The 55,996-nt window shown below is 59.8% G+C and carries 55 protein-coding genes, 1 other RNA gene and 2 pseudogenes (1 of these 58 cut by a window edge); 30 read left to right on the plus strand and 28 right to left on the minus strand.

Annotation, left to right across the window (positions count from 1 at the left end; genetic code table 11):
• Positions 1-201 (plus strand): hypothetical protein (locus ACUXUR_RS07200; protein ID WP_445501669.1); only part of this gene is annotated, 201 nt, incomplete at its 5' end.
• A 693-nt stretch (positions 202-894) separates the two neighbouring features.
• On the opposite strand, the gene ACUXUR_RS07205 is transcribed toward ACUXUR_RS07200, so the two are convergent.
• A complete protein-coding gene (locus ACUXUR_RS07205; RefSeq protein WP_445501670.1) occupies positions 895-1,509 on the minus strand; it encodes a peptidoglycan-binding domain-containing protein in 615 nt (204 codons plus the stop codon).
• Positions 1,510-2,045: 536 nt separating this feature from the next.
• Positions 2,046-2,183 (minus strand): annotated as a pseudogene (locus tag ACUXUR_RS07210) (hydrolase); the annotation flags it as partial.
• A 248-nt stretch (positions 2,184-2,431) separates the two neighbouring features.
• Between ACUXUR_RS07210 and ACUXUR_RS07215 the strand changes: the two are divergent.
• From ACUXUR_RS07215 to ACUXUR_RS07230, 4 genes are all read left to right on the plus strand, one after another.
• Complete coding sequence (locus ACUXUR_RS07215) at positions 2,432-2,710, plus strand: GNAT family N-acetyltransferase (protein ID WP_445501671.1); 279 nt, start codon at positions 2,432-2,434, stop codon at positions 2,708-2,710.
• Positions 2,711-3,259: 549 nt separating this feature from the next.
• Positions 3,260-3,859, plus strand: a complete 600-nt coding sequence (locus tag ACUXUR_RS07220) for a hypothetical protein (protein WP_445501672.1) — start codon at positions 3,260-3,262, stop codon at positions 3,857-3,859.
• 155 nt (positions 3,860-4,014) lie between these two features.
• A complete protein-coding gene (locus ACUXUR_RS07225) occupies positions 4,015-4,419 on the plus strand; it encodes a PRC-barrel domain-containing protein (protein ID WP_445501673.1) in 405 nt (134 codons plus the stop codon).
• Between the two features lie 451 nt (positions 4,420-4,870).
• A complete protein-coding gene (locus tag ACUXUR_RS07230) occupies positions 4,871-6,145 on the plus strand; it encodes an amidase (protein ID WP_445501674.1) in 1,275 nt (424 codons plus the stop codon).
• A gap of 60 nt (positions 6,146-6,205) precedes the next feature.
• Here ACUXUR_RS07230 and ACUXUR_RS07235 read toward each other — a convergent pair whose 3' ends face one another.
• Both ACUXUR_RS07235 and ACUXUR_RS07240 read right to left on the minus strand, forming a co-directional pair.
• Complete coding sequence (locus ACUXUR_RS07235; protein ID WP_445501675.1) at positions 6,206-6,736, minus strand: gamma carbonic anhydrase family protein; 531 nt, start codon at positions 6,734-6,736, stop codon at positions 6,206-6,208.
• Positions 6,737-6,801: 65 nt separating this feature from the next.
• Complete coding sequence (locus ACUXUR_RS07240) at positions 6,802-7,488, minus strand: GntR family transcriptional regulator (RefSeq protein WP_445501676.1); 687 nt, start codon at positions 7,486-7,488, stop codon at positions 6,802-6,804.
• A gap of 266 nt (positions 7,489-7,754) precedes the next feature.
• On the opposite strand from ACUXUR_RS07240, the gene ACUXUR_RS07245 reads away from it, so the two are divergent.
• Genes ACUXUR_RS07245 through ACUXUR_RS07255 form a run of 3 tightly spaced genes read left to right on the plus strand, consistent with a single transcriptional unit; the run spans position 7,755 to position 11,461 of the window.
• Positions 7,755-8,549, plus strand: coding sequence for an enoyl-CoA hydratase/isomerase family protein (locus ACUXUR_RS07245; RefSeq protein WP_445501924.1), 795 nt, complete (start codon positions 7,755-7,757; stop codon positions 8,547-8,549).
• A 51-nt stretch (positions 8,550-8,600) separates the two neighbouring features.
• On the plus strand, positions 8,601-10,127 hold the full coding sequence (locus tag ACUXUR_RS07250; protein WP_445501677.1) for a malonate--CoA ligase: 1,527 nt from the start codon (positions 8,601-8,603) through the stop codon (positions 10,125-10,127).
• A 50-nt stretch (positions 10,128-10,177) separates the two neighbouring features.
• Positions 10,178-11,461: a CaiB/BaiF CoA transferase family protein gene (locus ACUXUR_RS07255; protein ID WP_445501678.1), complete on the plus strand. Its 1,284-nt coding sequence runs from the start codon at positions 10,178-10,180 to the stop codon at positions 11,459-11,461.
• A 618-nt stretch (positions 11,462-12,079) separates the two neighbouring features.
• On the opposite strand, the gene ACUXUR_RS07260 is transcribed toward ACUXUR_RS07255, so the two are convergent.
• The 3 genes from ACUXUR_RS07260 to ACUXUR_RS07270 all read right to left on the minus strand — a co-directional run bounded on the left by ACUXUR_RS07260 (position 12,080) and on the right by ACUXUR_RS07270 (position 15,203).
• Positions 12,080-13,600, minus strand: a complete 1,521-nt coding sequence (locus ACUXUR_RS07260; protein WP_445501679.1) for a tripartite tricarboxylate transporter permease — start codon at positions 13,598-13,600, stop codon at positions 12,080-12,082.
• A gap of 8 nt (positions 13,601-13,608) precedes the next feature.
• Positions 13,609-14,103 (minus strand): tripartite tricarboxylate transporter TctB family protein, encoded by a 495-nt coding sequence (locus ACUXUR_RS07265; RefSeq protein ID WP_445501680.1) that lies wholly within the window; start codon positions 14,101-14,103, stop codon positions 13,609-13,611.
• A gap of 74 nt (positions 14,104-14,177) precedes the next feature.
• A complete protein-coding gene (locus tag ACUXUR_RS07270) occupies positions 14,178-15,203 on the minus strand; it encodes a Bug family tripartite tricarboxylate transporter substrate binding protein (RefSeq protein WP_445501681.1) in 1,026 nt (341 codons plus the stop codon).
• Positions 15,204-16,178: 975 nt separating this feature from the next.
• Between ACUXUR_RS07270 and ACUXUR_RS07275 the strand changes: the two genes are divergently transcribed.
• From ACUXUR_RS07275 to ACUXUR_RS07290, 4 genes are all read left to right on the plus strand, one after another.
• Positions 16,179-17,372, plus strand: coding sequence for a pyridoxal-phosphate-dependent aminotransferase family protein (locus tag ACUXUR_RS07275; RefSeq protein ID WP_445501682.1), 1,194 nt, complete (start codon positions 16,179-16,181; stop codon positions 17,370-17,372).
• 104 nt (positions 17,373-17,476) lie between these two features.
• Positions 17,477-17,902, plus strand: a complete 426-nt coding sequence (locus ACUXUR_RS07280) for a GlcG/HbpS family heme-binding protein (protein ID WP_445501683.1) — start codon at positions 17,477-17,479, stop codon at positions 17,900-17,902.
• Positions 17,903-18,071: 169 nt separating this feature from the next.
• Positions 18,072-21,029 (plus strand): FAD-binding and (Fe-S)-binding domain-containing protein, encoded by a 2,958-nt coding sequence (locus ACUXUR_RS07285; RefSeq protein WP_445501684.1) that lies wholly within the window; start codon positions 18,072-18,074, stop codon positions 21,027-21,029.
• A 43-nt stretch (positions 21,030-21,072) separates the two neighbouring features.
• On the plus strand, positions 21,073-21,738 hold the full coding sequence (locus ACUXUR_RS07290) for a GntR family transcriptional regulator (RefSeq protein WP_445501685.1): 666 nt from the start codon (positions 21,073-21,075) through the stop codon (positions 21,736-21,738).
• Between the two features lie 121 nt (positions 21,739-21,859).
• On the opposite strand, the gene ACUXUR_RS07295 is transcribed toward ACUXUR_RS07290, so the two are convergent.
• Complete coding sequence (locus ACUXUR_RS07295; protein ID WP_445501686.1) at positions 21,860-22,744, minus strand: AEC family transporter; 885 nt, start codon at positions 22,742-22,744, stop codon at positions 21,860-21,862.
• Between the two features lie 539 nt (positions 22,745-23,283).
• On the opposite strand from ACUXUR_RS07295, the gene ACUXUR_RS07300 reads away from it, so the two are divergent.
• The 9 genes from ACUXUR_RS07300 (at position 23,284) to ACUXUR_RS07340 (ending at position 27,960) form a co-directional block, all read left to right on the plus strand.
• Entirely contained in the window at positions 23,284-23,724 is a 441-nt protein-coding gene (locus ACUXUR_RS07300) for a hypothetical protein (protein ID WP_445501687.1), read from the plus strand.
• Between the two features lie 852 nt (positions 23,725-24,576).
• A complete protein-coding gene (locus tag ACUXUR_RS07305; protein ID WP_445501688.1) occupies positions 24,577-24,786 on the plus strand; it encodes a cold-shock protein in 210 nt (69 codons plus the stop codon).
• Positions 24,787-24,895: 109 nt separating this feature from the next.
• On the plus strand, positions 24,896-25,123 hold the full coding sequence (locus ACUXUR_RS07310) for a hypothetical protein (protein WP_445501689.1): 228 nt from the start codon (positions 24,896-24,898) through the stop codon (positions 25,121-25,123).
• Between the two features lie 344 nt (positions 25,124-25,467).
• On the plus strand, positions 25,468-25,677 hold the full coding sequence (locus ACUXUR_RS07315) for a cold-shock protein (RefSeq protein ID WP_445501690.1): 210 nt from the start codon (positions 25,468-25,470) through the stop codon (positions 25,675-25,677).
• Between the two features lie 108 nt (positions 25,678-25,785).
• Positions 25,786-25,986 (plus strand): hypothetical protein, encoded by a 201-nt coding sequence (locus tag ACUXUR_RS07320; RefSeq protein ID WP_445501691.1) that lies wholly within the window; start codon positions 25,786-25,788, stop codon positions 25,984-25,986.
• 45 nt (positions 25,987-26,031) lie between these two features.
• The gene (locus ACUXUR_RS07325; protein WP_445501692.1) at positions 26,032-26,379 is read left to right on the plus strand and encodes a DUF6481 family protein; all 348 of its coding nucleotides are present in this window, start codon (positions 26,032-26,034) and stop codon (positions 26,377-26,379) included.
• Between the two features lie 70 nt (positions 26,380-26,449).
• Positions 26,450-26,644, plus strand: coding sequence for a hypothetical protein (locus tag ACUXUR_RS07330; protein WP_445501693.1), 195 nt, complete (start codon positions 26,450-26,452; stop codon positions 26,642-26,644).
• Positions 26,645-26,730: 86 nt separating this feature from the next.
• Positions 26,731-27,033, plus strand: coding sequence for a 30S ribosomal protein S21 (gene rpsU, locus ACUXUR_RS07335; RefSeq protein ID WP_445501694.1), 303 nt, complete (start codon positions 26,731-26,733; stop codon positions 27,031-27,033).
• A 321-nt stretch (positions 27,034-27,354) separates the two neighbouring features.
• On the plus strand, positions 27,355-27,960 hold the full coding sequence (locus ACUXUR_RS07340) for a lysophospholipid acyltransferase family protein (protein WP_445501695.1): 606 nt from the start codon (positions 27,355-27,357) through the stop codon (positions 27,958-27,960).
• Positions 27,961-28,040: 80 nt separating this feature from the next.
• On the opposite strand, the gene ACUXUR_RS07345 is transcribed toward ACUXUR_RS07340, so the two are convergent.
• The 4 genes from ACUXUR_RS07345 to ACUXUR_RS07360 all read right to left on the minus strand — a co-directional run bounded on the left by ACUXUR_RS07345 (position 28,041) and on the right by ACUXUR_RS07360 (position 32,015).
• Positions 28,041-28,781 (minus strand): hypothetical protein, encoded by a 741-nt coding sequence (locus ACUXUR_RS07345; protein WP_445501696.1) that lies wholly within the window; start codon positions 28,779-28,781, stop codon positions 28,041-28,043.
• A 73-nt stretch (positions 28,782-28,854) separates the two neighbouring features.
• Positions 28,855-29,238, minus strand: a transfer-messenger RNA (tmRNA) gene (gene ssrA / locus ACUXUR_RS07350).
• Between the two features lie 407 nt (positions 29,239-29,645).
• Positions 29,646-30,689 (minus strand): synaptic vesicle VAT-1 family membrane protein, encoded by a 1,044-nt coding sequence (locus tag ACUXUR_RS07355; RefSeq protein ID WP_445501697.1) that lies wholly within the window; start codon positions 30,687-30,689, stop codon positions 29,646-29,648.
• Positions 30,690-31,505: 816 nt separating this feature from the next.
• Positions 31,506-32,015 carry a hypothetical protein gene (locus tag ACUXUR_RS07360; RefSeq protein ID WP_445501698.1) on the minus strand — a complete coding sequence of 170 codons (510 nt, stop codon included), beginning with the start codon at positions 32,013-32,015 and terminating at the stop codon, positions 31,506-31,508.
• 509 nt (positions 32,016-32,524) lie between these two features.
• Here ACUXUR_RS07360 and ACUXUR_RS07365 point away from each other — a divergent pair.
• Positions 32,525-32,650: a hypothetical protein gene (locus tag ACUXUR_RS07365; RefSeq protein WP_445501699.1), complete on the plus strand. Its 126-nt coding sequence runs from the start codon at positions 32,525-32,527 to the stop codon at positions 32,648-32,650.
• Between the two features lie 607 nt (positions 32,651-33,257).
• Here ACUXUR_RS07365 and ACUXUR_RS07370 read toward each other — a convergent pair.
• From ACUXUR_RS07370 to ACUXUR_RS07405, 8 genes are all read right to left on the minus strand, one after another.
• Complete coding sequence (locus tag ACUXUR_RS07370; RefSeq protein ID WP_445501700.1) at positions 33,258-33,962, minus strand: FadR/GntR family transcriptional regulator; 705 nt, start codon at positions 33,960-33,962, stop codon at positions 33,258-33,260.
• Between the two features lie 17 nt (positions 33,963-33,979).
• On the minus strand, positions 33,980-35,536 hold the full coding sequence (locus ACUXUR_RS07375) for a xylulokinase (RefSeq protein WP_445501701.1): 1,557 nt from the start codon (positions 35,534-35,536) through the stop codon (positions 33,980-33,982).
• Positions 35,529-36,569, minus strand: coding sequence for a zinc-dependent dehydrogenase (locus ACUXUR_RS07380; protein WP_445501702.1), 1,041 nt, complete (start codon positions 36,567-36,569; stop codon positions 35,529-35,531). The genes ACUXUR_RS07375 and ACUXUR_RS07380 overlap by 8 nt, the downstream gene beginning before the upstream one ends.
• On the minus strand, positions 36,566-37,390 hold the full coding sequence (locus ACUXUR_RS07385) for a class I fructose-bisphosphate aldolase (RefSeq protein WP_445501703.1): 825 nt from the start codon (positions 37,388-37,390) through the stop codon (positions 36,566-36,568). Before ACUXUR_RS07385 ends, ACUXUR_RS07380 begins: the two co-directional genes overlap by 4 nt.
• 108 nt (positions 37,391-37,498) lie before the next feature.
• Positions 37,499-38,479, minus strand: coding sequence for a D-2-hydroxyacid dehydrogenase (locus tag ACUXUR_RS07390; protein WP_445501704.1), 981 nt, complete (start codon positions 38,477-38,479; stop codon positions 37,499-37,501).
• Between the two features lie 149 nt (positions 38,480-38,628).
• Positions 38,629-39,909, minus strand: coding sequence for a TRAP transporter large permease (locus tag ACUXUR_RS07395; protein WP_445501705.1), 1,281 nt, complete (start codon positions 39,907-39,909; stop codon positions 38,629-38,631).
• A complete protein-coding gene (locus tag ACUXUR_RS07400) occupies positions 39,906-40,463 on the minus strand; it encodes a TRAP transporter small permease (RefSeq protein ID WP_445501706.1) in 558 nt (185 codons plus the stop codon). The genes ACUXUR_RS07395 and ACUXUR_RS07400 overlap by 4 nt, the downstream gene beginning before the upstream one ends.
• Positions 40,464-40,527: 64 nt before the next feature.
• Complete coding sequence (locus tag ACUXUR_RS07405; protein WP_445501707.1) at positions 40,528-41,526, minus strand: DctP family TRAP transporter solute-binding subunit; 999 nt, start codon at positions 41,524-41,526, stop codon at positions 40,528-40,530.
• Between the two features lie 327 nt (positions 41,527-41,853).
• On the opposite strand from ACUXUR_RS07405, the gene pgi reads away from it, so the two are divergent.
• The 3 genes from pgi to ACUXUR_RS07420 all read left to right on the plus strand — a co-directional run bounded on the left by pgi (position 41,854) and on the right by ACUXUR_RS07420 (position 44,918).
• Positions 41,854-43,515, plus strand: coding sequence for a glucose-6-phosphate isomerase (gene pgi / locus ACUXUR_RS07410; RefSeq protein ID WP_445501708.1), 1,662 nt, complete (start codon positions 41,854-41,856; stop codon positions 43,513-43,515).
• Positions 43,516-43,684: 169 nt separating this feature from the next.
• Positions 43,685-44,386, plus strand: coding sequence for an NAD-dependent deacylase (locus tag ACUXUR_RS07415; protein ID WP_445501709.1), 702 nt, complete (start codon positions 43,685-43,687; stop codon positions 44,384-44,386).
• 154 nt (positions 44,387-44,540) lie between these two features.
• Positions 44,541-44,918, plus strand: a complete 378-nt coding sequence (locus ACUXUR_RS07420) for a nuclear transport factor 2 family protein (protein ID WP_445501710.1) — start codon at positions 44,541-44,543, stop codon at positions 44,916-44,918.
• A 351-nt stretch (positions 44,919-45,269) separates the two neighbouring features.
• Here ACUXUR_RS07420 and ACUXUR_RS07425 read toward each other — a convergent pair whose 3' ends face one another.
• Positions 45,270-45,521, minus strand: coding sequence for a hypothetical protein (locus ACUXUR_RS07425; protein ID WP_445501711.1), 252 nt, complete (start codon positions 45,519-45,521; stop codon positions 45,270-45,272).
• Positions 45,522-46,452: 931 nt separating this feature from the next.
• Here ACUXUR_RS07425 and ACUXUR_RS07430 point away from each other — a divergent pair.
• Both ACUXUR_RS07430 and ACUXUR_RS07435 read left to right on the plus strand, forming a co-directional pair.
• Positions 46,453-46,806, plus strand: a complete 354-nt coding sequence (locus ACUXUR_RS07430) for a Rossmann-fold NAD(P)-binding domain-containing protein (protein WP_445501712.1) — start codon at positions 46,453-46,455, stop codon at positions 46,804-46,806.
• A gap of 314 nt (positions 46,807-47,120) precedes the next feature.
• A complete protein-coding gene (locus ACUXUR_RS07435; protein ID WP_445501713.1) occupies positions 47,121-47,276 on the plus strand; it encodes a DUF1127 domain-containing protein in 156 nt (51 codons plus the stop codon).
• A 169-nt stretch (positions 47,277-47,445) separates the two neighbouring features.
• Here ACUXUR_RS07435 and aptA read toward each other — a convergent pair whose 3' ends face one another.
• Positions 47,446-48,783 (minus strand): omega-aminotransferase AptA, encoded by a 1,338-nt coding sequence (aptA, locus tag ACUXUR_RS07440; RefSeq protein ID WP_445501714.1) that lies wholly within the window; start codon positions 48,781-48,783, stop codon positions 47,446-47,448.
• 152 nt (positions 48,784-48,935) lie between these two features.
• On the opposite strand from aptA, the gene ACUXUR_RS07445 reads away from it, so the two are divergent.
• On the plus strand, positions 48,936-49,484 hold the full coding sequence (locus ACUXUR_RS07445) for a cupin domain-containing protein (protein WP_445501715.1): 549 nt from the start codon (positions 48,936-48,938) through the stop codon (positions 49,482-49,484).
• 97 nt (positions 49,485-49,581) lie between these two features.
• On the opposite strand, the gene ACUXUR_RS07450 is transcribed toward ACUXUR_RS07445, so the two are convergent.
• Complete coding sequence (locus tag ACUXUR_RS07450) at positions 49,582-50,862, minus strand: D-amino acid dehydrogenase (RefSeq protein ID WP_445501716.1); 1,281 nt, start codon at positions 50,860-50,862, stop codon at positions 49,582-49,584.
• A 12-nt stretch (positions 50,863-50,874) separates the two neighbouring features.
• A complete protein-coding gene (gene alr, locus ACUXUR_RS07455; RefSeq protein ID WP_445501717.1) occupies positions 50,875-51,924 on the minus strand; it encodes an alanine racemase in 1,050 nt (349 codons plus the stop codon).
• On the opposite strand from alr, the pseudogene ACUXUR_RS07460 reads away from it, so the two are divergent.
• Positions 51,894-52,190: pseudogene (locus ACUXUR_RS07460) on the plus strand (FCD domain-containing protein); the annotation flags it as partial. The gene alr and the pseudogene ACUXUR_RS07460 sit on opposite strands and share 31 nt — an antisense overlap.
• Before the next feature lie 86 nt (positions 52,191-52,276).
• On the plus strand, positions 52,277-52,981 hold the full coding sequence (locus tag ACUXUR_RS07465) for an SDR family oxidoreductase (protein WP_445501718.1): 705 nt from the start codon (positions 52,277-52,279) through the stop codon (positions 52,979-52,981).
• Between the two features lie 165 nt (positions 52,982-53,146).
• Here the strand turns inward: ACUXUR_RS07465 and ACUXUR_RS07470 are convergent, their stop codons facing one another.
• The 4 genes from ACUXUR_RS07470 to ACUXUR_RS07485 form a co-directional block, all read right to left on the minus strand.
• Positions 53,147-53,788, minus strand: a complete 642-nt coding sequence (locus ACUXUR_RS07470; RefSeq protein WP_445501719.1) for a DUF938 domain-containing protein — start codon at positions 53,786-53,788, stop codon at positions 53,147-53,149.
• Between the two features lie 90 nt (positions 53,789-53,878).
• Entirely contained in the window at positions 53,879-55,012 is a 1,134-nt protein-coding gene (locus ACUXUR_RS07475) for a flavin monoamine oxidase family protein (RefSeq protein WP_445501720.1), read from the minus strand.
• 3 nt (positions 55,013-55,015) lie between these two features.
• Positions 55,016-55,759: an SDR family oxidoreductase gene (locus ACUXUR_RS07480; RefSeq protein WP_445501721.1), complete on the minus strand. Its 744-nt coding sequence runs from the start codon at positions 55,757-55,759 to the stop codon at positions 55,016-55,018.
• Between the two features lie 41 nt (positions 55,760-55,800).
• Positions 55,801-55,996, minus strand: partial view of a hypothetical protein gene (locus ACUXUR_RS07485; protein ID WP_445501722.1) — the 3' portion only. The gene runs 65 nt beyond the window's last position; 196 of the gene's 261 nt are visible here — the last part of the coding sequence; its start codon lies beyond the right edge, outside the window; the stop codon is at positions 55,801-55,803.

A 55,996-nucleotide genomic window follows, 5' to 3' on the forward strand; every position in this document is an offset into this window, starting at 1 on the left:
TGCAGCAGAAATACCAGCGCTCGTGATGACTGTAGCGGCAAGCAAACCAAGAAGACGCGTTTTCATGAGCATTCATCCCTAGTGCGAGGAGTCGCAGTAGAAGAGTATGTCTCATCGCGAAATTCTGGCTATGGTAAAGCTGCAACACCGCCAAGTTTTAAGCCTCTTTCTGATGTATTTTGCTGCCCGAACCCTGCGTAAACTTTTTGTTAATACATTGAGGAATTTGACTCGCTGGGAGTTGCGTGTCCTACTGATGCTGTCTTGGGAGCGATCCAAAGGCGAGGAGAGACTAAACCCTGCCCGTCGAGGGGCAGGGTTTTTTATGACCGCTGTCTGTATCCTGTACGGACGTGGCTAAACTGGTACATGCAAGGGACTTAGATTCCCTCGCAGATGCTACTCGCGCGACACACCGCCACCTCCGGAACCATCAGTCGGCCCACCAATATTTGGCCTGAGAATCGGCAAACCGTCAGGTCCTCACAGTAGACACGCCGATCGTTGAAAAGCGCTAGAGCCTCGGACGAAAAAAGTGGAATCCCCTTTTTGGGATTCATCCGATGCTTACGCTTTATGCTGGCGCATCGTTGATTGCGGAAAACCGGGTCCACTTTTCGCTACCGCGGCCCTTCGGGTCACTGACGCGGCCCTGCGGGTCCGCACGATGCGCTAGCACGCGTCGTAAGCTGACAGACCTAAGGGCAACATCGATCTATGCCGTTTCGCCGCCCAAGCGAGAAGGATGCGTCTAGAATCGTACGCTATCGAGAGGCTGCGGCGCTCCTCACCTGTTCCGCCCTGCCTTGCCCATGTAAGAAAGAGCGAATGGATGAGCGATCGACCCCGCCAGAAGTAGCTCGCGGGGTGGCTCCAAACGAATAGTGCAGCGTGTTATTGCGCCATGGAGGCTGTGTGGGTTTTCAGAGCACGAAGCGTTGAAGGCTCAAGTTCCCCAGTGACGCGGAAACCTTTGGCACGTTGGAACGCTTCAACGGCTTTACGAGTGCTGGGCCCTAATAGCCCGTCGGCTTTCAGATCTCCGTACCCAAAATCGGCAAGCGCTTCCTGTGCCGCTCGTATCTGTTCCTTCGAGAGAGGATCTGTCGATGCTGTGCTGCCCGTGATGCTGTCCGCTTTTGCGCTTGGTCGGTTCGATAATCCAGCTAGTCGAGCGCGCTCCTGTTCTATCGCCTGACTAACACTCGCTCGCAAAGAATCCAAATCCTGCAGCTCCCGTATGGCTGCCTCAATTTGTGTCTGCATATTTTGCAGATTCTGACCGGTCTGATTTCTCTGATCCCGTTCCCGCGCGAGTTGATCGCGCTCTGCACCGATTGTCTCGACCTGTTCTCTAAGCTGCGCAATCTTGGTCTGTACAGCTTCCTCTTCTGAGCCAGATGATAGTGCCGAATACGCAAATAACCCCCAGCCGACAACCGCTACGGCCAAAAGGCCTTTGCTCGCGGCTTCGATCTGCAATCCAGCTTTGTAATATCTGTAATCCATTATCTCACTCGCGGGTTTTTCGCTTAGAAACCTCACCGAACTGGTGCTCACGTCCGCTCCGCAATGGGCTCCGGTTGTGACGCAAATTGGACAGGCCGATACCTCCATGTCGGCGTGGTTAACCGACCCTAAACGGGAACAATCAGTCAAAGCTGGCGGGGCATTTTTAGGACAGGAAATTAAGTCGGGGAGCGAGGCAGCCCCCTCGGTCCCTTTATGCCACTTGGCGTGACCTAGTCCCGCGACATTCTCTGCACATGGTTCTTCCAAGGGCCTCGAAATGGGCTATGATCCGGTCGAGGTAACCCCTAGGGAATATTGGCATGGTGATGCTCTACACGATGACGGGGTTGGTCGGCGCTCTCGTCAGTTGCGTTCTGCTCTGGCCTTACGGAGCGACATTCGCTCTTATCAGCATGCCATTCGGAGGAAGCCTGTTTACGCTCTTGGCTGCGATTTTGATTTACGTGCGAGCGCCAAATGAGCCCGACTCTGGTGATAAATCCTGCGGATGAAGTGGATCAGTTTCGGAAGGTGTTGTTGATCAGCAGTTGCCGGTCCATTGAGGCAATCGAATTCACCTGGATGGGCTGATAGTCGATGATGATGAAAGCTGAATTTTGCGGCGTCAGCAGGCGGTCCTTTACCAGGTCTCTGATCGGCTCGCTTGCCATGTCTTCTTCCTGTTTCTGCAACTAATCTTAAGCTCTTCAAGGCGAATTTGACCGCTCGCCGTTCATCTGGAAGGGGTCTTTCTGGCGAGCGCTTTACACTCTAACTCTCCGGCAAATCGTCGAAAGCCATGTTCTTACGAACCCGGTGTTCGTGTTCGCAGAACGGCCTGGCTGCCCGAATCCGTGGGGATCGATTACAATCAGCAGGAACTGCCCTTCGCCGGTCGGACGTGAACAGGAGCATGCCCATGGACAACAGCGTCATCGAGAACCCGACAGCTCACCGGTTCGAGATGGTCATCGGAGATGCCATCGCGGCGGCCTATTACAGACTGGAGAATGGCAACGTGGTGCTTACCCATACGGAGGTGCCCCAGGAATTGTCCGGCCAGGGAATCGGCTCCAGGCTCGCTGAGGGCGTGTTTCGGTTGATCCGCGCGAGCGGACGCAAGGTGATCGTCCGGTGCTCCTTCATGGCGGGATGGGCCAGCCGCCACCCTGAGGTCGCAGATCTCGTCGTCGGCTGAGCGTGGCCCCGGCCCTCCTGGCGAGCCGACCTGGTTCCCCAGATCGCTGTGGCTCTTTCAGAATGATGCGCATGCCATCAAGGTTGACGATCTCAGCCACACGCTACTGTCCGTCGTCATCCACCTTGGGCATCGCGACACTCGACGCGCCGGCATCCGGGAGACCGGGGACCACCAAGGAGAGTGTCCAGATCCTCGCGCCGCCACGACGGCGACATGATTGCTCCCAGCGCGTCCGTGGCCACGATCGGCAGGCCCTATGGCGGTCACACCCTTGATGATACCGGCAAGGAAGAAGGCTTGGCAGATCGAGAGCATGAGTCACACGGAAAAATTCGGACATGCTCCCATGGCCCATGGGCAGATGAGCGGCACAATTGAGCCAAGCGTTCCGGGATTCCGCCGAGATCGATGACGGCAGTCTCGCCGTCCTTCCGCGAGCCGAAAGCGAAGGTGCCGGGGAAGTGGCCGGAACGCGACTCAAAGCCTTGCGTTACGCTTGGTGCAGGTTGCCGACAAAACCTGCTTTGAGCGTTCTGGAGGGCTCCTATGGTGAATGTAGCCGATACCGGCAGCCAATCCACTCCTGACAGGGAGGGGAACAAGTCTGCGGATTGTCCCCCTGACAACAAGTTGCCCGAGAACTCGAAGGAGAATCTCGATGCAAGGCTCGACCATGCTATCGAGGAAACCTTCCCAACCAGCGATCCGGTCTCGGTGACCATCACTAAAGGCGCAGGAACCGTCCCTCATGGTCAGGAGGTTTCTCCAGCATCAACCTTGAAGCAGCAACCCGCTCCAGAGCAAGACACCAGCGAGCACCTTCTTGATCAGATGCGCGAGACGCTCAACGATGTCGCCGGGAGTGCCGCTGGAGCAGCCGAAAGCGTGTACAGCCGGGGCGAGCGCTACGTGCGGCAAGCAGGCGAATACTATCCGCAGGCCGAACGATATGTTCGTGAGGGGCAAAGCCTTGTGACCCGGTACATAACGGGAAGCCCGTTGCTCTCGCTCTTCATGGCAGGTGCCATTGGCTACGCACTGGCCTGGATGATCCACGGCGAGCGGCGCGATCGGGAGCCTGGCATACCGGATTACGGACGAACGAACCGTGGGTATGTCCCCCACCGTAGCAAACGGCGCCTGTAGGCATACTGACAGCGATTGAGACGCACACCAGCATGGAGGCCGAACAACGGCTCTGATCGGAACACCAACCAGACGCACACCTCGCATCGCAGCATAGCGGAATGCGAGGTCGCCAGGGGCATCGAAGTCGTTCGCACCCAGAGAGGAGACGCCATATGGCCCAGACTGATACCGCCGCCAACACCAATGCTCCCGGCACGATGACCGGCAAGCCCTTGATCGAGAGCGATCGGGTTGAGGGAACCGCTGTGTATGACCCGCAGGGTAACCATCTCGGCTCGATTAAGCGGCTGATGATTGAAAAGATCAGCGGCAAGGTTGCCTATGCTGTGATGTCGTTCGGCGGCTTCCTCGGCATGGGCGAGGAAGAGCACACCATCCCCTGGAGCAAGTTGACCTACGATACCAACTTGGGTGGATATCGCACAGATATCACAGAGGAGCAGCTACGCGGTGCCCCAGGTTTCTACCGAGACCGTGATGATTACGACTGGTCAGATCGGGAGCGCGAACGGGAACTGCACGACTACTGGAGGACGCCCTACTACTGGGGCATCTGACCTTGAGGTAAAGACGTTCGCCAGGGGAGTCCAAACGCTCCTCTGGCGATAAGGTCAAAGAAGGAGAAATGAGAAATGCCGGGTCGACTGCCCGGCACGACCGCCAGCCTCGTGCTGGATAAAGCGAGGGTACCGTAGCTGCAGGGCTCCTGCACAAGCGACATCATGGATGCGAACAATCCGCCCCCTCCAGCGGACACGACCCAATGGCCGCCGAGGTCATCTCCCAACGGCTCTACGACTGGTCCAAAACGCACTGGCCAGAGGTTGCGGCAGTGCGGGTCAGTGAGGCCCCGAAAACCTGGGCGGAATACCATCCATGAAATCAGCATCCGCATCAGTGAGGTCTTCGGCCGATCGTTCAGGAGATGGTAAGATTGCCGGCATCCTCTTTGCCTTGCGAAACAATCCAGCGGTGGAGATACACGAACATCGTTGAGGATGAGCTCGAATGACCAAGATCCCTACCGCTCTCGAGGCCCTGAGGCGTATCGCCGATGGCAGCATGACCTGCGAAGCCCTTGCCCGCGCCTGTCTGGAGCGGATCGCAGAGCGCGAACCCGCGGTGCACGCATGGCAGCACGTCGAGCCGGATGCGGTGCTCGACATGGCGCGCCGCATCGATCATGTCGGCATGGGGCCCCTGAAGGGACTGCCAATCGGCGTCAAGGACATCATCGATACGGCGGACATGCCGACGAGTTACGGCTCGCCCATTTACCAAGGATACCGGCCGGCGCGGGATGCCACCTGTGTGGCACTGGCGAGGCATGCTGGAGCACTGATCCTTGGCAAGACCGTAACGACTGAATTTGCCTATTTCCAACCCGGCAAGACGCACAATCCGCATGACTACGGCCGGACCCCAGGCGGTTCGTCCTCAGGTTCGGCCGCTGCAGTTGCGGATGGCATGGTATTGCTGGCTCTCGGCACACAGACAGCCGGCTCTGTCATCCGACCAGCGAGCTATTGTGGCTGTGTAGGCTACAAGCCGACACAAGGCCGGATCGACCGCACAGGTGTGCGGCCGTTTGCCGACAGCCTCGACACGGTCGGCGTCTTTGCCAGGACAGTGGAGGATGCCGCCCTTTTTGCCTCGGTCCTCGCAGGGCGGCCAGGACTGCGTATCGAGAACCAGTCTATCCGCCCACGTATAGGCCTGTCTCGAACCCATGAATGGGATGCAGCTGAACCTGCAGCGGCGGCCGTTTTGGAAGAAGCGGTCAAGCGCCTGCAAGCTTCTGGACTGGATATACGCGAGGTGGTGCTCCCGGAAGCTTGGCGAGATCTGTTCGAGGCGCAGAAGATCATCATGGCATATGAGGGGGCCCGAGCCTGTGCGCCCGAGATGCTGACCAAGCCGGATCGCCTCAGCGCCAAGCTTCGTGAAATCCTTCAGATCGGTGCAGCCATCTCCCCCGAAGATTACGACAGCGCCCAATCTCTTGCGGCCGAGGCACGGGCCCGCATGGCTGACGTGCTGGACGACTTGGACGTGTTGCTCACCCCCAGTGCGCCGGGTGAAGCGCCCCAGGGACTGGAGGCAACCGGCGATCCAGTCTTCAATCGCGTCTGGACGTTGCTGGGAGCGCCATGCGTCAATGTGCCGGGCCTGACCGGGCCATCCGGAATGCCCATTGGCGTCCAAGCTGTCGGTCGCATTGGCGACGATCAGCGCACGTTGGCGGCTGCCGCGGCAATCGCTCGGGTTCTATCAGTCAGATAGAGAATCGGACCCACAAATGGAGCCCATTTTTGGATCCGAGCCGACTTGTATCGGAGGTCGCTATCCGATCAGCTTCAAACCCTTAGCGAACCTTTGCCAGTTCGCCACGTAACCCATAGCGGATGCACGCAGCCTCTCGGTCGCGTCCGCATCCAGTGTCCGCACGGCTTTCGCAGGCGCGCCGACAATGAGGGAGTTGTCAGGAAACTCCTTGCCCTCGGTCACAAGCGCATTGGCTCCGACGAGGCAGTTCCTGCCGATGCGCGCGCCGTTCAGAACAGTGGCCCCCATGCCGATCAAGGAGTTGTCACCGATCGTACAGCCATGCACGATGGCATGGTGCCCGATCGTGACGCCCTCGCCGATGGTCAGAGGAAATCCCTCGTCGACATGCAGCATCGCTCCTTCCTGAATGTTGGTTCGATCGCCGATGATGATCGTGTCGTTGTCCGCTCGGATGACGGCGCCGAACCAGACACCGACTTCATGCCCCAGACGAACGCGCCCAATGACATGAGCGTCAGGTGCAATCCAATATTGGCCGGCTGGTGGCAATGCGGGCTTTTCACTATTCAATTCGTAGATCGGCATCCTACTTCCTCTCTGCTTTCTCTCGTCCACCAAGCCAGCTTGCTGACCTTGAACAATCACCGTACCTAGGCCGAAGCAGCCCGTCGCATTCTCCTGGTCTGCGGCTGTGCATCTTCTGCACTCTCTGCAAAGCCGGCGCGCTCCACCTCCTGGCGCTTATGCCGCAAATGCCGGCGAAGAATGTGCGAGAGCCCCACACCATCCCGTCGTTGCAGGGCGTTCAGGATTGCCTCGTGCTCCTGCACCGCCAATTCCCAATGAGTGGGAGGCATGGGGGCTACGAACCGCGCCCGCCGAATGCGCGACGTCACCGACTCGTAGAGCGAGGCCAGCACCGCATTGTCGGCTGCCTCGACGATCGCTTCATGAATCGCCCGGTTGCAGCGGTAATATTGCGGGAGGTCCCTGTTGCGGTAGTGCGAGACCATTTCCTCGTGCAGACCCGCAATTCGCTGGACCTGCCCGTCGCTGATGCGCTGGCAGGCGAGTTCTCCGGCAGCAGCTTCCAAACTCTCGCAGACTTCGAAGAGATCCTGCACGTCCTTCTGCGTCAGCTTGGCCGCTCTTGCCCCCCGGTTGGGCAACAGAACCACATAACCTTCGGCAGCGAGGACCTTCAGCGCCTCGCGCAGAGGCGTCCGGGAAATCCCCAGCGTCAGGCACAGGTCCCGCTCGGGGACGCGCGCACCGGGGGGAATCTCACCCTCCATCAGCATGTGCCTGACCCGGGACACCACCTCATCGTGCAACATTGCGCTTTAATCCTTATGCGTTACCCGCCTCACTCGGTGTTGCCGATGGTATCAGGTAACGTCAAGGCCCATCCAGTTTGAATGCAATTATGCCACATAGATCCCAAATTTCATTATTGCAATCTTGCATTTCAGATGTTTTGAATTCAAACTCAAACTGCTCGACATCAACATCTCAGGAAGCTCCTGCATCCGGGCGATGCTGGCATTCAGGGATTGACGGAGTCGAGATGACAGGATCGAAACTGCCAATGGATACGACAACGATGCCGACCACCACGCCGAGCGATGAAATTCTCTATGAGCGACGCGATGGGGTGGCGTTCGTCACCTTCAACAGGCCGCAGGCCCGCAACGCCTTCACCTTCGCCATGTACGAGCGCCTTGCAGAGATCTGCGCCGAGGTCAACGAGGACCGGTCTGTCCGAGCTATGGTTGTCACCGGTGCGGGGGGCAAGGCCTTTGCGGCCGGCACGGACATTTCCCAGTTCCGCGCATTCGACAGCCCAGAGGACGCCCTTGGCTATGAGAGCCGCATCGACCGTGTGTTGAACGCCCTTGAGACCTGTCGTGTGCCGACGATTGCTGCCATCGCGGGGGCCTGCACAGGCGGCGGAGCTGGCATTGCAGGCTGCTGCGATCTGCGGATTGCCGCCGACAACGCGCGCTTTGGCCTGCCGATTGCCCGGACACTCGGCAACTGCCTTTCCATGTCCAACTACAGCCGGTTCGCTGCCCTGATCGGCCCTGCCCGCCTCAAGGAGATGATCTTCACGGCCCGCCTGGTCGAGGCTCCTGAAGCGCTCCAGATCGGCTTGGTGAGCGAAGTCGTTGCCGACCCGGCCGCGCTGATGTCACGCGCTGAGGAGCTCGCCCGTACCGTCGCGGGCCATGCTCCCCTCACCCTACAGGCCTGCAAGGAGGCGTTGCGTCGGCTGCGGCCGACGATCCCTCCGGGTCAGGGCGAGGACCTGATCCTCATGTGTTACATGAGCCAGGATTTCCGCGAGGGCATCGACGCGTTCCTCAACAAGCGCCCTCCGAATTTCAAAGGCGAGTGAACTGCCCCTCGCTTTCCCGTTTCCCCCAACTAACGACAGATCGATCCCGACATGACGACGACGCTGCTTCCGCTTTTCCATGTACACCCCAAGACAGCGGACAAGGTTTTCCTGGAGACGGCAGACGGCGGCACACTCACCTACCGGCGCTTCTTTGCGATCACTTCTCGCCTCGCTCATGCCTTGAGAGGCTGCGGAGTGAAGCCCGGCGATCGGGTCGCCGTTCAGGTCGACAAGTCACCTGAAGCGCTCGCCCTTTATGTCGCCTGCGTACGGGCCGGAGCCGTCTACCTGCCGCTGAACACGGCCTATACCGCAAGCGAAGTCGATTATTTCGTCGGCGACGCCGAGCCGCGCCTCGTTGTCTGCCGTCCTTCCGCCCAAACCGAGATCGGCGCCATTGCCGCCAAGGTCGGCGGCTTGGCCGAAACCCTAGGAACGGCTGGGGACGGAAGCCTTATGGTGCTTGCAGCCGATCAGCCTGAGACCTTCGAGGATCACCCCGCTGGCCCAGACGATCTTGCGGCGATCCTCTACACCTCCGGTACGACAGGGCGCTCCAAGGGCGCCATGATGACCCACTACAATCTGACTTCGAATGCTCTGACGCTGGTCGATTACTGGCGCTTCACGGCGGACGACGTGCTCCTCCACGCCCTGCCGATCTATCACACCCATGGATTGTTCGTGGCGACGAACGTGGTGCTCGCCGCCCACGCCTCCATGCTTTTCCTGCCGAAGTTCGATGCCGACGAGGTGGTCCGGATTCTGCCGCGGGCCACCACCATGATGGGCGTTCCCACCTTCTATACGCGTTTGCTGGAGCATCCGGATTTCACCCGTGAACGCACTGCGCACATGCGCCTATTCATCTCGGGATCAGCGCCGCTCCTGGCCTCGACCCATGACGAGTTCTCGGCGCGCACCGGCCATGCGATCCTTGAACGCTACGGGATGACCGAAACGGGTATGAACACCTCCAATCCCTACGATGGTGACAGAATCGCCGGAACCGTGGGTTTCCCCCTGCCCGGTGTCGAATTGCGCATTGCCGATCCCGAAACGGGCCGCCAGCTCGGCACCAGCGATATCGGCATGATCGAGGTGAAAGGCCCCAATGTCTTCAAGGGCTACTGGCGCATGCCCGAGAAGACCGCGTCCGAATTCCGGCCGGACGGCTTCTTCATCACCGGCGACATTGGGAAGATCGATGAACGCGGCTACGTCCACATTGTCGGACGAGGCAAGGATCTCATCATCACGGGCGGCTTCAATGTCTATCCGAAGGAAATCGAGCTCGCCATCGACGCCATCGAAGGCGTGCAGGAATCAGCGGTCATCGGTGTGCCGCATCCGGATTTCGGCGAGGGCGTGACAGCGATCGTGGTCCCCTTGAAGGACGCCGCACTGACCGAGGAAACGATCATGGCGAGCGTGCGTGACAAGCTCGCTAAATTCAAGCAGCCCAAGCGCGTGCTCTTCGTGAACGAGCTGCCACGCAACACCATGGGTAAAGTCCAGAAGAACGTGCTGCGCGAGCAGTACAGCACCCTTTACGAGCGCCGCCAAGCTGGCTGACAGAGGCGTATCTGTGTCCTGAAGCCAGTGTTGCGACAATAGACGAGGATATGATGGGTCCACTCAATGGAATGAAGGTCATTGATCTGACGCACGTCATGGCGGGGCCGACCTGCACGCTCATGCTCGCAGACATGGGCGCAGACGTCATCAAGGTAGAGAAGACGCCCGATGGAGACGATACGCGGCGCATGCTGCCTCCGAAGATTGGCGACGAGGCCGCGGCGTACATGATGATGAACCGCAACAAGCGCGGTATCGTGCTCGATCTGAAGACCGACGGAGGAAAGAAAGTCCTGCGTCAGCTCGTGACGACCGCCGACGTGCTCGTCGAGAATTTCGGACCTGGCGTCATGGAGCGCCTTGGGTTCGGATACGAGGATCTCAAGAAGGAGAATCCCGGTCTCATCTATTGCTCTCTCTCCGGCTTCGGCCGGACCGGCCCCTACAGGGATCGGCGCGGTTTCGATCTCGTGGCTCAGGCCATGAGCGGCATCATGAGTTTCACGGGCGAACCCGGCGGAGCGCCCGCCAAATGCGGTCCGCCGCTCTCGGACATCACGGCCGGCATTCTTGCCGCCATGGGGATCCTGGCCGCTTACGCCCATCGTCTCAAGACTGGCGAGGGTCAGTGGGTAGAGACCTCCCTTTTCGAAGCGGCCCTCGTTCAGACCTACTGGCAATCGGCGATTGCGCTTGCAACCGGTATCGCCCCCAAGGCCATGGGATCGGCGCATCCGCTCAACGCCCCTTACCAAGCCTTCCAGGCGGCGGATGGTTGGATTGTAGTCGGTGGCGCAAACCAGAAGAACTGGCTGCGCACGCTTGATGCCATCGGCGCACCCGAGTTGGCCGATGATCCCCGGTTCAGGACCGGTGCCGACCGCATGGGGCATCTGCCCGAACTCGAGGCGGAACTCGCAGAGCGCTTCCGCGGCAAACCGGCAGCGTATTGGCTCGAGATTCTCGACGAGAAGGGTGTTCCCTGTGGACCTGTCTACGACATGCTGCAGGCCCTCAATGATCCTCAGACCGCCGCTCGCAAGATGCTGGTCGAGGTTGAACATTCGGCACTCGGTCCCGTCAAGACATTGGGCCTTCCCGTGAAGTTCTCCAGCACGCCAGGTGACGTCCTCAAGGGCGCTCCCGTCTTTGGCGAGGACACGCGCGAGGTTCTTACACAAGCCGGGTTCTCGGACGAGGAGATCGAAGCCTTCAAGAAGGAGGGTGCCGTGGTTTGCGCCGCGATCGATACTCAGGTAGAGCCGCGGCAAGGAAGCCAGGATCCGGAGAAGATCGCGAGAGAGGCTCGTTACCGCCCTAGCTATGGGTGATCCCGCCGGGATCATCTTTTCGGCTTGGTGCATCGCTCTTTGCGGAAAACCAGGCCCACTTTTCGCTGACACGGCCCTTCGGCTCACTGACGTGGCCGGCTGGGTCCGCACGATGCGCTAGCGTGATTGATGACGGAACCGACCAGCCCTTTCAACGGCCTCGGCCATATCTGGGGAAAGCCCGAGTGACTTTGCACGTCCCGCTGCTAAGAGGTTTTCCCTTCACGATCTCCACTCCCGCGCATAGAAATAGGTACGTGATTGCGGGAAAGGGCATCGCCAATATCAGTGCGATCCGCGTCGCTGTTCTGCTCAAGGCCAAGATGGAGACATCCGAAACTTCGCTGCGGCACCGGTGCAGTAACTCGCGTGAAGAATCAGGCAAAAACCCGCGAACGCCTTCCCCGTAATCGCGCGACGTCAGGCATTCACATTTAAACGTCGCATCATTTTCAATATAGACTTGGATCTAACCCTCGCACGGCCCCTCTCGATGCGTTGGCGCCGATTCCGTTTGACCCCCTTCATGCATCGAAGATGGCGACAGCAGATCTGCCCTGTAGAACAGGCAGCGATGCCGCTGCGAGCCACCACCCGCAGCGGCATCGCCCTCTTCCGTCAGTTCACTGTCTTGACGTGGCCAAGGCGCAGCATGTTCGCGCGTCTGATCAGGCCGGCCCAGAGTGGCCATGTCAAAAGGAGCGTTGCCAGAATGGTGATGGTGCTCACGAGCGGGTTCGAGAAGAAGATGCTCAAACTGCCTTGTGACATCAGCATGGACTGGCGGAAGGCATCCTCAGCTTTGTCGCCCAGCACGAGAGCCAGCACGAGCGGCGCAATGGGGTAGTCGAGTTTCTTGAACACGTAACCGACAACACCGAAGATGAAAGCAATCCAAAGATCGGGCTTCGATGAGGCTACCGTCCAGGCACCAATGAAGCAAATCACGATAATCAGCGGCCCGATGATCGCAAAGGGTATGCGCAGGATCGACGCGAAGAGAGGCACGGTCGCGAGGACAAGGACCACGGCCACGACGTTGCCGATATACATCGAGGCGATGAGGCCCCAGACGAAATCAGGTCTTTCGATGAAGAGCATCGGCCCGGGGTTGAGCCCCCAAATCATCAATCCGCCCATCATCACGGCAGCGGTGGCAGAGCCCGGAATGCCCAATGCTAGCATCGGCAGCATAGCGGCCGTGCCGGCGCCGTGATCGGCGGCTTCAGGCGCGATGACGCCCTCCGGTTCACCGGTTCCAAACCGGTCACGCCGACGCGAGAACCGCTTGGCGAGACCATAGCTCATGAAAGACGCTGCCGTGGGCCCGCCCGGCGTGATCCCCATCCAGACGCCGACGAGGCTCCCCCGCAGCAGCGCGACCCAGTACCGAGGCATACGCACGAGTGTCTCTATGACGCCAGCGAGGCTCACCTTCGCCTTCACACCGTCGAATTTGAGCCCCTCCTCCATCGTGAGTAGAAGTTCGCCAACCCCGAAGAGACCGATCACGACAATCAGAAAGCTGATGCCGCGCAGCAGCTCGTCGAGGCCAAAGGTCAGCCTCAGGCTGCCGGAAATCGTATCCATTCCGACCGTTGCGAGTGCAAAGCCCAAGAGAATGGAAACAATCGTCTTCGAAGGCTGCGCACCCGACAGGCCGACAAAGCTCGCAAAGGCCAGGAAATAGACGGCGAAGAACTCAGGCGGTGAGAACTGGAGTGCGAAGCTCGTTACCCAGCCTGACAGAAGAGTGGTGACGATGACCCCCATCATCGCGCCAAACCCCGCCGAAAGGAAAGCGAAGGAGAGTGCTTGGACAGCCTGCCCCTGCTTCGCCATCGGATGCCCATCGAAGGTCGTGGCGACGGAAGACGGCTCGCCTGGAATATTGAACAGGATTGATGTGGTGGAGCCGCCGAACAAGGCTCCCCAGTACATGCTAGTAAGAAGAATGATGGCTCCAACCGGATCCATCGTGTACGTCAGCGGCAGCAGGAGCGTCACTCCGTTCGGAGCCCCCAGCCCCGGCAGCACGCCAACCAGGATACCGAGCAGCACGCCAATCATCATCAAGGCCACGTGCTGAAAAGTCATTGCAACTGCGAAGCCATGAAAAAGCGACTCAATGTTGGCCATGGGACACCTCAATAAAGCCCGAGCAGAGCTTCGAGCGGGCCCGTCAGCAGGGGCACCTTGAACCAGATCGGAAAGATGAGCCGCATCGCGACAGCAACAGCAAGCGCGAGGCCGATGGCGTAAACAGGCCGGTAGCCTCCCTGAAAGATCATGACGAATGCGAGATAAAGGATCGTCCCGACATAAAGGCCAAGAAAGGACGAGACGATCACGAAACCCAAAATCGGCAATCCGAACGCAAGAACGCTCCGCATCTGCACATTCGTGACGAAGACGGAATGATCGGCGCTGCGACGCCGGAGGGCGATAACGAGATTTGTGAGACTCGCGAGGACGATGAGCACGCCAATACGGAATGGGAAGTAACCTGACGCGGGCCCGGAGTCTCCCCATCCGATGTCATGCTCGACAGCGCCCCACATGACGGCTATGCCGACAGCTCCGGTGACAAGCGCCGTTGCCACCTCCATGCTTATGCGCGATATGAGCGTCCGTTCGTTCATCACCGAACCTACCTCCTGTTTAAAAGGATGAAAGGCACGGTCGTTGCCCGTGCCTTTCACAAGGACCTGACGGTTCAGTTCACGAGCCAGCCTTCCTCCTCATAGACCTTGCGGGTGCGCTTCTCGTCCTCCTCAATGAAGGTCTTGAGCTCGGATCCGGCGATGAAGCGACCCGTCTGCGCCGTCTTGGTGAGGTAATCCTTCCACTCGGGAGTTTCGGTTACTTTTTTCAGGACGTCCGCCCAGAAGTCCACAGCCGCCTGAGGTGTGCCCGGAGGAAGCGCAACCGTGCGCGGCATCTGGTACGACTCGATGCCTGCGCCCTGCTCCTTGCAGGTCGGGATGTCGTGCCAGCTCTGCGTCTCCGTGACCTTCGGCCCCGGGGCCATGCGTTCTTTCGAGAATACGCACAGCGCCTTCAACTGGCCGGCCTTCCAGTGACCCACGCTTTCGCTTGGATTGTTGACATGGGATTGGACGTGCCCGCCCGTGAGCTGGACTGAGGCCTCGCCGCCGCTTTTGAACGGAAGGTAGATGAACTTCGCCCCCGTATCTTTTTCGATCAAGCGCGTGAGGGTCTGGTCCGTATCCTTCGACAGAGCCCCCGCCATCTTGAAGGTGCCGTTAGCTTCCTTGGCCGCCGCTGTGTACGACTTATAGTCTGTGTATGGAGAGTCGCCCTTCGTCCAGAGCACGAACTCGTCGAACACCATCGCGGCCACGGGCATGAAGTCAGTGTGCTTGAACGCCACTTTGGCAACCATGGGCAGCGTGTAAAGGTTTGACGTTCCGAATGCGAGCTTGTGGCCGTCGCCTTCGGCAGCCTTCACATAAACAAAGGTCTCGGCTCCGCTGCCGCCGCCCTTGTTCGCAACCAGGATCGGCTGGTCGATCAGATGGTTGTTTTGAATCGCCAATTGCACTGCACGTGCAAAGATGTCCGTACCGCCGCCCGGACCAGCCGCGCCGACAAACTCCACCGGCTTGGTAGGTTTCCATTCGGACTGCGCCAATGCCGGCGCAGTCCCCAGCGCCATCGCCATGGCAGCAGACGCGAAGATGCCTAGCGCACGCGGCGCATCAATACCCTTCAGGATCATACTTTCCTCCTTGCGCGTGCGCCGGTGTGGCGGACGCGACGTTGTCGTTCCCCACTCGCCACTTTCTTTGAGTGGCTTTGCCGTTATTGTTTTATTGTTGAAGGAATTATGAATTCAAAATTGCCCATGTGACAAGCCTTTTCTCCCAGGATTGGTCCTGCAAGGCCGAATTTTGTTTTCAGTTCCTCACTGCGGCCTATGGTGCCCGCAGCGCAACAAGGCGTCGTTTGGCTTCAGCGCCCCATCTTGCAGACGCCCGCAAGTCATCAGCCAACATCCGCTCCAGAACCTCGAATGCAAGCACCGCCGCGATCGGAATGCTCAAGCTCCTGGGCCTGTTTCGCAATGACACCCATGAGATGGATGCCAGCCCGTCTTTTCATCCTGGAGGCCGCACGGGCAAAATTCAGTTGAGCCTTTCATATCCGCTGCGCTGTCTTCCGAGCCGCACGGCTAGGCTCCGCACGCAGACTCGCGGCTGCATGTCCGGGACCGTCCGCTCGATCGGGGCAAGCGCACCGCGAGAGAGCATGCATGATCGTAGCCCCATTGTAGGCACGCACCTGAACTCCAGAACCACCTGGACCATCTCATGCTATTCAGAATGAATGCATCGCCGTGGTGCGGGAGCTTGCGAGCACCAAACGAGAGATGTCCCTGCTAACGCCGAGTATCGCCAGGGTCGGAGCAGTTTACCGATTTTACGGCGCTGATGAGCAACAGCCATTAGAACAGATCTGTCCAACTTTGAGGAGATACCCCCGACACGCCATTGTCCGCGTCATAAAACCCGAGTGAAGACCGATCCGGCATGAGATCGGCCGTAATGGACGATACTCTCAACGTAGATGAACCCACCAAGGAATCCGGCAGTTCGCCGCCCGGCGAATTGACTCGACCAATTTTGCATTCATAATACATAAGTCAAAATTCAAAACGGGCGGGTCGACGAAGCCCGCGCTGGCGGAGGATCCCATGAGCTATCAGGCTGGTCGGCACTTTCTTCAGATTCCGGGGCCTACCAACACTCCGCTGCCCGTGCTGGCCGCCATCGCAAAGCCGACGATCGACCATCGTGGACCGGAGTTCGGCCGGCTTGGCCGGGAGGTGCTCTCAGGTATCCGCACAATCTTCAAGACAACGCAGCCGGTGATCATCTATCCAGCCTCCGGCACGGGCGCTTGGGAGGCTGCCCTCGTCAATACCCTCTCGCCCGGCGACAAGGTCTTGATGTTCGAGACGGGATGGTTCTCGACCCTGTGGAACAAGATGGCCAAGCGGCTCGGGATCGAGGCGGAATTCATCAAGGGAGACTGGCGATCTGGTGTCAATGCCGACGCGATCGAGGCACGGTTGGCCGAGGACAAAGCTCACACGATCAAGGCCGTTGCCGTCGTGCACAACGAGACTTCAACAGGCGTCACCTCCAACATTGCCGCCGTGCGCCGTGCCATCGATAACGCCGGTCATCCAGCCCTGCTCCTCGTCGACACGATCTCGTCCCTGGGCTCCATCGATTATCGGCACGACGCGTGGGGCGTGGACGTGACAGTCGGTGGATCGCAGAAGGGCCTGATGCTTCCTCCAGGGCTGTCCTTCAATGCCATTTCCGAAAAGGCGCTCGCGGCGGCCAAGAAGGCAAAGCTCCCGCGCTCTTTCTGGGACTGGGAAGACATGCTTGCCATCAACGAGAAAGGCTTCTTCCCGTACACCCCGTCAACAAACCTGCTGCAAGGGCTGCAAGTGGCGATCCGGATGTTGCATGAGGAAGGTCTCGAGAACGTCTTCGCCCGTCATGACCGTGCCGCTGAAGCAACCCGGCGCTGCGTGCGTCATTGGGGCCTCGAAATTCAATGCCAGAATCCGGCGGAATACTCGTCATCACTCACCGCCGTCCGGCTTCCAGAAGGACACTCCGCCGATAACCTGCGGGCGGAAATCCTGACCCGCTTCAACATGTCCCTCGGCAATGGCCTTGGCCCTCTTGCAGACCAGGTTTTCCGGATCGGACATCTTGGCGACTTCCACGACCTCATGGTCACGGGCGTGCTCACCGGCGTCGAGATGGGGCTGCGCACATGCGGCATTCCGCATCGTTCCGGCGGTGTCGAAGCGGCCATGAGCTATCTGAGCGGCAATGCCGGACCCGCGGCGCAGGCTGCCGAATAACGTATCCGCCGATTGAGGGTTGGGAGCGGCCGAAACGCCGACTGCTCTCATCCCCCGCGCGGTCATGACAGGCAGAGGAATAAACGCGTGTCGGAGCTCTTTCCATGCTGACGCTAAAGGTCGCCCAGGAGATTATCCATGCTGCCCTCAAGGAAGCTGAAAGGCGCAGGCTGAAGCCTCTGGCCATTGTGGTTCTGGACAGCAGGGGCAGCGTCAAGGCTTCAGCCTCTCAGGATGGCACGTCGCTGCTGAGGGAGAAGGTCGCCCACGGAAAGGCGTTCGGAGCCCTCGGTCTTGGCCTCGGGTCTAGAGCGATCTTCAACCGCGCTCAGGAACAGCCCTATTTTGTTTCCGCCGTCAATGCGATTGCAGGCGGCTCGCTCGTGCCGGTACCCGGCGGCGTCCTGATCAAAGACCATGGCGGAGAGACCCTCGGTGCCGTGGGGATCTCCGGCGATGCGTCCGACAACGACGAGGCATGCGCAGTTATTGCAATCAAAGCCACGTCCTTGCAGCCGGACGCAGGCTAGCGGGTAAGGCAGACAATTGCCTTCCGGCATTCGGGTTGCAGTGAATGCCCCTCGTTTGCAAGAAGCTCTCCGAAATGGATCACTCATCGCCGGGCGGCTTTAGACGGAATGTCGATTCCGCATTTGGTATTAGCAAATTCGGAGTGCCGTGATGGCGCTGGAGGGTTCGATGCAGGGAAATTTCTCGTCTCCTATCACATATCCGTCACCCCGCCCTTCACCCCGCGGGCGAAATCTGGGCCTGGAGCGGCAGCTGACCAATGCGCTCGAGGGAAGTGTCAGCTTCGACACTTTCACCCGCGGACGATATGCGACAGACGCCTCGGTGTACCAGATCATGCCCGTCGGCGTGGTGTTCCCGAAGGGCTCGTCAGATATCGAAGCGACCCTCAAGATTGCTCGTGAACATGGAGTCCCGGTCATCGCGCGCGGCGGCGGGACATCTCAGAACGGGCAGCCGATAGGGGCTGGCCTCATCCTGGACTGCAGCCGAACCTTCAACGCGATTACCGCCTATGATCCACAGGCCCGGACCGTAACGGTCGAACCGGGAATCGTGCTGGAACATCTCAATGCCCGGCTCAAGACTGATGGCCTGTTCTTTCCCGTAGAGCCCTCGACCGCAAGCCGCTGCACGATCGGCGGCATGACGGGCAACAACTCCTGCGGGGCCCGCTCTCTGCGCTATGGCAAGATGGTCGATAATGTCCTGGCCATCGCCGCCCTCCTGCCGGATGGCGGGGCGTTTGGCGCCGAAATCGGCAGGGTCACGGGCTCGGAGCATATAACCCGCCTCGCGGCCGATATGATTGCCCTCGCTCATCGCGAGCGGGACGAGATCGAGCGCATGTTCCCCAAAGTGCAACGTCGGGTCGGCGGATACAACCTCGATGCACTGTTGCACGAACAGCCGAACCTTGCACACCTACTCGTCGGCTCCGAGGGCACGCTCGCTGTCACGACAGGCGTGACCCTGCAATTATCGGCGATCCCGACGCACCGGGTCATGGGAATATGCCACTTCCCCTCGTTCCGGGCAGCCATGGAAACGACGCGCCACCTTGTGGCGCTTGATCCGACCGCTGTCGAGCTCGTGGACAACAACATCCTGGTCCTCGGGGCCGACATTCCCCTCTTCCGGCGAACGCTCGCCGACATCACGAAAGGGAAACCCAACTGCCTGCTTCTGGTCGAATTCGCAGGCGACGACCTGGATGCACTCAAGATGGACTTGAGGCGGCTGGACCAGTGCATGGCCGACCATGGCCTCCCGGATGCCGTTGTCGAGGTCATCGAGCCGCCTCGCCAGCGCCAGATCTGGGAAGTCCGTGAAGCCTGCCTCAACATCATGATGTCCATGAAGGGGGACGGAAAGCCTGTCTCCTTCATCGAGGATTGCGCAGTCCCGCTGGAACATCTCGCCGATTACACGGATGCGGTGACGGAGCTGTTCGAACGCCGCGGCACTCGGGGCACTTGGTATGCTCATGCCTCTGTTGGCTGCCTGCATGTCCGCCCCATCCTCAACATGAAGGACGATGCGGATATCAGCTCCATGCGCGCCATCGCGGAGGAGGCCTGCGATCTGGTGCGGCGTTTCAAAGGCTCCCATTCCGGCGAGCACGGTGATGGCATCTCACGCTCCGAGTTTCACGAGCGCATGTTCGGAACCCGACTCGTCCGAGCCTTCGAGACCGTCAAGGACGGATTCGACCCGGGCAATCATCTCAACCCCGGTAAAATTGTCCGGCCTTATCGGATGGACGATCGCAGCCTGATGCGCTTCCCACCTGGCTATGATGCCGTAGAGCCTGCTACGACAGCTCTCGATTGGTCAGAATGGGGCAGCTTTGGCCAAGCCGTCGAGATGTGCAACAACAACGGCACCTGCCGGAAGACGCTGGGCGGCACAATGTGCCCATCCTATCGTGTCACCCGCCAAGAGCAGCACGTCACCCGTGGCCGCGCCAACTCCCTTCGTCTGGCTATTTCAGGCCAGCTAGGACCAGATGCGTTTACCTCTTCTGAGATGAAGGAGACGCTGGACCTGTGCGTTTCCTGCAAGGGCTGTAAGCGCGAGTGCCCTACTGGCGTGGATATGGCGAAGATGAAGATCGAGTTTCTTCATCACTATCATGCGCGCCACGGCCTGCCACTCAAGGAGCGGATGATCGCTCACCTCCCCCGCTACGCGCCCTTCGCCGCACTCGTCGCGCCACTCCTCAATTTACGTGACACGCTCCCCTTTCTTGCAAAGGCAACGGAGCGCTGGTTCGGCTTCAGCGCGCGACGCACGCTCCCGAAGTGGCGCCGCCCCTGGAAGCAGCTGGGCAAGATGGCAAGTCCGGATGACGTGGTCGGCGACGGCCGTGACCTCGTTCTCTTCGGCGACACCTTCAATCGCTATTTCGAGCGCGAGAACCTGGAGGCTGCGGAACGCGTTCTTTCGGCGGCCGGCTATCGCCTGCACCACGTCCCGCCGGCGGGGGGCAGACGGCCCCTTTGCTGCGGCCGAACCTATCTCTCTGCCGGACTGATTGACGATGCACGCAAGGAAGCCAGACGCACTCTGGATACGTTCGCACCTTATGTTGCCAAGGGCGCTCGGGTGATCGGCCTCGAGCCATCCTGCCTCCTGACCTTCCGTGATGAATTTGCGTCCCTCCTCCCGAAGGAGGAAGTCGAGCCGTTGGCGAGAGCCGCCTTCCTTCTTGAGGAGGTGCTGGCGACGGACCTGGAGACCGGCACGGCCTCGCTGCCTCTGAAGGACCAAGGTGGGCGGACCGCTCACCTGCATGGTCATTGTCATCAGAAGGCGTTTGGAATCATGGGACCGACCGAGGCCGTCCTGCACAAGGTTCCCGGTCTCAACGTGCAGACCATCGAGTCAAGCTGCTGTGGCATGTCAGGGGCGTTCGGCTATGGCACCGCGACAATCGACATCTCTTTTGCCATAGCGGAACTGTCGCTGCTGCCAGCTGTTCGCGAAGCCCGAGCCGATGACCTCGTGGTTGCCGACGGTACGAGCTGCCGCCATCAGATCCATGATGGCGCCAGCCGCAAAGCGGTTCACGTCGTCCGCGTACTCGATAATTCGCTCGCGTCTCGGCGTCAGGACACGCTATGAACATGATATACTGACCCAAACAAACCAAGCGGTTCGGTGCCCCATGGAAGCTACCCTCAGTATCAGTCGTCGCTACCTTCACGATGAGGTGGCGGAGCGTCTGCGGGACCTGATCCGCTCCGGCGAACTCGAGCCGAAGTCGCGGGTCAATGAGCTTGAACTCGCAGAGCGCTTTGGAATATCACGCACGCCGCTGCGCGAAGCGATCAAGATCCTGGCGACGGAAGGACTTCTTGAGCTGTTGCCCAATCGTGGCGCACGCGTCGCCAGCATTACGAATCAGGAAATCGACGAGATGATCGAGGTTGTGGCGGGACTTGAGGCCACCGCTGCCGACCTTGCCTGCAAACGCATGACGGATGACGAGATCGCTGCGATTGAGGGGCTGCATCAGCAGATGGTCGCAGCTTGGAAGCGAAAGGACAATTCGGGCTACTTTACACTCAACCGTCAGATTCATGAGGCGATCATGACGGCAAGCCGCAATGCGACATTACAAGGGATCTATGAGAATCTGTCGGGACGCATTCAACGGACCCGCTACTCGGCCCACAAGACACCCGAACAATGGCGCAGGGCGGTCGCTGAGCACGAGCAGATGATCAAACTTCTGAGAGCCCGCGACAGTGATCGCCTCGTAAAACTTATGCGCGAGCATATCTACGGGAAAAAAGAAGTCATTCTGGCCGCCTACGGAGAAAACACCTGAGATAGGGAATCAACGCTTGGGCATATTGTCCGGGAAGGCACTCTCCCGGGTCACGCTCTGCCGACCAGCGACCCTCACCATCCAGATTGTGCAGAGAAGACTTGCCATCGGCGAATACTCACTAGAGTGAGTAGCTCAGCCAAGCCAACAGCAGTGGGATCGTCACGATGGACACCATTGTCGACAGCACGACCACGCCGGCCACCTCCTCAGGCTCGTTGTTCCAGCGCTGCGCGAACAGGTAATTATAAACCGCAACAGGGTTCGCTGATTGCAGGATCAGAACGGCTTTCATGGCTCCAGCCAAGTCAAACAGCGTTGCGACCAGAATTCCGATCAACGTCCCTCCCCCGATTCGAAATGCTGTCACCGCGGCAGCGCGACCAAATGAGGCCACCTTCAATCGGCTCAAGGAGGCTCCTAACATCAACAGCATCAGGGGAACCGTCAGGTTGCCGATCAGCGCAAGCGTCTTGGCAACTGGCGCTGGCAGATCGATCCCCCAGAAAGACAGTGCGATTCCGATAGCGACGGCATAGAGCAGAGGCAGACGCAGCAATCCTCGCCAGTTCGCCTTGCCAGCTGCGATGGCTTGTCCGAACGTGTAGTTGGCGACCGAGGAGATCGAGAAGAACGCGATGGCATAGCTCAGCCCTTCGGGCCCGAAGGCATAAAGCGAGAGTGGCAGGCCGAGGTTCCCGGCATTGGGGAAGGCGATGGACGGCAGAAATGTCCGGATGCGCAACCCCGTGATCCATAGAAGCAGTGCTCCAATGCTGACAAAGAGCGCGATGGCTGTCGTAGCTGCCGCTGCTACGGCCGTAAAAGCCTCGAACGACAGACGCGATGTCTGGAATGTACTGATGACGAGGCAAGGAGTCGCCACATCCGCAATGAGAGCCGTCAGATCTCGTGATTCCAGCTTGTATCCCAGGCGCGTCCACATGGACCCGATCCCAACCGTAATCAGGATCGGGAGAACCACTGACGCGATTAGCAGGAGCATAGGAGTGTCCGGCTCACGACCGAGTGAGTGGAATGGGCAGAGCTCGACGAATGGCGCTGCGAGACTGTCCGGCCGGCTGCGTGCGGCAGGGATCGGAGCATGAAAGATCCTGAAGCATGAGCGAGAGTTTAGGACTCAACAAGGACGTGGGTGGCACGACGCAAAGCTAAGCAGGCACAAAGATTGTCAGACATCATAGGGTGTGTAAATGCCTGCTTTCCAGATCACGAGCGGGTTTTCCGTCACTGGTGAAGAGCCCGTGATCGGATGACTTCGCGACCTTTGTACGCTCACTCAGATGTCGATGCTAAGAGTGCTTACTCGTGGGCTTCTCATGCGAGTGTAGCCTCCGGGCCAAACGCGGGAATTCCCCTGCCCTTCAGGAATGTCCGGTGTTCCAGCCTTAAGCGGACCTTCGCTCTTGGAAGCTGCACGCCCTTTGGCGACAGGCAATGGCAGGCTTATGGCTGGAACGGACAGGGGAGTGCGCGGGGCGAAGTGTCTCGACAACCTTTGCCGCGGTTCTGCGTTGATTCAGTATGCAATATATCTGCGATGCTCCAGGGGCGAAGAGCTGGTTTCGGATTGAGACCAAAGGTGAGGCCGCGCTCGAGCCGGATGCGATGCAGCACGCGGTTGAGAAGTACTTCCGCCAAGCGTGGGACGCTGCAGCGAGCCCCTATCACTCGACCGCCGTTCCTTTTATCGAACAGGATATCGGTCTCAAGCCTCACGTGCAGCGTATCATGCCGCTATTCCTGACCTTACGCAGCGCGGAGGGGGATGCCCTTGCAACAGCGATGTTGCCGCTAGGCGGACGGTATGATTCCGCATTCAGGATCATCATCGTTGGTCTGGAGAACCGAGGTCCATACCCTGAACATGGGGAGGCTATTCGGAAGCTGGGTGAACATCTCGGGCTCAACCTCGACCGCATCTACTGCTACCTGTACGGTGGGGCCATCCCGTTCCGAAAGTAACCCGATCGTTATCCTGTGATGACGACGCGAGCCCTCGGGGAGGTGTCCCATGGTTTATGTCATGTTTCAGTACGACCGCCCGACCGGCTCGCATAGGTGGAACGACTACAATCAGCGGGTCCGGGACTGGATTGCCCAGCTTCCGCAAATTTCTGGTGCGGTGTCTTTATGGCCTATCGCACGACGGCTGGAGCCAGCCAGAACACCATGCTGGCGTTCGATACTGTGGAGGACGCCCGCACGGCGGCAGTGTCCGAGCATATGCAGGGAGTTCTCGATGGTCTCCGGTCAGTCGGCAGAATCGTTACGGCTGCCGGGAGTGAGTACGAGCACCTCGGAAGGCCTTTCTGCTAAGCAGGGATCTGATGGATGACGAAAGTGCGAAAGCTGTATACCAGCCCGAATGGGGATCGTTGGTATTTGATCCGGGATACGTCTGGCGAGGTTTTTGTGAGACACGAAGCCAACTTGGCATCAGGCGGCAATGTTGCTCATATCGAGGTTGGCGCCTTCCTGAGTTCTGGGCGCGGGCCTGAGCACCAGGAACTGCTGCGCTTGATTGGAACATTGCTGGACGATGAGGCGGCTCATCTCTGACTTGCCTCCTCTGCACCGTTCGCCACATCCCCTGGCGTGTCTGCAGCGGTAGGGACACCCAAGATATCGCCTGTGCCTTGTAAAGGCCGCATGACAATCTTATGGTCATTGCATCGAGATTTGGCTGACGACTGAGCTGCTGCGCCTCACCGTGCACATGCACGGACGACCTCCCCAAGCATCGATATCCCTTCGAGCCAATGCATATCAGTGCCGCGGCTCACCTTTATCATGGCTAGCAAAAAGGAGCTCACCATGGCGACGGGCACGGTCAAGTGGTACAATGAAACAAAAGGGTATGGCTTCATCCAGCCCGACAACGGCGGCAAGGACGTGTTCGTCCATGCCACCGCACTGGAGCGCGCAGGCCTGCGTGGTCTGGTTGAAGGTCAGAAGGTCTCCTACGATGTCGAGTCCGACCGACGGACAGGCAAGGAATCGGCCGGGAACCTGAAGACGGCCTGATCAAGTCTTCCGATCACCCATTTAGGACAAGGGCCGCTCCGTTACGGAGCGGCCCTTGCGTTTTGGCATAAGGCAACTCGGTGCGTCAGATTGCAAAGGAAAACAGCCCATGGCACGCAACAAATCCAAGCCGATCGAGAGTGGATACGCGCTCTTTGATGTTCTGTATGAGGACGGCTCCCGAAGCTCGAACAGGCGCGTTCCACGCTCCATTCTCGGTGGCCTGGATGGCGACGAGCCCGCAAGGAAGGCCATAGAGGAGCAGGACAACGCCATCGCTGAGAAAGCCCGGCGCCCGCGCATTCCGATCAAGAAGATTACGCGCTCACAAGTTTAGCTTACCTTGGCCGGACAATCGGGCCCGCCGCCGTCAGGCAACATCCTCTTTCGTACCGGCATAGTTGTACTGGGTCACGTCGATGTTATCGAAGGCAAATTTCGGAGGAATAATTTTCAGGATCACAATTCTTTGCCGATAACTTAAAGAATGTCCTTGTAAAAATCTAATAACTACCTATATCTTTATTATCGACTTTGGCCGGACAATCGGGCCGTTTCGCTTTTGGCTCCGCCAGGCGCACGTTCGGACTCTCTTTCCAAAACATCGACGAACCGAGTTGAGTCGCTCTTTTGCGCGCCTTTGCTCATGTGCATCTGCATCAATCGCGAAAGATCACCCCTATGATTATGGGCACCGTAAAATTCTACAATGACATGAAGGGCTTCGGCTTCATTCAACCCGATGACGGCGGCAAGGATGTGTTTGTCCACGCAACTGCTCTTGAGCGTGCCGGCATGCGCGGTCTAGTTGAGGGCCAGAAGGTCTTTTTCGACACGGCCGAGGATCGCCGCTCCGGCAAGGTAGCCGTCAACAACATCCAGAAGTCCTGAGCGTGATAGGGCGCAAACCGTAAGCGCCGGCATACGGAGCCGCTTCCGGATGGAGCGGCTTTTTCTTTGCGAATCTTCGTCATTCGATCTCGAACGAGTGAGGAATTAATGAACACGTTCCGAAAAACGGCCCCTGCGAAATCTGTGATGTTCGTGGTGGATTATGACGATGCTCGTCGGGCTTATCTGTGGATCGACAATCCCGAAAAAGCCAGTGATAGCCGAGCAATCGGGCTGATCGCACGAGCTCAGCAAGAGCAGGGTACCCTTCCCGGCGGCAATATCAGCAGCATCCGGCGCATCCGGTAACGGCACAGGTTAGATCAGGTAGACGAATTGGGATCAGTAAGCGGAATGAAGCATCAGGATCTTGGCGAGCGGCTGAGTGCTGCCAGGAACGCGAAGCAGGCGATGGCGGCGAAGTTCCGGCAGCGCCCAGGCTCCGACGATCCGGCGGTTGCTGAACGACGGGCGGCTCGGGCTGCGGTGAGTGCAGCACGCGAGGCCCGCATGGCTGAACGCGAGACAGTGCGCCTCGCGGAAAACGCCCGTATTGCGTCTGAGCGCGAAGCCCATGCAGTGGAACAAGCGGAGCAGGAAAAACGCATGGCCGCAGAAAAGGAAGCCGGTGACGCAAGGCTTGAGGCTGAGCGCAAGGCCGCGCGCGATGCTCGCTACGCCGCCCGCAAAGCACGAAAGTAGCTGTTCGGATCCGACCGCATCCCAACGATGACGCCTGGTCCAATTCACCCGACACCAAGGAGAGTGACTGATGTCCCACAAGTTCAAAGTCCGACAGATGGTCCGGCTGAACCAGACTGGGTTTTCTGACGCCCGGACGAGTTCTGCCAGCGTCTACGAGGTCGTGCGGCTGATGCCAGCCGACCAGACCGGAGAGTTTTCGTACCGAATCAAGTCGGGAACAATCGAGAGGGCAGTCCGGGAGAGTGAAATTCGGAACATCTAGCCCTCTGGCTCCGAACTCCTTGTTCATCAGATCCGTCGAACAAATGCGACGGAATAATTCACACCAACATATAGATAGGATCTCCGTTGCAGGTTTTGGTGCGTGACAACAATGTCGATCAGGCTCTTAGGGTTCTCAAGAAGAAGATGCAGCGTGAAGGCATCTTCCGCGAAATGAAGGCGCGAAAAGCTTACGAGAAACCATCAGAGCGAAAGACTCGTGAGAAGGCGGAAGCTGTTCGACGCAACCGCAAAGCGGCGCGAAAGCAGGCCATCCGGGAAGGATTGATCGCGGCGCCCAAACCGAAGCCTCGTGTTGCTGGTCCGCGTCGACCGATGATGGCCCCCAGTACCGGGCCACGCACCGAGGCGACAGAGTCGAAGGTCTAGCGGGCCAAAGCAACAGAGCCGGAGCGCCATTCTCGGCCTTGCAAGCAGCGCATGATACATGCTGCGCCGCTTGGGACCCCATACTGAGCTTTGAGCCAGCCCCCTATCAAATGGTCCATAGCACTTGTTGGGAACCGAAGGCACAACGTGTGTGCCAATGAGCCCTGGCTCGGATCAAACACCATTCATCTGACACATTCCATTTGCATGCAGCACGTTCGCTCAAAACTCTTTGATATCTATTTGGCTCTCTGGACCGGGCTCTTCACACCTGCCTTGGCCATCCTGTGGCTATGCGGCTCCCCTGAGCGTGGAGTCCGGTTGGCATCACGGCTTTGGGCTCGCGGCATCCTCATTGGTTTGCAGTGGCTTGTCGGACTGACTTATGTTGAACGAGGGCAGCACAACATCCCCGATGAGCCCTGCCTGATCATCGCCAATCACCAATCGACCTGGGAAACCCTGGCTTTCCTAATCCTTTTTCCTGATGTGGCGATTGTCGCAAAGCAGGAGCTGCTCACAATCCCGATCTTCTCGTGGTTCCTGCGCAAATCCCCGATGATCCTGATCGACAGGGAGAGTGGCTCGAAAGCAGTCCGGAAGATGGTTGACGAAAGCCGGGCCGCCCTTGCCCAGGGCCGTTCCGTGTTGATCTTTCCGGAAGGAACCAGAAAGCCAGTCTCCGAGCCGATCGCGTTCAAGCGGGGAGTTGAACTGCTTTACTCGAAGCTCGACCGGGTGGTTCTTCCGGTAGCTTTGAATTCGGGTCACTTCTGGGGGCCGGCCCGGCCCTTCAAGCGGAGCGGGACAATCTCGGTTTCTTATCTCGCCCCAATCCAGCCGGGTCTTCCCGGCAGCGAATTCACCCGCAGGGCGGAGCAGCTTCTTGAGGCTGAGAGAAGACACTCGTGGTCACAAGCAGCCTAAACTCGGGTTCGGCGATACGCTGATAGCCGAACCCATAAGGTCACAACCGGAGACAAGCACCGCAGGGGCCTGATGGTGATCTATGGAACGGTCACCAACTCGATGAAGGGTTCGAGGCTTGTATAAGGCAGCGTGAACTTCTCGCCCCGGAACAGCATTGGCACGTCCTGCCCACCGGCAAAGCCGAAGGTCAGTTTGCTGCGGACAGTGAAGATCTCACCTGCTTTCACAGAGCCCCAGGCCTCATCCAGATGGTCCATGACGCCGAGTTCATTCAGCTTAAGCTCGATCTTCTGCGTGCGGGCATGCGACGGCAACTGTCGCAAGCTGTTCTCGATCTCGTCGCGCAGGATGGCATAGGCCGGGTTGCGGACCTTGTAGCGTAGCTCCGCATCCTGGGCAAAGCGCCATACGGACCCCACCACCATCTGCTGCTGTTTGGTGAGCGGTTTCTTCTCTGCCTTCGCCGTCTGCTTAGACGTCTTGGCCCTCGCGGGAGCTTCCGTCGGCTGAACATCGGCGATCAGAGCCCATTTGCTCGACCACTCCACGGCTCGGTAGTCACCCTTGGTCAGGCCGTCGGTGAACTCCAGAATGTCCTGATCTATGGGGCGTTTGCCACCGCTTGCCTCGAAATACCGCAGCCGCATGTCGTCTGGGAGAAGGAGATAGAAGTTGTCGCTTTTGACATCCACATCGAAGACATTTGTGACTTTGACGACCTGATCACGGGTGGACGGAGCCTCAACGCCATCGCCGATCGGATAGACGGTTGTTCCTTTAGGAACCCGGATGTAGCCGTTTACTTGAACGTCCGACATATGCTTTTTATCTCTCTTTTTACGATCAGCGGCAGCTGTGGAATTGCAGGCTTGAAAAGGGAACGGCACCCGAAGGTGCCGTTTCTGTTGCTAGGCTTTCCCGAGCCCCGGATGGTTACGCCGCGAGGCGCACCGCACCCATGTCAACGTTGTCGTTGGCATTTATGAATGTGCACTATCAAGGCCGTAGCTCAGCCTAATCGCAGCCTAGTCTTTATCGCGCCCAGTCGAACCCATGTCGCCCCCCTCACAAACACACCGGGACAGCAATTCAGCTTCAACGATAAGCCGTTGCCCAACATCCGTTCTGCGGTACCTAAACGGCCGGTGTGCTTATGGTGGAGGCGGCGGGAATCGAACCCGCGTCCTAAACGCCTATTCCACTCTGCCTCTACGATCATAGTCAGGCGAACCTGACGCCATTGATATAAGCATTAACTGGCCAGATTACCAGACTCCGATTGTGCGATCCCGATACCGATCGGTTGGATAACCCAATCTGCACGCAGGATTGTCCATGCCACGGTATGCGTCGAGGACTTCCTGCTATCTTCGAGCCTAAGCTTCGCCTCAAGAAGGAATCTTCCAAACAAACTGCATGTCCTCGGGGTTAGAGGATCGGACCCAAAAGTGAACTTGCACTTTTGGGATCAATCCGATGCTTCCTTTCTAAGCAGCGCATCGTTTGAGCGGAAAACCGGGTCCACTTTTCCGCACGATGCGCTAGCCCTGAGAAGTGCCATCAGCAAGTCTTCCCTGACGCATTGAGGAGCCGAACCGCCACTAGCGCATCGTGCGGATCCGGAGGTCCACGCCAGGCTCTGCGCACGAATTCCGGTCTGGTGATCAATCGAGCAATTCACTTTAAGGAGATGGCATTGTCCGCAAGACGAGCTTGCCGGTGGTCTCACCTGACTCCAGGACTTGATGTGCCTCCGCCACTTCCGTCAACGCAAAGGACCGGACGCTCGGAACCTGAATGTGGCCTGCCTCCACCCATGTCGTGAGATCATTCACTGCAGCCTGTAGAAGGTCGGTACGGTCCAGGAGAAACGACAGGTTGAACGCCACGACTCCTTTGTTCTCGGTCGTCATCGCCAACGGATTGAAGCGTGGCATTCTCATCAGCCCGATGGCCGCCTTGAGATAGTTGAGGCGTCCGCGCCGTTTCGGCAGCAGCGTGTGAAAGCCATAGACCAGCAGCTTGCCCATGGGCCTCAGATGCGCGTAGCTCTGCGCCAGGGTTTCAGGGCCGTTCGCATCGAAGACAAGGTCGTAGCCATCGGGACACAAGCGCTTGGCTTCATCCCAGAGCGACTGACTGGATTTGTCGATCACCGCATTCGCTCCGAGCTGATGCACATACTCAACCTTGTGGCTTGCCCCCACCACGCCGATCACCTGCAGATCGTGCAGCCTGCACAGCTGGACGAGCGCGGAACCCACTCCGCCGCCGGCCGAATGCACGAGGATCTTCATGCCGGGCCGGATCACCACGTGTTGCAGCAATCCATGATACGCCGTCAGGTGAACGACCAGGAAACCGGCCGCCGCCTCGAAGTTCAGCGCCTTAGGCTTCGGCCAGACAAGATCGGCTGGGGCGCAGACATGAGTGGAGTAGCCGTTGAAGAGGGTAACCCCGAACACCGGATCGCCGGGCTTCACATGACTGACCTCTCGGCCAGCTTCTTCCACCCAGCCTGAATATTCAAAACCCGGCGTGATAGGCCATCCTACAAACCGGCGCGCGGACTCATAGACGCCCCACCGGACACAGATGTCGGCATAATTCACCCCCACCGCATGGGTGCGGATCAGAACCTGGCGATCGCCAGGCTTTGGCACCGGATGGATTTCAAGCTTCAGCTGCTCGTAACCGCCGGCCTTATAGACGACCACTTTGTGCATGAGCTTTGAACGGTTCCCTTTGCGCGGCACGCAACAGCTCAGCATTTCAACGTCAAGACATTTAGACGGGCCGCGTGATCTGATCAGCCAAGACGTCTGCCTCCTGCCCCAGGCATTTACTGGACACATCTTTAGGACCGCTTTGGATCAAACCAGGAAATCCCCTGCCTTTCAGGAACGCCCGGTATATCCTTCTTGAGCAGACATCCGGTTCATCTCTGGGATGTGCCAAGCGCAGTCGTTCCTGACGCAGAGCAGCGGCGGATCCCGATATCGTATCAGCTTCTCTATCGATACGGCACCCGGATGGAGTTGATGAGTTTCTACCCCTCCCCGGTCGCCCAGCCGCTTGTGAGCGCCATGCCACGACAGCTGCCCTAATACTCCAGGATAAGGAACTGACGGCCCAGGCGAGAACTTCTTGAAACGGCGATCGTAGCGCCTTGAACACAGTAGCCGCAGGGCGCTCTTGGTGGAAAGACATGCTGTGGGTCGTTCTTCTCGTTGGCGTCTCTGGGTTGCTTGGTGGCTACGCAGCTGAACGAGCAATCATCCCCAAACTTCAATATCGTCCTGGCACACCCAATGAAGTAGTCGAAACATGCCGCCAAGCGGTCATTGCGGCAGCTCGTACGCACGCCGCCGAGATGGGCGCGGAGCTGATCCGAGTAGATGCGACAAGCGCCGGCGAAATGCGGCGGACGCGAACCGGTCAGCGGGCGCCGGTGGAGATTGGGATCGTCTACGGGCGTCCAAGCGGGCGGGAGGCCCGCCAAGGCGTTATTGAATGCCGCATAGGGGCTCGTGGACAGGCAACTATTGCGGAGCTTGCAGGCGCAGCACGCTAGGCAATTCCTGCACCCGGGCAACCGGCGCCAGTGACTGACGCGAAGCCTGATCCATCTGCCGGACGGCCGCACTCCGTGTAAGGTCGGTTCGTACAACACGTTTCTGCGTGCGCGCAGCGGCTGTTCGCTGAACGGTTCCGGTAACTCCCGGTGCTGCAGGGCGCACGCTCTGTCTGCGAGCCGCAGGGGACGCGGCGTTCGTGGCACGTTGTTGCGGCTCGGCTTTCGTCTCGGCGCTCGGCCCAGAACTGGCAGGTTGAGCGCTGGCCTGTCCCTTCAGACGGGCGAGCTCGGCCTCGGCTGCATCGCGCGCCTTAATGGCTGCTTCCAATTCGGCACGCGCAGAAGATGCTTCCGCTCGCGTCTTCACAAGTTCCTCGAACAGATTGGCGCGAACTCGGTTGAGCCGAGCGATCTCATCCTCTGGGGATGCCTCGCCCGCGCTCACGGACGCGATGCCAAATGCAACAGCTGCCACGATTGCAAAGCTGGCGGAATGCAAGCTTCCCCTACTCTTTTGATGTGACATCGGAGATTCTCCCAAGCTTGTTGATCACGGCACGATGTCGACCGAGCGGCGATCCTGCTCTCCCAGTCCGCGGCTTGGTAGCCCCGCAGAAGGATTAATTGCAAAAGGATTAGCTCTTGGGAGCAGGCCTTCCTTGGTGTTCCAGCACAGCGGGCGAATGGCAGTTCTGGGTCGACCTGAGCCCTCAAGCAAGGTCACGTGAAGGTCGCCTCGCAGCCCCCTTGCGGAAGCAAGGCAAAGGTCGACCCCGTGCCAATTACAGGCCTTCGAAGTACTAAGATACGCTTTGATCCCCGGCAGACCGTCATACGAATGTTTTGTTGGAACGCTCATGCCATTGGCGCATAGGTCATGCGTGCTGACCTATCTACCGCACTGCAGCAAACGACATTATCCAAACTCCAGCGGGACGGTTTTACGCCCCATCTCCCGAAAGATCCGCATTAGGAATAATCACCATGATCGTAGCAACCATTCTCCGCGTTTTCACACGTTTCGTAAACGCTATGGCCAATGCGAACCAGCTTAGGGCCGAGCGCATGCTGAACGAACACCTCGTGCGTGCAGGCAAGAAGCTCGCCTAAGCAGGCAGCGCAGGCCGTTTTCGGGGCTGCACGAAGGAATCTCTGGTCTTCTTAGACTATTGCATCGATAGCCCGACACGGCCGCGATAGAGAGTGGCAGAGATCAAATGCGTTGGCGGAAAAGATCTAAGTAATTGCTCGCTCTCGGAACAGGGTCGGTTCAGCACTAGAAGTCTGGCCCACGCGAAGAAGCGCTCAAGCCAGAGAAAGCTAGGCTGCCTTATTGTCTAAATGGCCGGACACAAAGTCGTTCCAGGCGCGAAGGGCCGCCTCTTCCGCTTCTTCCGCCGTACCGAACGGATCCGATAAGGGACCGTGTAGCGCGTCTTCGCTCTCGCAATCAAGGCAGAGATAATGTGCCTCGTACTGCCCGTATAATTCGAGGCAGTTGACGCCTAAATTCGCTCCTCTGCAAACCGGACACGGCTTTGAGCCAGTCATTGCCACTCACTCCAATTTACCGTTTGTGCGAGACCTGCGGATCGGCGGGAGGCACCATGCCTTCCGCGACTGATGCAAGGGTGCGTTCTCTTCAGAATATCTCTGACGATCCAGTCGCGCGTGGAAATCGCCGAACGCTTTCCAGTCAAGAACGTTCGGCAGATCATCACTCGTTGATGTTGAGGATCGAGATCTTCGATTCCTCCCGGCGCCACAACCAGTAACACTCCTGAATAGCCTCGCGCGCCAGTTCCGGTTCGCGATCCCGCAGAGCTTGAACAAGAGCTCGATAAGCCTCGACGTTTCGCTCGAAAGCGCCGCGGACCATGGAGATGATCCTGACCTTGTTCGCAATTACGGACCGAATGACCGACGAGAGACCATCGATGACGATGACGATCACGGGATTGCGGCAGGCCTTGGCAAGGCTGGCATGAAGCTCGAACTGAAGTTCGACGACATCTTCCAGGGAGTCCGACTCGGCGATCTGGTCAATCAGATCATCGAGCGCCTCGAGATCAGCGGTGCTTGCCTGGATCGCGGCCGCTCCCGCCATCTCCCGGCCGATCATCTCCATGGCATTCTGAATTTGGTCGATTGAAATGAAGCCGAGCTTAAGGGCAACACCGAAGTAGAACTGCAGGAAGCGCGAGTTCGGCAGCGCCAGATAAGTTCCGCTGCCCTGGACACGCTGGAGCAGCCCAAGCGTTTCAAGGACGGTCAGCCGGTCCCGCAGTGTCGGTCGCTGGATGCCGAGCTGGTCCGCCAGCTCACGCTCGGTAGGAAGTTTGATCCGACCGCTGCTGTCAGGCCTGAGCTCCATTGCGATGTCAATGACACGCGCAAGAATATCGTCTTCACCGTCGGTCATCGAAAACCGCAGTTCCTCTAACCAGTGGCCCGCGCCCCAAGACGGGGCCTTTGCTCCTCGTCGGCGTACTGGCCAGAACTACGATCTGCGAGGGCGTGCATCAAGTCGCGAAGCTGTGGGTAAGCGGCATCGAAGATCTTGAACATGCGGTCGTAGGTCTCGATCGTTCGCTGGGACCCGGGACGAATGGCGGTGCTGTTGGCCGAGATCAACGGAAGCTCGGCATCTCCGCTGCCTGCGAATAGTCCTGCTGCTATGGCGCCGAGCAACCCGGCCCCCAATGCCGAAGCGTCAGGCATATCGGACATGATGTAATCGAGCTTGAGGACATCTGCTTTCATTTGCCCCCAGAACCGGTTTCGTGCTCCGCCGCCCACGCTGAGCATGCGCTCCGGGCGCTTGCCCCACTTGGCTGAGCCCCGCTCCAGAATCTGCCGCAGGCCGAAGGTGGTCCCTTCGAAGACCGCCCGAACCATGTCCTGTCGGCTGTGTCGAAGGAGCAGCCCGAGCCAGCTGCCACTCGCCTCTGCGTCCCAGATGGGGCTACGCTCGCCGGCAAGGTAGGGCAGGAACAAGAGACCATTGGCTCCCGGGACCGATTCCTGCGCCAGATGCTCCAACTCGGCAAGAGTCTTGAGCTCCGGCCAGACCTTGTTGTTGAGCCAACCGAAGGCACCGCCCAATGTCGACATTGCGCCGTGGGCGAGCCACCGGCCGGGCACGATATGCTGGCGATGCAGGAAGGACGGCTCGAAATCCGGACGGTCGAGGCAGAAAGTGATAACCCCTGACGTACCGACGGATTCGAAAACCTCGCCGCTGTTCATGAGGCCAACCGCGAAGGAAGCCGCAGCCGTATCGGCGGCGCCGAGGGCCACGGGCGTACCGGCGGGAATTCCCGTCAAAACGGAGGCTTCATCCGTCACTCGGCCGATCAGGCCGGTGCAGGTGCTGATTTCCGGCAGGATCGCCGGATCAAGGTCCCACACGGCCAGGAGGTCACGACTCCAGCTTGGCTCGGGATCACCGATCCGCATCAGGCCCGAATAGGATGCCTGGGTCGGCTCAATGCCATCCTTGCCGCCAAGGCGACGAGCCAGGAATCCGTTGAGCATGGTGACCCGCCGCGTTCTCGCCCAAGCCGCTGGCTCATGTTCGCGGATCCAGCCCAGATTGGCAGCCCAGCAGGTCGAGGTGCTCGCCCGGTTGCCGGTCTGACGCATGTAGGCTTCGCCGTCGGAACCAACTACACCGTCAAGGCGCGCCTGGGCGCGACCGTCGAGGTAAAGAATGCCCGGCCGTACCACCTGACCATCCTCGTCGAGAAGGATGGTCGTCGGGCAGGTCGTGGCAAGCCCGATGGAGGCGATCGTCGGGACGCGGCCAGCAACCTCCCGAATGGCATCAGCGGTTGCCGCCCAATAGCGGTCGAGATCGATTTCGGCCCAGAGCGGGTAAGGCGTGATGACGGGGACCGCCCGGTGCGCCTTGGCGACAAGGCGGCCTTCGCGCGTGAAGGCGCACACCTTGATCCCACTTGTTCCCGCATCGACTCCGAGAAAGACTTCAGTCATTACGGATCGCCACCTTCAAGGCCCGCCCGCTCTCCGCCTCCTTCAGGGCCTCGACGGCGTCTGCCAGTTCGAAGCGGTGGGTCACGAGCGAATTGGCATCAATGAGTCCACCGGCGAGCAGCTTGAGAGCCGTCTCGTAATCCTGTCGACGCAATGCGCTGGCTCCGGTCACGATAATCTCATTGTAGTGCACGAGATTGACATCGAAAGTCGCCATGTCACCGGCCGAGAAGCCCGCGAAGAGATTGACGCGTCCGCCCTTGCGCACGAGCTTCAGCGCCTCGTTGGCAAGCGCCGGAACACCGATCGCCAGGATCACCACATCCGCGCCGAGGCCGTCGGTCACGCCGCGGATCACCTGTGCCAGATCCTCCTTGGTCGGATCGCAGGTGATGTCCACGCCGCGTTCGAGAGCAGCCTGGCGGCGCATCTCGTTGGGCTCGCTCATGATGACCAGCCGCGCCCCGGCCCGGCGCGCGAGCGCCGCGTGCATGAGGCCGATCGGCCCTGCTCCGAGGATGACGACGACGTCACCGAGTTCCACGCCCACATTCCGCAGCCCGTTGATGCAGCACGCCAGCGGCTCCGCAAGCGCGGCCGCCTCGTAGGGCATGCCCTGCGGAATGCGGACGGCGTTGCCGGATTCAAGCGCCAGCGCCGGAACCTTCAAGTACTCGGCGTAAGCGCCGTCGAACTCGTATCCGATGGCCTGACGGTTCTGGCAGACATTCTCCCGGCCCGTCTTGCAGTACGCGCATTTGCGGCATGGAATGACAGGATTGACCGACACCGCATCGCCACAGGAGAACTGCGAGACGCCGGTGCCCACTTCGACCACCTCGCCCGCGAATTCATGACCAAGGACGGACGGAAAGCGGACCCCCTTGGTCTTGCGGCCGCGGAGGATGCGGATGTCGGTCCCGCACACGGTCGCAGCCTTCACCTTCAGGATCAGCTCGCCCGGCCCGGCGGACGGAGTTGCAACATCCTGCAGGACGACATCGTCGGGAGCGCGAAGAACGGCGGCCTTCATTTCTGGAGGTCCTTCTCTTCCTCGAGAGCGCGATCATAGACCCTGAGAGCTCCCTCAACACTGGCGTCGTCGTGCATCAGGGCCGACAGAGCCTTGATGACGGCGGAGGTGTGCGGGTGAGACCACACGAAACGGCCGTAAGTGACGCCGCGCATGCCGACATCGAGTGCCTCACGGGTCATGCGCAAGTAATCCTCGAGCGTCTCACCCATCTCGCCACCGGCCAGTGCCACGATGGACGGGCAGGCGTCGACCACCGAGCGGAAGCTCTCGGCTGAACCGGACCACATGGTCTTGATGATGTCGACGCCCAGTTCGGCACCGGCGCGAACGGCATAGGCCAGCGCTTGGGCATCATGCTGATCCTTGATCAGAGCGCCCTTCGGGTAGATATGCGCCACGAGCGGCATGCCCGCCGAAGCCGCCTCCTTCGAGATCTTGCCGAGGAAGGTCAGCTGCTGGGCCTGATCGGGACCGCCGACGATGCAGCCCACCGAAATGGCGTCGGCGCCGAACCGCACCGCCTCCTCCACGTCCGCAACAGGCGTGTCGTAGGTCGGATGGTACTGCACCGAATAGGCGCTGGCCTTCAGGATGATCGAAGACTGCCCGGCGTAGGGAGCAAACACCTTCTCGGCGATTCCCTTGTGCATCGTGATCGCATCCGGGCCACCGGCGACGACCTTTTTCATCACGGACCGGATGTCCACGAGCCCCGGCATCATTCCGCGGGTGATCGGATGGTCGACCGTGATGGCGAGCATGCGACCGGACTTACGATTCACAATCCGGCTGAGGCGAACTTCTTTGCCGAGGAACATGGGGACTCCCTAATGCATGGTCGGAGTTTCCGACGAAACAAACCGCTATTTGGTTATACCAATTATATAGCCCTATGGCTAGAATCATGCAATTGGTTAAACCAATTGTCAGATCACTAAATTTCTCGGGGTACCGGCCCAGAAAAGATCGATGTTCTCGAACAACTGGTCCGTGAGGCCTTGGACCGCCTCGCTGCTCGCCCAAGCCACGTGAGGCGTCAGAATGAAGTCGGGCCGATCGAGCAGGCGCATGAACGGATGATCCGGTGCAGGCGGCTCTGCCGTGACCACGTCGAAGGCAGCGCCGGAGATCTGACCTGAGATGAGCGCATCCGCCAGAGCCGCCTCGTCCACGAGCCCTCCTCTCGCCGTGTTGATGAGCAGCGGACGGCGCTCCATCCGGGAGAACTCGGGCGCGGCGATCATGTTGCGGGTCGAGGGCATCAGCGGCGAGTGCAGCGTGATGATGTCGCTCTGGCGCAGAACGTCCTCGAACGGCGTGTAGAGCGGCCCCATGCCGGTCGAGCCCTTGTAGGCCGAGAACAGCACCCGCATGCCGAAGGCGCGGCCGAGATCGGCCACTGCTCGTCCCAGCACGCCGTCGCCGATGACGCCGAGGGTCGAGCCGGCAAGATCGCGGATCGGATAATCGAAGAAGCAGAACTGGCCAGCCTCCTGCCAGCGCCCCCGGCGAACAGCCTGCGCATAGGCGAGAATGCTGCGGCGCAGGGCCAGAATCAGTGCGAAGGTATGTTCAGGAACCGTGTTCACCGCATAATTGCGGATGTTGCATACAGCGATGCCGCGCTCCGCGCAGGCCGCAACATCGACAACATCGTACCCGGTGGCGGCGACGGCAATCAGTTTCAGGTTCCGAGCCTGAGCGATAGCTTCCCGTTTCACAGGGGCCTTGTTGGTGATGACGATATCCGCATCGGCAACGCGGGCCGCCACATCTCCCGGAGCGGTCTTGCCGTAGGTGACGAATTCGTGCGGGAAGGACAGAGACCCCAGTTTCGTTTCTGGCGCGAGCGTCTCACGGTCGAGAAAGACGATGCGAGCCGGTGCACCGGATAAGGATTCAGTCATGCGACACCACTTTCTGCACGTCGGCTATGGCGATTCATGCGGCGCATGTGAGGTCTGAATCGCCTGGATAAACCAGTTCCCTGCCCTCGCCGGGAAGAACGAAGGACCGGATGCCGGCGCGCCCGATCCCTCCTGCGTTTGTATCGCCGTCAGTAGAGACCGAGGAGCTTGATGGGTCCTACGGTGAGCACCGGAAACAGGACGAGTGCCAGGATGGCCGCCGTCAGGATCAACACCGGCACCATCGATCCACGGATGACGTCTTCGATCGACATCTTGGCGACTTGGGCTACCGCATAGAGACAAACACCGACCGGCGGCGTCACCAGCCCCAGGGTGAGCGTGATCACCGTCACGATCAGGAAGTGCATCGGATCGATGCCCATCTTCAGGGCAGGCGGCAGCAATACCGGGATCAGGATGAACATGGCCGCAATCGCATCCATGAACATGCCGACCACAATGAGGAACAGGAAGATCAGAAAGAGCGCCATGGTCGGCCCGGTGCTTATGCTGGACAGGAACCCGGCCATCTTCACTGGCAAGCCATCAAAGGCGAAGACCCAAGCCGCGAGCTTCGCGGTCGCGGCAATGAACAGGATCGTGCCGGAGGCGCGGGCCGTCTCGACCAGGATGCTCCAGATCTCGGCCGCGGGGATCGTGCGATAGACGATCACGGACAGAAACATCGTGTAGACCACCGCGATGGCGGCGGCTTCCGTGGGTGTGAAGAACCCATTCACGATGCCGCCGAGCAGGATGACCGGGGTCAGCATCGGAAGAATGGCGCGAAGCCCAGTCGTCATCACGAGGCGGAGGTTGAACGGCGTCGGCGGATTGTAGCCGTAATGCACCGCATAGAAGTGGTTGAACACCATGAACACGAAGGCGATGAACAGGCCGGGAACGAGTCCCGCCACCAGAAGCGTGCCGATGGATACGTTCGCGATGGAGCCCGCGATCACGACCAGGATGGAGGGCGGGATGATCGAGGACAGAGTCGAGGTAACGAGGGTCATGCCCACCGCATAGCCCTTGGGAAAACCATGCCGCTCCATTGCCTTGATCTCGATGGCGCCCACCGATGCGATGTCGGCAACGGAGGATCCGGAGATGCCGCCGAAGATGACGGAGGAGACGACGTTCACGTGGCCAAGGCCGCCCGGCATCCAGCCGACCATTGCCTCGGCGAAGTCGAAGATCCGCTCGGCCACCCGACCCCGCTCCATGAAGTGCCCCACCAGGATGAAGAGCGGCACAGCCACGAGCAGGAATGAGTTCATGGCCGAGAACATGCTTTGCGACAGCAGATCGATGGGCGTCGAGGTGAACATCACGATGACGGCGACGCTGGCGAGACCAAGCGCCACTGCCAAAGGAACTCCGAGAGCCGACAATCCGAGAAAGAGGAGAAGAAGCGCAATGCTCACGACATATGCCCTTTCGAAACGAAGGCGTCGGTCTCGTCGAGCGCGACCTGTGGAGGAGCCCCGACTTCCGGAAGCTCAATGAGTTCCCGGTTCGTCCTCAGCGATTCAAAGATGGCCAGAATGGCGAGAATGGCCGAGATGGGCATGATCAGCCCGATGACCCACATCGGGATCGGCAGGGTCGCCGTCTCTTCGTTCATCATGATCTGCTGGCGGATGAGGCTGAGCCCCGTCCATCCCATGAGGACGAAGAACAGAATCGAGGAGCTGACATAAATCGGAACGGCGAGGCGTCGGAAGACGCTTGGAATTGCGGCAATGAACACCACCACCCTTGCGCTTTCGACCGTCCGGAAGCCTGCCGCAAGCCCAAGAAATACCATCCAGACGAAGAGATAGCGGGTCGCTTCTTCAGACCAGGAAACGGGCATTCCGATCAGGCGGCTCACGACTTGGATGAGCACCACGATCAGGATGCCGGCGGCAGTCGCTCCGGCCGCGAAATCGGCTGTAATCTTGACGAATCGGCCAAGAAGGGACGGCTTATGGGCCATAGGACATCACTCCCGAATCAAATGCTGGCCGCATATGCGGCCAGCGCTCTTGGATGATGCTGTTTCACTGTTTGCTGACAGTCTCGATCGTACGGTCGAAGAAGGCCTTGTCCTTGACCAGCTGCGAGAATGTGGGGAACAGCTCCTTCGCAACGTTTGCGAAAGCCTTCTGCTGCTCGGGCGTCAGGCGCTCGACCTTCATGCCTTTTTCGGTGAGGGTCGCAATCGATTTGCTCTCATCAGCGGCATCGTTCTCGACCTTCCACGCCTCGGCCTCGACAGCTGCCTGCTTGATGGCCGCCTTCTGATCCTCAGGCAGTGCGTTGTATTTGGCGGGGTTGATCGCAAGCACCCAGCCGTCCGCCATGTGGTTCGTCATGGTTGCGTAGGACTGCACTTCGTAGAACTTGGCCGTCACGGGAATGTTGATCGGATTCTCCTGCCCGTCGATGACCTTCAGCTGCAGGCCGTTGTACACCTCGGCGAAAGCCATCGGGGTAGGAGCCGCCCCCATCTTCTTGAAGAACTCGACCCAGAGCGGGTTGTTGGGCACGCGGAACTTCATGCCGGTCAGATCCTGCGGACTGGTGATCGGCTTGCGGGAATTGGTCATCTGGCGGAATGGCCGCGGCCATAGACCCAGCCCTTGGATGCCGATCTTGTTCAGATCGGCAATGAGCTCCTGTCCCATCGGCCCCGAGAGATAGGAGCGGAGCTGGGCAGTATCAGTGAAGAGGTACGGAACTGAAATCGCCGTGAACTTCGGGTTGAAGTTGGCATAGAGCGACGTCGAAAGGAGCAGCATGTCGAGCGAGCCGCCCGCAAGCTGCTTTACCGCAGCCGAGGGATCGCCGCCATAAAGCTGCCCGTTCGGGAACACCTTGACCGTGACCTTGCCTCCGGTCTTCTGCGACACGAGTTCGGCGAACTTGTTGGCTGCCAGAGTGATCTCGGAATTGTCCGGATCAGGCGTCGACAGAGTGAAGTTGGTCTGGGCGCCGGCTGCGGTCGCCACCATCATCAGCGCAGCCGTGGCGGCGCCACGGAACATGGATTTCAGCATTCTCGTTTCCTCCTAAGGGTCATTTGTTATTGGTTATACCAATAGGCTAGATGACAAAGAAACGGCTGACAAGTGGTATAACCAATGATGATTTCCATAACAGGCCTAGACGATAGTCGGTCCAGCAGGGCTGTTCTCTGCTATGAAGTTTCAGATAACACTGCCCAATTCTTCCTGCTGCCTTCATCCTTTTGCCCAGCAGGCGGTCTACAGAGGGTGTTGAAGAAGGATCGGAAGGAACCATAAAGCAGAGCATCCCCTGCCCGCTCCGAAGAAAGCGCTAAGCTAACTTCCAGAGCTCGCGAAACCGTATTTGGCTGCATATCGATGACGACGCTAACCGCTTCACCGGCTTGGCAGGCGCTTCAAGCGCATTCCGCTGCCGTTCGCTCCCTGCATCTGCGCGAGCTGTTTGCTCAAGATCCGGAGCGCTTCGATCGCTTCTCGATCAGGCTCGGGGATCTCCTGCTCGATTATTCCAAGCATCGGATCACGACCGAGACGATGGCGCTGCTCTTCAACCTCGCGCGGCAAGCCGATCTGGAGGGCTGGCGCGACCGGATGTTCTCGGGCGAGAAGATCAACACGACCGAGCACCGGGCCGTGCTGCACGTCGCCCTGCGCAACCGCTCGGATCAACCGATCCTCGTGGATGGTACCGATGTGATGCCTGGCATCATGGCGGTGCTGGAGAGAATGCGGCAATTCTCCGAGCGCGTGAGGAGCGGCGATTGGCGTGGCGCCACCGGCGAGAGCATCACGGATGTGGTCAATATCGGCATCGGCGGCTCGGATCTTGGCCCCTTCATGGTCTGCGAGGCTCTGAAGCCCTATCAGCGACCGGACCTGCGGCCCCACTTCGTCTCGAATATCGATGCGGCACATCTCACCCATACGCTCGCCCGCCTCGATCCTGCGCGGACCCTCTTCATCGTCGCATCGAAGACCTTCACCACGCAGGAAACGATGACGAATGCTGCGAGCGCCCGGGCATGGCTGACCGGCGCCCTGGGTGAGGATGCAGTCGCCAAGCACTTTGTCGCCGTCTCGACCAATGCCGCCGAGGTGTCGCGCTTCGGCATCGACACCGCCAATATGTTCGAGTTCTGGGATTGGGTCGGCGGTCGCTACAGTCTCTGGTCCGCGGTCGGCCTGCCGATTGTCCTGGCCGTCGGTTTCGAGCGTTTCCGCGAACTGCTCGAGGGTGCCTTTGAGATGGACCGGCACTTCCGCACCGCCCCTCTCGAGCAGAACCTGCCCGCGATCATGGGCCTGCTCGGCATCTGGTACCGCAACTTTCTCGGCGCCTCTAGCCTTGCCCTGCTCCCGTACGATCAGCATCTCCATCGCTTTGCCGCCTACTTCCAGCAGGGAGACATGGAGAGCAACGGCAAATCCGTGCATCGGGATGGCCATCGAGTGGATTATGCCACGGGCCCGATCATCTGGGGCGAGCCGGGCACGAATGGACAGCATGCTTTTTTCCAGCTTCTCCACCAGGGCACGGAGCTGATCCCGGCAGACTTTCTCGCCGCAGCAGAGAGTCAAACGCCCCTCGGAGACCATCACGAGAAGCTCCTTGCCAACTTCCTGGCTCAGACCGAAGCTCTCGCCTTCGGCAGGACCGAGAGCCAAGTGAGGGCCGAGTTGCAGAAGCGGGGCCTGTCGGGCAAGGCCCTGGAGTCGCTCGTGCCCCACCGCGTGTTCGAGGGCAACCGGCCAACGACATCAATCCTGTACCGGAAGCTGACACCGCACCGGCTCGGCTCCCTGATCGCGCTCTACGAGCACAAGATTTTCGTTCAAGGCGTGATCTGGGGGATCAACAGCTTCGACCAGTGGGGCGTCGAACTCGGCAAGGAGCTGGCCTCCCGCATTCTGCCCGAACTTCAGAGCGATAGGCCAACCACAAGTCACGACAGCTCGACGAACGGCTTGATCGACTACATTCAGCATCTCCGCCAGGGCGTTGTCACATCAAGCAAGTAAGACCTTTTTCGCCCTGGATCCTAACCTGTCTAAGTCATTGAATATCCGTGACCTGGCTGCCCGTCAGCGAGGCAACAGAGACAGGCTGCGCAAACACACCTCGAAGACCGCGAGCCTCGTTCATCCATGTAGATTGACGCCAGAATGAGACAGAGGGTCCACTGATCAGATGACTATCTTTGTACTGACAGGGGCTGGCGTGTCAGCCGAGAGCGGCTTAGGCACTTTCCGGGATAAAGATGGCCTGTGGTCCCGCTTCGATCCAATGAAGCTCGCCACGCCAGAGGCATTTGCCCATAGCCCAGACGAGGTGCATGCCTTCTACAACATGCGACGCCAGAACCTTCTTTCGGCAGAGCCCAACGCCGCCCACCGGGCGCTTGCCCACTTGGAGGTTGGTCTCGCAGAGCGCGGGGACCGCCTGTTCCTGTGTACACAGAACATCGACGACCTCCACGAGCGGGCCGGATCGCAGCGGGTCGTTCATATGCATGGCGAACTGCTCAAGGCCCGTTGCACAGCCTGCGGCGAGACGATGCCATGGCGACAGGATTTGGGCGTCGAGGTCCCCTGCCCGTCCTGTCGCCGTTCTGGAGGATTGAGACCTCATGTGGTCTGGTTCGGTGAGATGCCGCTAGAGATGGACGCGATCGATGACGCCCTGCGCGAAGCCGACCTGTTCGTTGCCATTGGCACCTCGGGCTCGGTCTATCCGGCTGCGGGGTTCGTGTCAGAGGCGCGGAGGCATGGCATCCGGACCTGGGAGATCAACCTGGAGCCCTCAGACAATGCTCGGCAGTTCGATGAGGGACGGTATGGGCCAGCAAGCGAGGCCGTCCCGGCTTGGGTCGAACATATACTTATGCGCTGAAGAACTTTTGGAGTAGCATGGGCCGGGTTCAGGCTTTCGAAGGGCCTCAAGCCAAATAGTATCAACGTCAAGTTGGCGTACCGCATGATCGAGCGCATAGTTGACGAGGAGCAATGCTCTCGTATTCTGCCTTGGGTGAGGTGTGGGTGGCCTGATGGCGGACTCAGTTTCCCTGTCATTCCTCAATGACTTCGCAGCGGCTTGGAACCGGCACGACACGGATGCGATCCTGTCGATGATGACTGATGACTGCGTGTTTGAGGCCAGTCGTGGACTTGACGTAAAGGGGACAATCTACACAGGTCAGGATGAAGTCCGCCGCGGGATCGAGGAAGTCTTTGCGACCTTTGCGGATGCACAGTGGAACGGACCCAGGCATTTCATTTCTGGAGATCGCGGCGTCTCAGAGTGGGTGTTCACGGCAACTGGCCCGGATGGCGCTCACGTAGAGGTCCAAGGCTGTGATGTCTTCACGTTTCGCGACGGCAAGATCGCGGTCAAGAACTCGTACCGGAAGCAGCGAACCGGCTGATTACCTGAATTACACTTGTCTACCTTCACAAGACTAGGCTTGGCTCTGTGGGAGAGCACGGACAAGGACGGCACTGCCACGAATCGCAGCGTCTAACATGATGCGGGAGTTCATCATGATATCTGCTGAACGCGATTGACTCGTCCGCACAGGGGATCGCCGCGTCCAATCCTTCCGGGACCGGAACACGGCGTCTGCGTCGCTATCCTTGCCGCGCATGCGTCAGCCTGCCTGAATGCCGAACCCGGGTTATCGTGATCACGGAACATTATGAAGCGTACCCGATCTGGGTCTTGCGCTTCGACTGGCTCTCCTGCGACCGCGATCTGCAGTGCTCGTGTTGTGTCTGATTCAGGACGGGCTCGCCCCATCCTTTGTCCATTTCGACTGATACTGGCGGACAATCTCCCGCAGAGCGCTGGCCTCGTCATGGAGCCCGTCCTTAGCATAAGAAACGGCCACATCTGAAAGCTGGCGCACGATCTGCTCCGGCATCTCACCGGCATCTTCAAGCGATTTAAGATGCGCCCGTGCAGCCTCCTCAAAGCTGCTACCGCCTGCGCGTTCTCTAGCGGCTCCCCGGAGATAGCTGTCGTGAATCATGTGCCCCCATTCGTGCAGCCTCTCGTGAACTGCCGCATTCCCAACGTGTTCAAAGGATAAGACCAACGCAATAGGGCTGAATTCTGACAGAGTGACGCGGGCCGGGAACCCATGCGGACTAATGGCGTTGCTCAGGGTTTACCGGTTGTGTGTTGAGGCCTCGCCTGCATGTTTGAGTTTCCGGATTTCCACGTATGAGTTTTTCAGACCCATTCTCTTCGCGAGTTGTCACTCATTGGGGTGAGCTTGCTGCCAAAGTTGACGAAATTGCTGAGCGGGCCGGTGTGCCCGCCCGAGACCGGTTGGCTGTTGAGACAACTCTTGCGGCTCTCCCCTGGCGGGAGCGGCGACGGTTGGGGCTGATCCTAGAGGGGGTGCGGGTTCAGGCAGTCAGCGACGACCTCCGAACTGCCGTGGACAGGATGCTTCGCTTGGCAGGTGAGGTTTGGGCCAGCGAGCCTCCAACAAACGAGCGCGATACCGCCTCGTAAATTTGTCCCCGGACTGGAAGGATTTGGTCGCTTAACGCAGCGTGTCTTCGATAAGCTTAACAGCAATGTCTCGGGCCGGTGCGAGTGGGTGCTCAGATCGGAGCACCATGTAGACGTTTCAACTCTGATCAGCATGTCCATCGCCCTCCACCCGGATGCTCGATGTCTGCAAGAAACGGCAGAACTCCGAAATTCCAAGAATAGGAACGAGGTCTACGGGATTGCTTTACGACCGCTAAAGCATCGGACGTGAAAAGTGGATTCCACTTTTGGGATTCATTCCGATGCTTCCTTTCTAGAGGAGCGCATCGTTGATTGCGGAAAACCGGGTCCACTTTTCGCTAGCGCGGCCCGCTGGGTCCGCACGATGCGCTAACGTCTGCCGCGCTTGGCAATATACATGAATACATGGCCAAGCTCCGGAATCGGCCTGCTTGGGCATGCCGATCTATGACGGAAACCTGTTCGTATTCGGCTTAGGTTATGCAGCTCGTCACGTCATTGCCGGTTATGGCGAGCGGTTCACGCGGATCTTTGGAACATCGTGCGCCCCGCCCAACTCCCAATGCCCGGAAGGATCAGGGGTCATCGCCTATCGCTTCGAGGACACCGGCTACGATCTTCGCATTCTCGACGAGCTCGCTTCGTCCGATGCCCTCCTCGTCTGTGTTCCACCGAGCCTCGGATCGGATCCCACCCTCGATCACTTCGCAGTCGCGATCCGATCCGCGCGCCGCCTGCGCTGGATTGGCTATCTCTCCTCTGCTGACGTCTATGGTTATGTTCAGGGCTAGTGGGTGGACGAGGACACAATGCCGAACTTGACAGGGCGCGATCCCGGCACCGCATCGAATCCGAGCTTTCGCATCACGAGATGAGGACGGAGCGTTGAGGGGCAGGAGCGCCCAAGGGTAAGCGAGGCAAGCAAGAAGGCCGCCCTGCATTGTTGGCAGGTGTCGTCACGCTCGACCCAACAAGTATGTCACTAGAGCATAGCTGCCCACAGGAATCTCTGCTCCTCAGGGCCCTTGAGCATCCCTATATGCTGCATTGCAACAAGAGCAATGATCGCTGGTCACGGTGACCAGCCACCTGCTGGGGAAATTCCATGTTCGTCACTTATATCCTGTCCAAGATCCGCGCCTACAAGCTCTACCGCCAGACCGTACGGGAGCTGTCGGAACTCTCCGATCGTGAACTGGCCGATCTGGGCATTGCCCGTTTCGATATCGCCCGCGTGGCGCACGAGGGTGCCTTCGCCTAAGCAGCCACAGCATTCGCCTCAAGACGCGCCCGCTTTATGGCGGGCGTTTGCTTGTCGGGCCCACAACCTGTCCGCTCAACAAAACCAACGAAATATGGGGTCGTGTCCTGATCAGGACACGACCCCATTCGTCATGCGCCGAACTCAGTCCTGTTAACGGGCACGCAATTCAGGCGACCCGTTTCAAGGCATCAGACAAGGTCTCGATGATGGCGTTAATCTGAGACGTCCCGACGATCAGCGGCGGCGACAAGGCGATGATGTCGCCCGTCACCCGGATCAGCAGACCTCTCTCGAAGCAGTCGACGAACGCATCATACGCCCTGCTCCCGGGAGCGCCTGCGCGGCTCTCCAGCTCGATGCCCGCGATCAGACCGATGGTGCGAATGTCGACGACGTTCGGCAGGCCTTTCAGTGCGTGGATGGCATCATGCCAATAGGACTCGATCTCCGAGGCCCGGGTGAGCAGCCCTTCTTCGCGATAGATCGAGAGGGTCGCCAGTCCTGCGGCGCAGGCGGCCGGATGGCCGGAATAGGTGTAGCCGTGGAACAGCTCGATCTGGTTTTCAGGCCCCTGCATCAAGGCATCATGCACCTTCCGGCTGGCGAACACGGCACCCATCGGAATGGCGCCATTGGTCAGTCCTTTGGCCGTGGTCACGAGATCTGGAACGACGCCGAAGTAGTCGGCTGCGAACGGCGCCCCGAGACGGCCGAAGCCCGTGATGACCTCGTCGAAGATCAGCAGGATGCCGTGGCGGTCGCAGATTGCCCGCAGACGTTCGAGATAGCCTTTCGGCGGGATGAGAACGCCCGTTGAGCCCGCCACCGGTTCAACGATCACGGCTGCAATCGTTTCTGCGCCATGGAGGGCCACGAGGCGCTCGAGATCATCCGCGAGTTCAGCACCGTGTTCAGGCTGTCCCTTCACGAATGCATTGCGAGCGGGATCGTGGGTATGCCGCAGATGGTCGGCGCCGGGAAGCTGCGGGAAGACGCGGCGATTGTTGAGAATGCCTCCGACGGTGATGCCCCCGAAGCCCACGCCATGATACCCGCGCTCCCGCCCGATCAGACGCGTTCTCGTACCTTGGCCGATGGCGCGCTGATAAGCGATGGCAATCGTCAGCGCCGTATCGACGGATTCCGATCCGGACCCAGTAAAGAACACGCGGTCGAGACCGGCAGCTGGCCCACCGGGTGCGATGGCAGCCAGACGCTCGGCGAACTCGAACGCAAGCGGATGTCCCATCTGGAAAGAGGGGGCGTAGTCCATCGTGGAGAGTTGCCGCCCCACAGCCTCGGCAATCTCGCGACGGCCGTGACCGGCATTGACGCACCACAAGCCTGCGGTCCCATCGAGAATCTGACGGTTGTCATCGCTCGTGTAGTACATCCCTTCCGCCCGCGTGAGCAGGCGGGGTGCTGCCTTGAACTGGCGGTTTGCCGTGAAGGGCATCCAGTAACTGTCGAGCCGGAAGCTGTTGTGCCGTTGGGGAGCGTTCATGACCGAGATCCTTTCGATGGCGGATCATGGCCACGATCGGGAGAGACCAACAAGTCCTTTTCTTTGTTTCGCTAAGTCGCTGATATTGCTAAATCCACTGGCGTGTGTTTGTCTTATTTCGAACAACTGAAACACAGGGATTGCGGGGTGAGATGGAATTCGATCTAGGCAGTCGGCTGCGCTATGTGCGGGGGCTGCATAATCTGTCACAGCGCGAGCTTGCCAAGCGCGCTGGCATCACCAACTCGACGATCTCATTGATCGAGTCCAACCAGACCAACCCGTCGGTCGGTGCACTGAAACGCATCCTTGACGGCATCCCGATCGGACTGGCCGAGTTCTTTGCTCTGGAGCCGGAGAAGCCGAAGCAGGCCTTTTATCGCGCTGACGAGCTCATCGAAATCGGCAAGGGCAAGATCTCCTACCGCCAGGTCGGAAACAACCTGTTCGGGCGTACCCTTCAAATCTTGAAGGAGCGCTATGAACCTGGCGCGGACACCGGCAAGGTTCCTCTGACGCATCAGGGCGAAGAGGGTGGCATTATCCTGAGCGGTCGCCTCGAAGTCACAGTCGATGACGAGCGAAGGATTCTTGGACCAGGTGACGCCTATTACTTCGAAAGCTGGAGGCCGCATCGCTTCCGATGTGTCGGCCCGGTGCCGTGTGAGGTCGTGAGTGCCTGTACGCCGCCGACATTCTGACCTCGCAAGGCCGCGAATGTCTGCTGCCGACTGCTCCATGGTCTCGAGGCAGTCGGCAATAAGGAACGGTTTTCTACCGTATCAGCACGACCAGAGTTCACGCGGCCTGGAAGCGCCACTCATCCTTGTAGCGATCGGCAGCGAGATCCTTGTGAGAGACCTCCGGCACTCGACCGGAGATCAGATCGGCAAGCACACGCCCGGAGCCGCAGGCCATGGTCCAGCCGAGGGTTCCATGACCCGTGTTCGTGTACAGGTTCCTGTACCGCGTCGGGCCGACCACAGGGGTGCCGTCCGGCGTCATCGGCCGCAAGCCGGTCCAGAAACTCGCCTGCCTGACGTCGCCGCCTTGCGGAAACAGGTCGGTGACCGAGTGCTCCAGCGTCGCTCGCCGCGGCGCTCGCAGCCGCTGACTGAACCCGGCGAGTTCCGCCGTGCCGCCGACCCGGATTCGGTTCCCTAAGCGGGTGATCCCGACCTTGAAGGTCTCGTCCATTACGGTCGAGACAGGCGCAGCCTCTGCATTCACGATGGGCATCGTCAACGAGTAGCCTTTCACCGGATACACCGGCAGGCGGATGCCCAGAGGCTTGACCAGCTGCGGCGTATAGCTTCCCCTGGCCGCCACATACGTGTCTGCGGTGAGCACTTCGCCGCCGTTCACCTGCGCGCCGTTGATCCGGTCGCCTTCCGTGAGCAGTTTCTGCACAGATGTGCCGTACCGGAACCGGACTCCCAACTGCTCCGCAATTGCGGCAAGCCTCTGTGTAAATAGGTGGACATCCCCTGTTTCATCGCCGAGGAGACGCAGTCCGCCGGCGACCTTGCTCTTCACAAGATTCAACCCCGGTTCGACGCCGACGCATCCTGCGGAATCCAGAAACTCGTAGGGAACGCCATAGGCGTCGAGAACAGCCCTGTCCTCACCGATCCCATCGAGTTGCTTTTGCGTGCGGAAGAGCTGCAGCAGCCCTTTTTCCCGGTGGTCGTAGGTGATGCCGGTTTCCTGCCGCAATTCGCGCAGGCAGTCCCGGCTGTACTCGGCCAGACTCACCATCCGGCTCTTGTTGCGCCGGTATGCCTCCTCGGTGCAATTGGCCAGCATATGAGCGAGCCATCCCCAGAGGCGCAGCTCGGTGCGCGGCCACAGGACCAGTGGCCGATGCTTCATCATCAGCCACTTCAGGGCCTTGATCGGGATACCCGGAGCGGCCCACGGCGCGGAATAGCCGGGCGAGACTTGTCCTGCATTTGCAAAGCTCGTCTCCATGCCAGCGGCGGGCTGGCGATCCACCACCGTCACCTCATGGCCTTGCTTGGCGAGATAATAGGCCGATGCAACGCCAACGACGCCGCTGCCGAGAACGAGAACGCGCATGGTTTGTGATCCTCAGGAATGGATGCACTGACGGTGGTAGCGGGTGCCTAAGCTGGTGAGCAGTTCGTAGCCGATCGTGCCGGCATCCCGCGCAAGAGCATCGAGGTCCCGGTCGGGACCGATCAGGTCGACGAGGGCGCCCGGCAGCAACGAGCCGTCCGGAAGCGCCGTGGCATCGAGGATGATGCTGTCCATGGATACGCGTCCGACGATCGGCAAATGGCTGCCGTTGAACCAGGCGCCGCCCCGGCCCGAGAGGCTGCGCAGGAACCCGTCTGCGTAGCCGACGGCGACAGTCGCAAGCCGGGACGATGTCGTGGTTCTGGCCGTGTGGCCGTAACCGACCGGTGTGTTCGCCGGCACGTCCCGGATCTGGACCACTTTGCCTTGCAATCGAATGACCGGCCGCATCGGATTGGGCCGACCCTCCTGAGGGGCAATTCCATAGAGGGCCGCACCCGGGCGGACGAAATCAAAGTGATATTCAGGCCCCAGGAAAATCCCCGAGGAGGCTGCCAGGCTCATCCGGCGGCACGGCAGGATGCTCCCCATCTGCTGAAACAAGTCGAGCTGCATGGTATTGGCCGGATGATCCGGTTCATCGGCGCAGGCCAGATGGCTCATGACGAGTTGCAGATCCAGAGCATTCAGTCGTTGTTGATCCTCGATAAGGATATTGACGTCGGCTTCGCTCAGGCCGAACCGCGCCATGCCGGTGTCGACCTGCAGGATGGCAGGCAGCCTCTCGCCAGATACCACGGCGGTGGCGGACCACCGGCTGATCTGATCGAGACTGTTGAGAACCGGTACGAGATCATGAGCGATGAAGTCGGCTTCCGTACCGGCCAGAGGACCATGGAGAACCGCAATCGTCGCGCCGGATCCAAGGATGCGGCGTAGCGTGACCCCCTCCTCCAGATGGGCGACAAAGAAGTGCTGGCATCCGGCTTTTGCCAGCACGGGGGCAATCTCTGCTGCATCCAGTCCATAGGCATCGGCTTTGACGACAGCAGCGCAGATAGCCGGTTGGGCTTGCTCTTGAAGAAGCCGGCAAGAACCCATACCTCGCCTCATTCTATGGGCGGCTGCTGAATCAGGGCCAGCGGATGCTCCATCTCCATTTCGAATATCTCGAGCGGACCCACGACGGCTATCTTCTGACTGACGAGCATCAATTGATGCTGGATGCGATTGCGGCAAAGAACGTCGACCTTGCAGATGAGCTTGCACACGCTCATACCCGCCAGTTCCAGGATAACTTCATCAACTTCATGCGGGAGAATTACACGACTGATGTCCCCCTGGCTCCGCTCAAGGCTGCGGAATAACGAGGCCGGAGCATGAATGTTGGTTTCCATCGTCCAAATGGGACGTGGAGGAGAGCCATAGATCCTCACTTCAGGGGTTTGTCGTCATGACACTAGAAAAAGTTGCAGTCGTCACTGCGGGCGGGAGCGGCATGGGCGCCGCAGCGGCGAAACGGCTTGCGGCCGAAGGCTACAAGATCGCCATTCTTTCCTCGTCCGGAAAGGGCGAGACGCTGGCTCATGAACTCGGGGGCATCGGCGTCACCGGGTCGAACCAGTCCCATGATGACCTTCGCAAGCTGGTCGACATGGCGATCTCGAACTGGGGTCGCATCGATGTCCTGGTGAACAGCGCCGGCCATGGCCCCAGGGCGCCGATCCTGGAAATCAGCGACGACGACTGGCACAAGGGGATGGATATCTATCTCATGAACGTGATCCGGCCCGTGCGCCTTGTGACGCCGGTCATGCAGGCCCAGAAATCCGGATCCATCATCAACATCTCGACAGCTTGGGCCTTCGAGCCGTCGACGATGTTCCCAACATCCGCGGTCTTCCGCGCAGGCCTTGCTGCTTTCACCAAGCTGTTCGCCGACACTTATGCGGCTGAGAACATCAGGATGAACAATGTCCTTCCCGGATGGATCGACAGCCTGCCGACAACCGAGGAGCGTCGGCAGTCCGTCCCGATGCAACGATATGGAAAGAGCGAGGAAATCGCTGCGACGATCGCCTTTCTCGCTTCTGAGGGCGCGGCGTATATCACCGGCCAGAACATCCGTGTCGATGGTGGCCTGATGCGGTCTGTCTGACTGCTATTACCGGACTTCGCCGCTGTTAGCCCAACAAGCCTGAGGTGCTGCCGTCTCGAGGCGTGAACCTGCCCCTTGCGCTACAATGTCCGAGTTGAGTCAAAGACTGCTTCAGGCGCCCCGTGAAGGTCCGGTCACTTCGCTGATGCAGACATTCTACCTACTTTATGAATCGGCGAACTTCGCAGGTTCCTGGCGCCGGAAGACAAGGCTGAGATTGTTGGCGGGCATCGGAATGCGCTCAACAAGCGTCAACCCGTGACTTCCGGCGAGTTCCGCTACCGCTTCAAGATCCCGAATACCCCACTCTGGATTTCTGCGTCTCAGATCGGCATCAAAAGCTTCGTTGCTCGGAGCCGTGTGAGTGCCGTTTTCCCTATAGGCTCCGTAAAGGTAGAGCACGCCCCCACGCGGGAGCACCCTTTCTGCCCCGGCCATCAACCCCTGCGTCGTCCGCCAAGGGCTGATGTGGACCATGTTGATGGCCACAACGGCATCAGCCTGCTCGACGGGCCAATCAGGAGCCGCAGCATCGAGTGCGAGCGGCGCGAGAAGATTGGACAGCCCTGAGATCGACCGATGGGTTGCGATGCTTCTCAGAGCCTGCTCGTCCTGATCCGACGGCTGCCACGTCAGATGCGGCAGCGCAGCCGCGAAGTACACTGCGTGCTCGCCCGTGCCGCTGGCGATTTCCAGAACCGTCCCGGCTGGCGGAAGAACCCTGTGCAGCACGGCCAAGATCGGATCCCTGTTACGGGCCACAGAAGGAGAAGCTAGTGCATCTCGGGAAGAAAATGTCTTCATCATGGGGAGATATATACGCCAGTTCAGGGGCATGTGTCTGAGTTGAACCGCAAGTCGCCGGCAGATGGAATAAAACCGCTGTGGCAGGCGCAGTCAGCCAGAGGACCTCATCCTCTCCAGCGTGTCCGCGACAGCCCGTCTCGCGGCCTCCACCGCTCCGGCCAGATAGCCTGGCTCCGTTGTGCTGGTTTCGCTCGCGGCCAGGGTGAGGCGCTGTCGCCACGCTCCGGTCACCCAGGCAGTATCTGCGGATGAGACATGGCCGGTGAAGCTCCGGTCAGCCGGAGTTGCGGTCAAGGGATCGGCTGCCCAGTCCTTGTAAAGCGTGGCACGGGGCTGGCCCGCCTGCGGACCGAAGATTCGGGCGAACTGTTCGAGGCCGGCCCGGATGAGCGCTGTCTCGCCAACCACGGCGCGCTGGTCTGGACCCATGCCGACGAAGCCGAACAGTGCCGCCTGCCCGGACGCGGTTGTGGCGTCATGGATCTCCATGAGGGGTCCGACCATGCTTTGCGCTGTGCCGGACAGCCCGGCGTCACGCCAGAACGGGCGCTCGTAGAGGGCGAAGAACTTCGCGTGCGGCGCCATCCAGGTCGGCGTGTCGCGCCAGCGCCGAGCCGTCGATGGATCCAGCGCAGGCGTGAAGTCCACCGTCGCCTCCAGCAGACGGGGCGGCACCGCCGTGATCACGTGGCTGGCCCGGACGTCCTCCTCGCCACCCCCGGGAAGGGTGATGGTCAGCCGCACGCCGTCCTCGGCCAGCGCCATCCTCGTTATCCGAGCGTTGCACCGAATGCAGTTCTCCGGCAGGCCTGCCAGGAGCGCGCGGACGAGTGCGGACGTACCGCCGACAAGTCTGGTTGATTGTGGCTCCTGCTTCGGTCCCAGATAGCGCAGCGGGCCCTCGCGTGAGAACCGCTCGAAGACGACATCGCCCTCGCTGAACTGATCGAAGCTGGACAGCCCAAATTCTTCGACCAGGGCGCGCATAGCCGGCTGCATCTTCGGCCAGAACCAGGACGGGCCGAGATCGAACCCGTCCTCGCTCAGCCTGCCTGCCTCATCGACCGACAGAATGCGCCCGCCGACACGGTCGCGAGCCTCAAGGATTTGGAATTGGACACCGGCCGCATGCAGCAGTCGGGCGGCATAGAGACCGGAAAGGCCGGCCCCGATGATCGCAACCGCAGCACTGGGAGCGGCAGGGGAATTCTCACGAAGCGGCATGGCTCAAAGCTCTGCCCGGCCGCCGTCGACGACGATCTCGGCACCGAGCATGTAGCTTGAGCCCTCGCCAGCGAGAAACAGAACGGCGGCGGCGATCTCCTCGGGACGCCCCATCCGTCCCAGAGGAACCTGCGCCCCCACCCTCTCCACATAGGCGCGGAATTCCTCGTCCGTCTGGTTCTTGCCGCGGTGGATGGGCGTTTCAATCGAGCCCGGGCTGACCGCGTTGACGCGGATCTTGCGGGGCAGGAGTTCCGCCGACAAGGTCCGTGCGAACGAGCGGACCGCCGCCTTGGAGGCCGACAGCAGGGATCGGCCCGGCGTGCCCACCTGATTGAGCCAGGAGGTGTTGAGGATGATAGATCCTCCCTCGCGCATCAGCGGAAGCACGGCCTGGATCGTGAAAAAGACGCCCTTCACATTCACGTCCATCAGGCGGTCGTAGGCGGCCTCGTCCGTGGTGTCGATGGGCGTTCCGAACGCCACGCCGGCATTGGCGAACAGGATGTCGAGCGAGCCGAAAGCCTCCTTCAGTTCCTGTTGCACTCGTTTGAGGTCCTCTCGCGAGGTGACGTCGGCGCGTATGGCAAGGACAGCGTCGCTCAGTTCGGCGCGTGCACCCTCAAGTTTGTCCGAACTGGAGCCAGTGATGGCGACCCTTGCCCCGTGCTCTTGCAGCAGCCGCGCAGTCGCGAGGCCAATCCCGCTCGATCCGCCCGTGATGAGTGCTGTCTTTCCCTGAAGCATCGCTTGATCCGCGCTCCTCACGCCCTCAGTGTCGGCAGGCATCACGGCGCCTTGGCGAGTGAGCGAACAAGCGCAACGACCAGGCTCAGGGCGCCGCCGAACCACAGCGCCATCGCAAATGGTCCCAGAGCCATGGCCCAGCCCATTTCACCCGGCGCATGCATCATGGGATGAGACCAGGACATGCTTGTTGAGACCATGGCGAAGTGCCCAGGGCCGAACTGCTGCAGAACGATC

It is taken from the genome of Microvirga medicaginis, from assembly GCF_052658925.1.

Coding starts and splice junctions, on each gene's coding strand:
- ACUXUR_RS07205 (WP_445501670.1), bottom strand. CDS start 1,509: ATGGATTACAGATATTACAAAGCTGGATTGCAGATCGAAGCCGCGAGC.
- ACUXUR_RS07215 (WP_445501671.1), top strand. CDS start 2,432: ATGGACAACAGCGTCATCGAGAACCCGACAGCTCACCGGTTCGAGATG.
- ACUXUR_RS07220 (WP_445501672.1), top strand. CDS start 3,260: ATGGTGAATGTAGCCGATACCGGCAGCCAATCCACTCCTGACAGGGAG.
- ACUXUR_RS07225 (WP_445501673.1), top strand. CDS start 4,015: ATGGCCCAGACTGATACCGCCGCCAACACCAATGCTCCCGGCACGATG.
- ACUXUR_RS07230 (WP_445501674.1), top strand. CDS start 4,871: ATGACCAAGATCCCTACCGCTCTCGAGGCCCTGAGGCGTATCGCCGAT.
- ACUXUR_RS07235 (WP_445501675.1), bottom strand. CDS start 6,736: ATGCCGATCTACGAATTGAATAGTGAAAAGCCCGCATTGCCACCAGCC.
- ACUXUR_RS07240 (WP_445501676.1), bottom strand. CDS start 7,488: ATGTTGCACGATGAGGTGGTGTCCCGGGTCAGGCACATGCTGATGGAG.
- ACUXUR_RS07245 (WP_445501924.1), top strand. CDS start 7,755: ATGCCGACCACCACGCCGAGCGATGAAATTCTCTATGAGCGACGCGAT.
- ACUXUR_RS07250 (WP_445501677.1), top strand. CDS start 8,601: ATGACGACGACGCTGCTTCCGCTTTTCCATGTACACCCCAAGACAGCG.
- ACUXUR_RS07255 (WP_445501678.1), top strand. CDS start 10,178: ATGATGGGTCCACTCAATGGAATGAAGGTCATTGATCTGACGCACGTC.
- ACUXUR_RS07260 (WP_445501679.1), bottom strand. CDS start 13,600: ATGGCCAACATTGAGTCGCTTTTTCATGGCTTCGCAGTTGCAATGACT.
- ACUXUR_RS07265 (WP_445501680.1), bottom strand. CDS start 14,103: ATGAACGAACGGACGCTCATATCGCGCATAAGCATGGAGGTGGCAACG.
- ACUXUR_RS07270 (WP_445501681.1), bottom strand. CDS start 15,203: ATGATCCTGAAGGGTATTGATGCGCCGCGTGCGCTAGGCATCTTCGCG.
- ACUXUR_RS07275 (WP_445501682.1), top strand. CDS start 16,179: ATGAGCTATCAGGCTGGTCGGCACTTTCTTCAGATTCCGGGGCCTACC.
- ACUXUR_RS07280 (WP_445501683.1), top strand. CDS start 17,477: ATGCTGACGCTAAAGGTCGCCCAGGAGATTATCCATGCTGCCCTCAAG.
- ACUXUR_RS07285 (WP_445501684.1), top strand. CDS start 18,072: ATGCAGGGAAATTTCTCGTCTCCTATCACATATCCGTCACCCCGCCCT.
- ACUXUR_RS07290 (WP_445501685.1), top strand. CDS start 21,073: ATGGAAGCTACCCTCAGTATCAGTCGTCGCTACCTTCACGATGAGGTG.
- ACUXUR_RS07295 (WP_445501686.1), bottom strand. CDS start 22,744: ATGCTCCTGCTAATCGCGTCAGTGGTTCTCCCGATCCTGATTACGGTT.
- ACUXUR_RS07300 (WP_445501687.1), top strand. CDS start 23,284: ATGCAATATATCTGCGATGCTCCAGGGGCGAAGAGCTGGTTTCGGATT.
- ACUXUR_RS07305 (WP_445501688.1), top strand. CDS start 24,577: ATGGCGACGGGCACGGTCAAGTGGTACAATGAAACAAAAGGGTATGGC.
- ACUXUR_RS07310 (WP_445501689.1), top strand. CDS start 24,896: ATGGCACGCAACAAATCCAAGCCGATCGAGAGTGGATACGCGCTCTTT.
- ACUXUR_RS07315 (WP_445501690.1), top strand. CDS start 25,468: ATGATTATGGGCACCGTAAAATTCTACAATGACATGAAGGGCTTCGGC.
- ACUXUR_RS07320 (WP_445501691.1), top strand. CDS start 25,786: ATGAACACGTTCCGAAAAACGGCCCCTGCGAAATCTGTGATGTTCGTG.
- ACUXUR_RS07325 (WP_445501692.1), top strand. CDS start 26,032: ATGAAGCATCAGGATCTTGGCGAGCGGCTGAGTGCTGCCAGGAACGCG.
- ACUXUR_RS07330 (WP_445501693.1), top strand. CDS start 26,450: ATGTCCCACAAGTTCAAAGTCCGACAGATGGTCCGGCTGAACCAGACT.
- ACUXUR_RS07345 (WP_445501696.1), bottom strand. CDS start 28,781: ATGTCGGACGTTCAAGTAAACGGCTACATCCGGGTTCCTAAAGGAACA.
- ACUXUR_RS07355 (WP_445501697.1), bottom strand. CDS start 30,689: ATGCACAAAGTGGTCGTCTATAAGGCCGGCGGTTACGAGCAGCTGAAG.
- ACUXUR_RS07365 (WP_445501699.1), top strand. CDS start 32,525: ATGATCGTAGCAACCATTCTCCGCGTTTTCACACGTTTCGTAAACGCT.
- ACUXUR_RS07370 (WP_445501700.1), bottom strand. CDS start 33,962: ATGACCGACGGTGAAGACGATATTCTTGCGCGTGTCATTGACATCGCA.
- ACUXUR_RS07375 (WP_445501701.1), bottom strand. CDS start 35,536: ATGACTGAAGTCTTTCTCGGAGTCGATGCGGGAACAAGTGGGATCAAG.
- ACUXUR_RS07380 (WP_445501702.1), bottom strand. CDS start 36,569: ATGAAGGCCGCCGTTCTTCGCGCTCCCGACGATGTCGTCCTGCAGGAT.
- ACUXUR_RS07385 (WP_445501703.1), bottom strand. CDS start 37,390: ATGTTCCTCGGCAAAGAAGTTCGCCTCAGCCGGATTGTGAATCGTAAG.
- ACUXUR_RS07390 (WP_445501704.1), bottom strand. CDS start 38,479: ATGACTGAATCCTTATCCGGTGCACCGGCTCGCATCGTCTTTCTCGAC.
- ACUXUR_RS07400 (WP_445501706.1), bottom strand. CDS start 40,463: ATGGCCCATAAGCCGTCCCTTCTTGGCCGATTCGTCAAGATTACAGCC.
- ACUXUR_RS07405 (WP_445501707.1), bottom strand. CDS start 41,526: ATGCTGAAATCCATGTTCCGTGGCGCCGCCACGGCTGCGCTGATGATG.
- pgi (WP_445501708.1), top strand. CDS start 41,854: ATGACGACGCTAACCGCTTCACCGGCTTGGCAGGCGCTTCAAGCGCAT.
- ACUXUR_RS07415 (WP_445501709.1), top strand. CDS start 43,685: ATGACTATCTTTGTACTGACAGGGGCTGGCGTGTCAGCCGAGAGCGGC.
- ACUXUR_RS07420 (WP_445501710.1), top strand. CDS start 44,541: ATGGCGGACTCAGTTTCCCTGTCATTCCTCAATGACTTCGCAGCGGCT.
- ACUXUR_RS07425 (WP_445501711.1), bottom strand. CDS start 45,521: ATGATTCACGACAGCTATCTCCGGGGAGCCGCTAGAGAACGCGCAGGC.
- ACUXUR_RS07430 (WP_445501712.1), top strand. CDS start 46,453: ATGCCGATCTATGACGGAAACCTGTTCGTATTCGGCTTAGGTTATGCA.
- ACUXUR_RS07435 (WP_445501713.1), top strand. CDS start 47,121: ATGTTCGTCACTTATATCCTGTCCAAGATCCGCGCCTACAAGCTCTAC.
- aptA (WP_445501714.1), bottom strand. CDS start 48,783: ATGAACGCTCCCCAACGGCACAACAGCTTCCGGCTCGACAGTTACTGG.
- ACUXUR_RS07445 (WP_445501715.1), top strand. CDS start 48,936: ATGGAATTCGATCTAGGCAGTCGGCTGCGCTATGTGCGGGGGCTGCAT.
- ACUXUR_RS07450 (WP_445501716.1), bottom strand. CDS start 50,862: ATGCGCGTTCTCGTTCTCGGCAGCGGCGTCGTTGGCGTTGCATCGGCC.
- alr (WP_445501717.1), bottom strand. CDS start 51,924: ATGGGTTCTTGCCGGCTTCTTCAAGAGCAAGCCCAACCGGCTATCTGC.
- ACUXUR_RS07465 (WP_445501718.1), top strand. CDS start 52,277: ATGACACTAGAAAAAGTTGCAGTCGTCACTGCGGGCGGGAGCGGCATG.
- ACUXUR_RS07470 (WP_445501719.1), bottom strand. CDS start 53,788: ATGATGAAGACATTTTCTTCCCGAGATGCACTAGCTTCTCCTTCTGTG.
- ACUXUR_RS07475 (WP_445501720.1), bottom strand. CDS start 55,012: ATGCCGCTTCGTGAGAATTCCCCTGCCGCTCCCAGTGCTGCGGTTGCG.
- ACUXUR_RS07480 (WP_445501721.1), bottom strand. CDS start 55,759: ATGCTTCAGGGAAAGACAGCACTCATCACGGGCGGATCGAGCGGGATT.